At 58.7% G+C, this 57671-nt stretch carries 42 protein-coding genes, 1 rRNA gene and 4 pseudogenes (2 of these 47 cut by a window edge); 24 read left to right on the forward strand and 23 right to left on the reverse strand.

The features are described from left to right. The 4 genes from BLW24_RS18920 to BLW24_RS18935 form a co-directional block, all read left to right on the forward strand. A protein-coding gene (locus BLW24_RS18920) for a hypothetical protein (protein WP_139272708.1) crosses the window boundary here: on the forward strand, window positions 1-164 show its 3' portion. The gene continues 1663 nt to the left of window position 1, outside the view; only the last 164 of its 1827 coding nucleotides appear in the window; its start codon lies beyond the left edge, outside the window; its stop codon occupies window positions 162-164. Between the two features lie 36 nt (window positions 165-200). Next, window positions 201-860, forward strand: a complete 660-nt coding sequence (locus BLW24_RS18925) for a hypothetical protein (protein ID WP_090385823.1) — start codon at window positions 201-203, stop codon at window positions 858-860. Between the two features lie 66 nt (window positions 861-926). Beyond that, window positions 927-2369 (forward strand): hypothetical protein, encoded by a 1443-nt coding sequence (locus BLW24_RS18930; RefSeq protein WP_090385826.1) that lies wholly within the window; start codon window positions 927-929, stop codon window positions 2367-2369. Next, window positions 2362-11271, forward strand: a complete 8910-nt coding sequence (locus BLW24_RS18935) for an ADP-ribosyltransferase-containing protein (RefSeq protein ID WP_090385829.1) — start codon at window positions 2362-2364, stop codon at window positions 11269-11271. The genes BLW24_RS18930 and BLW24_RS18935 overlap by 8 nt, the downstream gene beginning before the upstream one ends. A 33-nt stretch (window positions 11272-11304) precedes the next feature. Here BLW24_RS18935 and BLW24_RS18940 read toward each other — a convergent pair whose 3' ends face one another. The 8 genes from BLW24_RS18940 to BLW24_RS18970 form a co-directional block, all read right to left on the reverse strand. Beyond that, on the reverse strand, window positions 11305-11544 hold the full coding sequence (locus BLW24_RS18940) for a hypothetical protein (RefSeq protein ID WP_090385832.1): 240 nt from the start codon (window positions 11542-11544) through the stop codon (window positions 11305-11307). Continuing rightward, a complete protein-coding gene (locus tag BLW24_RS26050) occupies window positions 11541-11705 on the reverse strand; it encodes a hypothetical protein (RefSeq protein ID WP_167360408.1) in 165 nt (54 codons plus the stop codon). The genes BLW24_RS18940 and BLW24_RS26050 overlap by 4 nt, the downstream gene beginning before the upstream one ends. Before the next feature lie 700 nt (window positions 11706-12405). Beyond that, on the reverse strand, window positions 12406-13119 hold the full coding sequence (locus tag BLW24_RS18945; protein WP_090385835.1) for a phage protease: 714 nt from the start codon (window positions 13117-13119) through the stop codon (window positions 12406-12408). Between the two features lie 17 nt (window positions 13120-13136). Next, window positions 13137-14045, reverse strand: coding sequence for a Mu-like prophage major head subunit gpT family protein (locus tag BLW24_RS18950; RefSeq protein ID WP_090385838.1), 909 nt, complete (start codon window positions 14043-14045; stop codon window positions 13137-13139). 72 nt (window positions 14046-14117) lie between these two features. Beyond that, window positions 14118-15977, reverse strand: coding sequence for a phage tail tape measure protein (locus tag BLW24_RS18955; protein WP_090385841.1), 1860 nt, complete (start codon window positions 15975-15977; stop codon window positions 14118-14120). A gap of 96 nt (window positions 15978-16073) precedes the next feature. Beyond that, window positions 16074-16409 carry a phage tail assembly protein gene (locus BLW24_RS18960; RefSeq protein ID WP_090385845.1) on the reverse strand — a complete coding sequence of 112 codons (336 nt, stop codon included), beginning with the start codon at window positions 16407-16409 and terminating at the stop codon, window positions 16074-16076. 9 nt (window positions 16410-16418) lie between these two features. Next, window positions 16419-16691: a hypothetical protein gene (locus BLW24_RS18965; RefSeq protein WP_090385847.1), complete on the reverse strand. Its 273-nt coding sequence runs from the start codon at window positions 16689-16691 to the stop codon at window positions 16419-16421. Then, complete coding sequence (locus BLW24_RS18970) at window positions 16678-17211, reverse strand: Mor transcription activator family protein (RefSeq protein ID WP_139272709.1); 534 nt, start codon at window positions 17209-17211, stop codon at window positions 16678-16680. The genes BLW24_RS18965 and BLW24_RS18970 overlap by 14 nt, the downstream gene beginning before the upstream one ends. A 358-nt stretch (window positions 17212-17569) precedes the next feature. On the opposite strand from BLW24_RS18970, the gene BLW24_RS18975 reads away from it, so the two are divergent. The 3 genes from BLW24_RS18975 (at window position 17570) to BLW24_RS26055 (ending at window position 20544) form a co-directional block, all read left to right on the forward strand. Beyond that, entirely contained in the window at window positions 17570-18808 is a 1239-nt protein-coding gene (locus tag BLW24_RS18975; RefSeq protein WP_090385854.1) for an SIR2 family protein, read from the forward strand. A gap of 64 nt (window positions 18809-18872) precedes the next feature. After that, on the forward strand, window positions 18873-19853 hold the full coding sequence (locus tag BLW24_RS18980) for an IS5 family transposase (RefSeq protein ID WP_090375570.1): 981 nt from the start codon (window positions 18873-18875) through the stop codon (window positions 19851-19853). Between the two features lie 112 nt (window positions 19854-19965). Continuing rightward, window positions 19966-20544 carry a hypothetical protein gene (locus tag BLW24_RS26055; RefSeq protein ID WP_167360409.1) on the forward strand — a complete coding sequence of 193 codons (579 nt, stop codon included), beginning with the start codon at window positions 19966-19968 and terminating at the stop codon, window positions 20542-20544. A gap of 137 nt (window positions 20545-20681) precedes the next feature. Here the strand turns inward: BLW24_RS26055 and BLW24_RS18990 are convergent, their stop codons facing one another. The 8 genes and pseudogenes from BLW24_RS18990 to BLW24_RS19020 all read right to left on the reverse strand — a co-directional run bounded on the left by BLW24_RS18990 (window position 20682) and on the right by BLW24_RS19020 (window position 28027). After that, window positions 20682-21293, reverse strand: a complete 612-nt coding sequence (locus BLW24_RS18990; protein ID WP_090385860.1) for a hypothetical protein — start codon at window positions 21291-21293, stop codon at window positions 20682-20684. Between the two features lie 3 nt (window positions 21294-21296). After that, window positions 21297-22028, reverse strand: a complete 732-nt coding sequence (locus BLW24_RS18995) for an AAA family ATPase (protein WP_244161205.1) — start codon at window positions 22026-22028, stop codon at window positions 21297-21299. 10 nt (window positions 22029-22038) lie between these two features. After that, window positions 22039-24045: a Mu transposase C-terminal domain-containing protein gene (locus tag BLW24_RS19000; protein WP_090385863.1), complete on the reverse strand. Its 2007-nt coding sequence runs from the start codon at window positions 24043-24045 to the stop codon at window positions 22039-22041. 57 nt (window positions 24046-24102) lie between these two features. Next, the gene (locus BLW24_RS19005; RefSeq protein ID WP_090385866.1) at window positions 24103-24363 is read right to left on the reverse strand and encodes a hypothetical protein; all 261 of its coding nucleotides are present in this window, start codon (window positions 24361-24363) and stop codon (window positions 24103-24105) included. Next, window positions 24356-24526, reverse strand: coding sequence for a hypothetical protein (locus BLW24_RS26060; protein WP_167360410.1), 171 nt, complete (start codon window positions 24524-24526; stop codon window positions 24356-24358). Before BLW24_RS26060 ends, BLW24_RS19005 begins: the two co-directional genes overlap by 8 nt. 1313 nt (window positions 24527-25839) lie before the next feature. Further along, a pseudogene (locus BLW24_RS19010) lies at window positions 25840-26286 on the reverse strand (tyrosine-type recombinase/integrase); the annotation flags it as partial. A gap of 1 nt (window position 26287) precedes the next feature. After that, window positions 26288-26872, reverse strand: a pseudogene (locus tag BLW24_RS19015) (type IV secretory system conjugative DNA transfer family protein); the annotation flags it as partial. Between the two features lie 189 nt (window positions 26873-27061). Next, window positions 27062-28027: a helix-turn-helix domain-containing protein gene (locus BLW24_RS19020; RefSeq protein WP_090385869.1), complete on the reverse strand. Its 966-nt coding sequence runs from the start codon at window positions 28025-28027 to the stop codon at window positions 27062-27064. Between the two features lie 161 nt (window positions 28028-28188). Here BLW24_RS19020 and BLW24_RS19025 point away from each other — a divergent pair, with 161 nt between their 5' ends. From BLW24_RS19025 to BLW24_RS19035, 3 genes are read left to right on the forward strand one after another with little or no spacing between them, the layout of a single operon-like run. Next, on the forward strand, window positions 28189-30180 hold the full coding sequence (locus BLW24_RS19025) for a TonB-dependent receptor (RefSeq protein WP_090385872.1): 1992 nt from the start codon (window positions 28189-28191) through the stop codon (window positions 30178-30180). Window positions 30181-30195: 15 nt separating this feature from the next. After that, a complete protein-coding gene (locus BLW24_RS19030; RefSeq protein ID WP_090385875.1) occupies window positions 30196-31236 on the forward strand; it encodes a methyltransferase in 1041 nt (346 codons plus the stop codon). Beyond that, entirely contained in the window at window positions 31233-32528 is a 1296-nt protein-coding gene (locus tag BLW24_RS19035; RefSeq protein WP_090385879.1) for an MFS transporter, read from the forward strand. Before BLW24_RS19030 ends, BLW24_RS19035 begins: the two co-directional genes overlap by 4 nt. 192 nt (window positions 32529-32720) lie before the next feature. Here BLW24_RS19035 and BLW24_RS19040 read toward each other — a convergent pair whose 3' ends face one another. Continuing rightward, window positions 32721-33701 (reverse strand): IS5 family transposase, encoded by a 981-nt coding sequence (locus tag BLW24_RS19040; RefSeq protein ID WP_090375425.1) that lies wholly within the window; start codon window positions 33699-33701, stop codon window positions 32721-32723. A 110-nt stretch (window positions 33702-33811) separates the two neighbouring features. Here BLW24_RS19040 and BLW24_RS26645 point away from each other — a divergent pair, with 110 nt between their 5' ends. From BLW24_RS26645 to BLW24_RS19050, 3 genes and pseudogenes are all read left to right on the forward strand, one after another. Next, on the forward strand, window positions 33812-34627 hold the full coding sequence (locus BLW24_RS26645) for a hypothetical protein (RefSeq protein ID WP_244161208.1): 816 nt from the start codon (window positions 33812-33814) through the stop codon (window positions 34625-34627). Continuing rightward, entirely contained in the window at window positions 34596-36164 is a 1569-nt protein-coding gene (locus BLW24_RS19045; RefSeq protein ID WP_244161209.1) for a hypothetical protein, read from the forward strand. Before BLW24_RS26645 ends, BLW24_RS19045 begins: the two co-directional genes overlap by 32 nt. A gap of 23 nt (window positions 36165-36187) precedes the next feature. After that, window positions 36188-36949, forward strand: a pseudogene (locus tag BLW24_RS19050) (aminotransferase class III-fold pyridoxal phosphate-dependent enzyme); the annotation flags it as partial. A 136-nt stretch (window positions 36950-37085) separates the two neighbouring features. Here BLW24_RS19050 and BLW24_RS19055 read toward each other — a convergent pair. Further along, complete coding sequence (locus tag BLW24_RS19055) at window positions 37086-38066, reverse strand: IS5 family transposase (RefSeq protein ID WP_090375326.1); 981 nt, start codon at window positions 38064-38066, stop codon at window positions 37086-37088. A gap of 61 nt (window positions 38067-38127) precedes the next feature. Here BLW24_RS19055 and pigE point away from each other — a divergent pair. The 10 genes and pseudogenes from pigE to BLW24_RS19105 form a co-directional block, all read left to right on the forward strand. Beyond that, window positions 38128-39894, forward strand: a pseudogene (gene pigE / locus BLW24_RS19060) (prodigiosin MAP biosynthesis aminotransferase PigE); the annotation flags it as partial. Window positions 39895-40075: 181 nt separating this feature from the next. Further along, window positions 40076-41248 carry a molybdopterin-synthase adenylyltransferase MoeB gene (gene moeB / locus BLW24_RS19065; RefSeq protein ID WP_090385883.1) on the forward strand — a complete coding sequence of 391 codons (1173 nt, stop codon included), beginning with the start codon at window positions 40076-40078 and terminating at the stop codon, window positions 41246-41248. A 16-nt stretch (window positions 41249-41264) separates the two neighbouring features. Then, window positions 41265-41672, forward strand: coding sequence for a M67 family metallopeptidase (locus BLW24_RS19070; protein ID WP_090385887.1), 408 nt, complete (start codon window positions 41265-41267; stop codon window positions 41670-41672). 88 nt (window positions 41673-41760) lie between these two features. Next, the gene (locus BLW24_RS19075; RefSeq protein ID WP_090385891.1) at window positions 41761-42741 is read left to right on the forward strand and encodes an IS5 family transposase; all 981 of its coding nucleotides are present in this window, start codon (window positions 41761-41763) and stop codon (window positions 42739-42741) included. Window positions 42742-42948: 207 nt separating this feature from the next. Further along, window positions 42949-43221: a MoaD family protein gene (locus BLW24_RS19080; RefSeq protein WP_090385895.1), complete on the forward strand. Its 273-nt coding sequence runs from the start codon at window positions 42949-42951 to the stop codon at window positions 43219-43221. Window positions 43222-43306: 85 nt separating this feature from the next. Further along, entirely contained in the window at window positions 43307-45160 is a 1854-nt protein-coding gene (locus tag BLW24_RS19085) for a CoA transferase (protein WP_090385898.1), read from the forward strand. Beyond that, window positions 45157-46806: a class I adenylate-forming enzyme family protein gene (locus tag BLW24_RS19090; protein ID WP_090385901.1), complete on the forward strand. Its 1650-nt coding sequence runs from the start codon at window positions 45157-45159 to the stop codon at window positions 46804-46806. The genes BLW24_RS19085 and BLW24_RS19090 overlap by 4 nt, the downstream gene beginning before the upstream one ends. Continuing rightward, window positions 46800-48020: an acyl-CoA dehydrogenase family protein gene (locus BLW24_RS19095; RefSeq protein ID WP_090385904.1), complete on the forward strand. Its 1221-nt coding sequence runs from the start codon at window positions 46800-46802 to the stop codon at window positions 48018-48020. Before BLW24_RS19090 ends, BLW24_RS19095 begins: the two co-directional genes overlap by 7 nt. Then, entirely contained in the window at window positions 48017-49222 is a 1206-nt protein-coding gene (locus BLW24_RS19100) for an MFS transporter (RefSeq protein ID WP_090385907.1), read from the forward strand. Before BLW24_RS19095 ends, BLW24_RS19100 begins: the two co-directional genes overlap by 4 nt. Beyond that, a complete protein-coding gene (locus BLW24_RS19105; protein ID WP_090385909.1) occupies window positions 49219-50298 on the forward strand; it encodes a glucuronyl hydrolase in 1080 nt (359 codons plus the stop codon). Before BLW24_RS19100 ends, BLW24_RS19105 begins: the two co-directional genes overlap by 4 nt. A gap of 583 nt (window positions 50299-50881) precedes the next feature. Here BLW24_RS19105 and BLW24_RS19110 read toward each other — a convergent pair. From BLW24_RS19110 to BLW24_RS19130, 5 genes are all read right to left on the reverse strand, one after another. Next, on the reverse strand, window positions 50882-51190 hold the full coding sequence (locus tag BLW24_RS19110; RefSeq protein WP_090385912.1) for a helix-turn-helix domain-containing protein: 309 nt from the start codon (window positions 51188-51190) through the stop codon (window positions 50882-50884). A gap of 192 nt (window positions 51191-51382) precedes the next feature. Beyond that, window positions 51383-52201, reverse strand: a complete 819-nt coding sequence (locus tag BLW24_RS19115) for a hypothetical protein (protein ID WP_090385915.1) — start codon at window positions 52199-52201, stop codon at window positions 51383-51385. A 31-nt stretch (window positions 52202-52232) separates the two neighbouring features. After that, window positions 52233-53819, reverse strand: coding sequence for an asparaginase domain-containing protein (locus BLW24_RS19120; protein ID WP_090385918.1), 1587 nt, complete (start codon window positions 53817-53819; stop codon window positions 52233-52235). A gap of 31 nt (window positions 53820-53850) precedes the next feature. Then, window positions 53851-54738 (reverse strand): hypothetical protein, encoded by an 888-nt coding sequence (locus tag BLW24_RS19125; protein WP_090385921.1) that lies wholly within the window; start codon window positions 54736-54738, stop codon window positions 53851-53853. Continuing rightward, window positions 54735-55556 (reverse strand): C45 family peptidase, encoded by an 822-nt coding sequence (locus BLW24_RS19130; RefSeq protein ID WP_090385924.1) that lies wholly within the window; start codon window positions 55554-55556, stop codon window positions 54735-54737. The genes BLW24_RS19125 and BLW24_RS19130 overlap by 4 nt, the downstream gene beginning before the upstream one ends. Before the next feature lie 859 nt (window positions 55557-56415). Between BLW24_RS19130 and BLW24_RS19135 the strand changes: the two genes are divergently transcribed. Beyond that, window positions 56416-57671 (forward strand): 16S ribosomal RNA (locus BLW24_RS19135) (it continues 281 nt past the right edge of the window).

The raw sequence follows: 57671 nt of genomic DNA on the forward strand, positions 1-57671 counted from the left end.
CAGGTGCAGGCGGGAAAAACTTCGTCGGGGCCACCTATATCAGTTACGACTCGGGCGCGTCGTGGCACTCAATCAGTGACACCGTGGGCGATTTCCGAGGTGTTGTATTCGTAGGTAGCCAGTTGCGCCCGGTTACCCCTGGACACGCTTGGTTCGCACCTTAGCTATGCGATGACGCAATTTGTAATGGAGTGTTGGCGATGGCAATTCTGTTTGACGACACGTTCGGTGATCACCCGGACGGTACATTTCTAGGGGATTACCCCATACCAAAGTGGGAGAACACCCCCGGACTGGGTTACGGGCTGGGGCTAGAGCATCTACGGGTAGATGGGGGGTGGGTTAGGCCCGTATATGTCTCATCGCCCCAAGGCAGCGTAGGCTCTTACTATGATTACATAACCCCGATTGGGCCTCCTGGGTGGGGAGAGGTTACCGGGGTAGCGCTTGAAGTGAAGTTCGACTGGTCGAACGAGACTCGCGGCGTCCAGGTGGTAGCCCGTAGCGGCGATACCACAACATATCTGTGTAGTCTGAACCACCAAGGGGTTACCGGGTTCCGCCTGTACATAGGCAGCAACGCTTACGTCATCCCCCCAGTTACCCAAGGGATTGCTGCCGAGCTGCGTGTAGAGGTCGCAGGATCGCTTGTAAGCGTATTCGTGGACGACGTACTCCAAGGGACTTCACTACTGGCTCCTTTTGCCGGCGCGGTGGCCATTAAGATAGCTAGTGATACCCCATCTCCATTCACTGGCGATGGTCTACTTAGTGTCGGGCGTATTTCGGTGTACGGCGCCACACCACCGGAACCATCTGCGTTCTGGACGGCGCTGCGCGATACAAGCGAATCCGTCTGATTCGATTGCGTCTGTCCGCTAGTGACATAGCGTTGTTGGCAAATCGCCAAAACGAGATCACCTGCGATGGAAAATATCAGCCTGTCGGGCGCCATTCAGGGCGACCTAAAGGACGCCAGCAAGAAGAAGCTGCAGACCCCTGGCAACCAAGCCAGGGCGTCTGCCATGCAGGCCCAGTATCAGCAGCCAGTGATCGGCCCGCGCACCGGCGTCACTCCTGCTAACACGCCGCCCAAGAACACCTCCATTGGCCTTGATGACATCCTGCAGGGTGCTGGAAATCTGCCGGTTTCAGCTGCGCGCGACTTTGCAAACAACATCGGAACCGATATTCGCAACGTGGCGGCATCTGCGGTAGACGGCAAGCAAGTCCCCCGACCTGGCTATCCACACACGCAGGCTGCTTACGAGCAGATGAAGCGGGGAGGCGATCGATTTGCTCAGGCAAATATGTCCCTTGGCACAAACGCAAAACCTGCCATGCGTGAAACACTAGGGCTTGAGGTAGACCCGCGCGCCGTACAGCAGCCAGTCACTGCTGCTAATACGCCTGCGAACGGTTATACCTCGGCTGAGTTCGATCAGTGGGCGCAAGGCCAGACTGCACAGCCGACAGTTACTCAAGAGTCCCCAGTTATATCTGGTGCTCAGCAATCGACCCCGCAGGATGGATTTGTTGATACCGGGCTTGGCCAGGGGCTGCAGGGTGGTTCTATTGCAGCTCGCCGCGGCGCTGGTGGCGTAATGGAGTTCAGCAATGACGCCAAGGTTCAGGCCGGCGCAGGCGCAATGCCTGCTGGTGGCGTTGGAGGTATCGGCGATGGCATAGGCACCTTCAGCCAGGGTCAGGCTGGTGACAGCAAGCTGGCACTGGATCGCTTTGATCGTGCCAATGCCATCCGAGCGCAAACCATACAAGACGGGCGGCGTGGCGTTGTGGGCGAGGGCGGCGGGCGCCTTACCGTTGTCGCCGACAGCAGCCGAAGCCCAACCACTCAGGATCTTCAGCATGCCCGCCTAAATGAGCGAGTGGCGCAGACCGCCGCACTGGGTAAACGCGATGCCCGCGAGGATCAGCAGCTTGCGCTGAATGTGAACCGTGACAATCGAGAGTCTGCCGCTGCAGGGATTGAAATGCAGACCGCGCAGATGGGCCTTGATAGCGGTCTGCGAATCGAAGAGATCCGCCAGCAGCTTTCTGACCCAGCCATCAAGGGCGATCAGCGAGCGGCGCTCGAGCGCAACTACGCAAGCCTGACTACCTCAGCAAAAGACCGCTACGTCCTGCAGGACGCCGTGATTGGCGCGGACGCATACGGACCCAAATACGGAAAGATTGCTCTCGATGTCGTAACCGGGCAGCCAGTTGGGCAAGGCCAGGCCGCACCAGAGACGGCTCGCAAAACAGCAACCAGCGCCGAAGTCGATGCCGCAGCCAAGCAGGCGGGCAAGTCGCGCGCCGAAATCCTCCAGGTAATGAAGGACAAGGGGATCACCATCAATGGCTAGCCTTTACGACGATCTGTTTACCGCTCCAGCGATAGTTGAAAGCGCAAAGACGAGCCTTCTAGATGACCTCGGTCTTGAGCCTGCCGAGGGGCTGGGCATTACCGGCACCTTAAAGGAGGGCGCTAAGTCCGCCGGCCGCGCTATTGGTGCCGCGGCAAATGCCTACACTGGCGACAATCAGGGCATTGTCGACAAGGCCGAGGCACATCAGCAAGCGCCGAAGGATTATCGGCTGGACAAGTTCTACGGCGATTTTGCCGATCGCACGGCTGCGCTTGGCGATGACCCGGGCGTACTGGAAACCATCGGCGCAGGCGCGGGGGCGGTTTGGGACAACCCGGCCGGCGCAGGCCTGGCGGTAGTCGAGCAGTTGCCTAATGCGGTACCAGCCTTAGCTGGCGGATTTGCCGGCATGAAGGCGGGCGCGGCAGGCGGCGCAGCACTAGGCACTGTTGTTGCCCCCGGCCCAGGTACGGCGGTGGGTGGCGCCGTTGGCGGCGTGGTTGGCGGTCTGGCTGGCATGTTCATCGGTAACGCCGCCATCGAAACCGGGCACAAGGCCATGGGCATGGCCGATGACGGCGCTGTGACTGATGCAGAGCGTAGTCAGGCGATCAGTGAGGGCGCAATCAAGGGCGGCGTCATCACCGGCGTGGACGCGCTAACTCTTGGCGCTGGCGGCAAGCTGGCAAGCGCGCTGCAGCGCACTACCAGCAGTGCAATGGAGTCGGCGACCCGCAAGGTGCTGCTCGATCGTGGCGTGGATGTGGCCGATAACGCAGCCGTGCTGGCAGCTCGCGGCAATCCAGAAATCGCCACCGCCGTGCGTGCAGCGCAGGAGTCGGCACGCCAGGTCACTGACAAGTTCGGTAAGCGCCTGGCCGTGGGCGGAACCTTGCTCGGCATGGAGACAGTCGGCGAGGGCGTAGGCGAGTACCTGGGCGAGCTGGCGGCCACCGGCGAAGGCAATGTGCCAGACGCAGTGCTGGAGTCGCTGCTATCGCTTGGCCAGAGCGGGGCGGAAACAGCCTGGAACATGGCGCGCAAGTCACCATCACAAGGCTTATGGGTTCAGCCGCAACCGTCAGCCAGTAACCCGGCACCCGCTCCGATTGCCGCACCAAACCCTGAAGACGGCGTGCTGTCGCGCTCCGTGCTTGCAGCGCTTCCCGCTCCGGCGCCGCGTCTTGGCCTGCCGGCGCCTGAATCGGTGCTGTTTGCCGATGGGCAGGGCACTGTCAGCGACCAGGGGCCGGCGCGCAACGTGGATCGCGAATACCGCCCGACCGGCCGCGAACGTGATCCGCGAACCTTCGGCGCCGGTATGGATCAGCAGACCGAGCGGGGCGCAGTGCCAGGCCGTGAGGGTGACTATATTCCTGTCTCGCGCTTTGCCAGCCAGGAGGTTCTGGCAAGCAACACCATCGACGGCCAGCTCGCTCCAGAGCCCCGCGGACTTCCTGCTCCGCAACGCCTGCTGGCGGACGGCCGCGCGGATGCCGGCTTTATCGAAACCAATGCCGCCGGGGAATCACGCCAGGCTAAAACCGGTAACGTACCGCCCAAGAACTATGTTCCGCAGGGCGGCCGCGGGATGGATCAGCAGACGCCGGTCGGGAAAAAATACACCGGAATGCCCGCGGCAAGAAAAGCGCTGCGTGAGTCTGCCAACCCAGCCGCAATGGAAGTGGTAAAGGTTGGGAAAAAGCAGTTTGAGGTGCGCGCCAAGCCAGTCGATGGCGGCGCAAGCGAATCTGTAACGGCTCCGTCTGCCGTTCAGTTCGAAGCCGGCCAGCGGTGGCAGCACCAAGGTCGGACGTACAACGTAAACAAGGTGCAGGCCGATGGCCGCGCTAGCGTCAGCACGCCATCCGGAAGTCAGGCATTTGTAATCCGCCCCGAACAAGCAGCGGCAGAAGGGTGGACGCAGGATGCCGAGTCTAACGGGTCACCCCTTTCGGCGAACGGGACACCCGTTACAGCACAACCTGCACAGAAGAAAGCGCGCAAAGTAGACCGTGAGCGTGACAGTGTTGCTCACGCTGTCATCCGCCTGGGCGGTATCACCACCAACTATCGACAAGACACGACCGGCGAAGCTAAGGGCAATACCAACATCCCGGGCGTGGGTTCCTTGTGGAGCGATAAGACCGGGACTAGCATCGACGATATGGCTTCGCTGCTGGATCAGCATGGCTATATTCCGCAAAGCGAAATGGCAAACGATGGCGGCGTGTCGTGGCTGCAGGCGGCACTGGGCGACCAGCTCGCCGGCCGCAAAGAGCACTTTGCACCTGGCAGCAAGCGTCAAGAAGAGCAGGCGCTGAAGACAGAGGCAAACCGCCTAGAGGTGCAGGCCGCACAGGAAGAAGCTGGCGGCGACTTTGACTCAGCTGAAACCGTAGTGTCCGACCTGCTGGATGATGCAGACCTTCTTGAAATACGCGCTGCCGCCGCCACTAAGCATGCCGCAGAGCTTGATGTAATTTTTGGAGATAGCCCGAATGAAACTGTCGCCAGCACGCAAAGCGCAGATCGACCTACTGAAGGAGCACAACGAACAGAAGCTGGCGAGAGTGGAAGCGCTGGAGCAGGACAACGCCCGCAGGGAAGCCAGCCTGACGTCCGAGCAGAAAGCCCAGCTGAAGAAACTCCAAGCCTAGAGTTAACAACCCAAACCGAGGCCAGCGCTGCCGCTGATGCTGCAGCGCAAACTGCCAGCGACAAGGCCACCGCTGCCGCACAGAAGAAAGCTGACGACGCCAAGAAAAAGGCCGACAACTTAGCCGCAATCAAAGCGGCTAACACCAAAGCCAGCGAAACCTTTGAGCTTGGCCAAAATGCCGACGACAACCTGTCGGGCCAAAGCGGCATGTTCGATAGCTCGCTAAGCCTGAGCGAGTCGGGCGGCAAGCCTGCCACCGAGCCCGCCAAAGCTAAGGCTAAGATCGAAGATGCCGGCGATCAGCTCAAGTTCAACAAGAAGGGTATGTTCCGCAACGGCGGCTTGAAGTGGTCGGACATTAAGGACGATAACGAGGCCATGAAGGTCAAGCTGTCGGCCAAAGAGAAGATATGGGCGCGACCAGACTGGGAGGAAATCATTGCCGCTCAGCCGGAAGGCATGCGCGATGGATTTGCCCTGGTCGCACACCTCGTTAAGCAGGTGTATGACGGCATACCAAAGCAGTCTCCCGGCAAGTCGGACGAAGCGCTGCAAACCTACATCGCCGCTGTTGGCGAGCTGCGCGATGCTGCAGAAGCGCTACTTAGCGATAACGCTAAAGTTAAGCCGCTAGTGGCTGCGCTTGCGGCCAAGGCGGCGCGGCGACTTGGTACCGGCGGCAGCCTTTCAATCATCGACATGATTAAAGGCGATGCAGATAGCGCTCAGCCGCTGTTTAGCGTGCTATTTCCAGAGCAGGCCAGTGGCACCCGGTTTACGCGCGGCACCCCAGCGAACGACAAGGCCAATGCGCTCGACAAGGCCGTGAAAAAGATGCAGTGGGGCGCAGACTCCGCGGTCGAAGCCATGAAGGCCATCAAGAAAGGCTGGCCCGCCAAGCAGGAGGCATGGCAGAAACAGGGCTATGCGGTGTTCGATAACTCCGCAAATGAAGTCAAGGCGAGCCACTACGAAGGCGGTTCAGGTGTTAGCACAACACTGAAGCTCGGCAGTTCAACAATTGAATGGCTTGATAAGCAGACGGAATTGGGTGTGGCCAGGCAAGCAGCGGCCGCACGACTCGAACAGCTTAACGGCAAGCACTTGGTGATGAATAAGCGCAAAAACATCCTTGGCGCATTCGACACCAACGAAGAGGCCGAAGATTTTGCCCGCAAGCAGACGGCTCGCAAAAAGGTTGAGGTCGATAGCGAAGCGAATGAGGCCGATGAAAATTGGTGGAGTCGCGCAGGTGATGAGCGCCGGCCGGGTAATGCCAATGTAACCGAGGGCGAATTTAAGGAGGCGTTCGGGTTTCGCGGCGTGAACTTCGGCAAGTGGGTGAACCAGCAAGAGCGTCAGCAGCACCTTAATGCCGCGTTCGATGCCTTCCATGATCTTGCGGCAGTGCTGGACATACCACCCAAGGCCATAAGCTTAAATGGCATGCTCGGCATGGCCTTCGGCGCACAAGGCGGCGGCAGCGCGGCGGCGCACTTTGTCGCTGGCGTAAATGAAATCAACCTGACCAAGACTGCTGGCGCCGGAGCGCTTGCCCATGAGTGGGCTCACGGTCTAGATCATTACTTCGGCGTAAAGGCGGGGCTTGGTCGTGATGGTGCGCCATGGGCGTCAACGCTTGGCAGTCGCCGCAAGCTGCCAGACGGCGTAGAAATTCGCCCGGAAGTCGCTCAGGCATTCAAGTCTGTCATTGCACAGATGAGAGCCATCGAAGAAACGCCAGAGCAAGCCGCGCAGGCAGCGCTTACCCGGCTTGACCGGGCAAAGATGGATATTGCCATGACCACCCAGCCAATGCGCGAGCAACTGGCAGGAAACGCTGAGGCGCTGGCGGCGCTGGACAAAGTAGTTGCCGGTGATATTGGCGAGTACGTCACGCTGCCGCCCGCCAAAGGCAAGCGCAAGCCGGTTGGTGCCGTCGCTGCAAACATCAAGATCGTGTTCGACGCGCTGGGCTACAGCAACGAAAAGATGGCGAAAGACGGATCGTCTCTAATGGGCGTCTACTTTGCCAAGTCAGAAGTCGGTGGCGTTGCTCGCTCACGGATTAAACACACTGACTTCTACAAGAAAAGCCAGGCGCGCGACGGTAAGAGTGGAAACTACTGGGCGACCCAGTGGGAAATGTTTGCTCGCGGCTTTGAGTCGTGGGTAATGGATAAGCTGGCAGGCCAAGACAAGCACAACAACTACCTGGTGCGCCCCGGCAAGAACGATCGTGGCGTTACCGACGAGAACTTCCCATACCCGGCAGGCGAAGAGCGCAAGGCGTTCAATCAGGCGATTGACGTGCTTACTGCTGAGCTGAAAGCGAGTGCTCCGGATGAAAGCGGCAACGTCGCACTGTTCTCACGCGGCGCCACCGGGGCCACCCTCACCACGCTCGGGCGGGGGGATGTAGAGCAGATCACCGCTCGGCTTGTAACAGAAGCCGCCGTGGCCAGACGTTTTGTGTTTTCTTCCTGGGAAGAGCTGCCGCAGGCGATTAAGGACCGTGCTGCGGCGCAGGGCGCTAAGCCAGGCGAGATAAAGGCGGTTCATTGGCAGGGCAAGACCTATCTGATTGATCGGCGCTTCACGGATGCGGGCGACGTTGAGCGCACCATCTTCCATGAGTATTACGCACATTACGGTCTGCGCCAGCAGTACGGCAAGGATTTGCATCGCAAGCTGCTGCGCACCTGGGAAAAGGTCGGCGGCACCAAAGGCGTGCGGGCAATGGCGGCTGAGCAAGGCTTTAACATCGACCACTACATTGAAGGCGCCAAGCAGGACAAGGAACTGACCGAGGCGCAGCGCCGCGTGCTGGTCATGGACGAGCTGCTGGCACACATGGCCGAGTCGACCGGCAGCCTCAAACGCCTTATTGAGGAATGGTACGGCGCGGTGCGCGAATGGCTGCGCGGCAATGGCTGGGCAGAGCTGGCCAAGCTGAATGCCGCAGATCTGGCCTTTATGCTGCGTGGAGCACGTCAGGCTTCGCTGCGTGCAGACGGTGAGTCGGTAAGCGGTCAGCCATTGTTCCAGTGGGTGGAGTCGGCTAATCAAATATCCACCGTGGCGTTCAAGCGCTGGTTTGGTGAGTCAAAAGTCGTCGACAAGCAGGGCGCCCCGAAGGTTCTTTATCACGGCACCGGCGAAGACTTTACCTCCTTTGACCAGGGCCGCAGCGGTAGCAGCACCAGACACAGCACTGCGCCGCTGGGTATCTTTATGACCGGCGACCGCGACACAGCGCAGGCATACGCCGACAAGGCTAGCGACGGCATGCCGGGTTATGCCCGAGTGATGCAGCTGTATGCCGCTATCCGTAACCCGTACCTGATGAGTGTTGCCGAATCTCAGGCCATTGATTCGCCTGGCGAAGCAGTTGCCTTTCGGGCCAAGCTGGAGCGCGAAGGCTATGACGGTATCAACCTGAAAGGTACCGACACCTGGATCGCCTTCAGCAATACGCAGATGAAATCGGCCACTGATAACAACGGCGAGTTTGACGAGTGGAGCGGCGATATTCGTTTCCGCCGCAGTGCGCGCGACCTGTTCGACCGCGCAACCGGCCCGGCCCCGCTGGATCGTAACGACCCGTTTGCCGCCGAGAACCGGCGCCTACGTGAGGATGATAAAACCCTGTGGGCTAAGGCCAAGAAGGTATTTGCTCGCCAGTTCGCACCAGGTGGCCTGCTGCCAGATGCCGTATTTGCAGAGAAAATCACCCGAGATAGTGAGTTCCAGGCTGTCGAGTTTGATGTGCGCCACCTGTCCGGAGGGCTGAACCAGGCCGTGAAAGCAGATTTCGGCGTCGACCTCGACAACCTCACCCCTGAGCAGATGAAACCGTTGGCCGAGGCATTGACCGGCAAGGTTGATCCTTCCATTCCGGAAGCAACCCGCGTGGCCATCGTCGCCATGCGCCAGTACATCGACAGCTTGTCTGGCGAGTACCTGAGCATTCTGCAAAAGCAGGTTGAGCTCAACATGGAAGGCGCTGACCAGGCGCTGATCGACAAGATCACCGGCAACCTTGGCGCCTACGTCAACCGGTCCTACCAGGCCTTCGATGATCCGAAGTGGTTCAAGACCGTGCCGACGGAGACAGTGAACGCCGCTCGCACCTACCTGGCGAAAGGCTACATGGAGCAGGGCGAGACACCAGCCGAAGCTGCTCGCCTGGCTGACGTGACCGTGAATGAAATGCTGAAGAACGGCACGGCCTACGACTCGATGGGAGGGTTCATTGCTGAGAGCAAGTTGGGCGCGAAAGATCTGACCGTTCTGATCAAACGTAAGGACATCGCCCCGGAGATCCGCGCGCTGCTGGGCGAGTACATGGACCCGCGGCTTAACTTCGCCAAGTCGGCAACCAAGATGGGACGCATGGTGTGGAATCAGCGCTTCCTCGATCGCGTGCTTGAGTTCGGCATGGGTACGCTGTTCTTCAAGGGCAAGGACCGCCCGGCCGACGCGACCACGCAAATTGCCGGCGAGCAGTCAGAGAGCTACGCACCACTCAACGGCTTGTGGACCTTCCCCGAAGTGGCGCAGTCCTTCCAAGATGCGCTCGGCAAGGAGCAGATGAGCGACCTGTACCGCACCGTCGTGCGCCTCAATGGCATGGTGAAGTACGGCAAGACCATCCTGTCGCCAACTACCGCCATGCGGAACTGGCAGTCGGCCATGTTCTTCAGCCTGGCCAATGGTCACTTCGACATGAGCCAGATGAAAAAGAGCTGGTCCGCTTTCCGCGAGCAGGTAACGCAGAACGCCACCGGTGACGACTTAGCCTACCTGCGCAAGCTCAAGCAGCTCGGCGTGGTGTATGACACGCCTTACGCCGGTGAAATGATGGCGCTGATGGATGATGCGCGCATGGATGAACTGCTGAGCAGCAAGAGCGGTACCGGCCTGAAGTGGCTGCGCAAGGCCAACCAGTTTGCCCAGGGCTTCTACTCATTCGGTGATGACTTCTGGAAGATCATCGGTTACGAGAACGAGAAGGCTGGCCTGATTGCCGCTGGCATTCCGGAAGCGCAAGCCGAAACCATGGCGGCCGAGCGTATCCGCAACACCTACCCGACCTACTCGATGATCGGCAAGGCCGTGCAATGGCTGCGCCGCTTCCCGCTGGCCGGCACATTCGTGTCCTTCCCGTCGGAGATTATTCGCACCACCGTCAACATGATGAAGCTCACCGCGGCTGACCTGAAAAGCGACAACCCAGGCATTCGTGCCATTGGCCGCAAGCGCGCCGCCGGCATGACCATGGTATCGGCTGGCTTCTACGCGCTGTCGGCGATGACTGCTGCGGCGCTGGGCGTTGGTGATGACGAAGAGGAAGCCCTTCGGGATCTGGCAGCGCCCTGGTCGAAGAACTCGACCTTTCTGTACGCCGGCCGGGATGCCGACGGCAAGCTGCGCTACTTCGACATGAGCTTTCTTGACCCATACGGCTACTGGAAGCGCCCATTGACCGCAATGATGCGCGATCAGCCGTGGGAGCAGGCAGCCGCCAGCGGGATTGGCGACATGCTGTCACCGTTCTTTGGTGCAGACATTACTGCCGGCGCAATCTTCGAAGTGCTGGCCAACAAGAAGCCTACTGGCGGGCAGGTGTACAACGAAAACGCTGGCAGCGTGGACCAGCTGCAGGATATTTCCAACCACATGCGCAAGGCGTTGCAACCAGGCTTTGTCAGCAATGGTGAGCGGCTATGGCTGGCGGGCAGCGATGCACGCCGCGAAGGTAGCGGGCAGCCTTACGATATGCGCGACGAGGTGGTCAGCTTGCTCGGCTGGCGCTCTGCCACGCTGGATACGCAGACCGGGCTTTACTACCGATCGTTTGATTTTACGGACGCCCTGGCAGATGCCAAGAAGACCCTGACGCGCACCCTGCGCAGCAGTAACGATGTTTCAGAGGGGGATATTCGGGAGTCGAAGCAGGCGGCGAATGCGCAGTATCAAAAGGCATTCACCGAAATGGGCAGGCTGATCAGCTCTGCAGGGACGGCTGGCATGAGTCGCGGCGAAATCGTGCAGACGCTCAAGCTCAGCGGCGTGTCGCAGCGCAACATCCTGGCGCTGATAAGTGGCCGGGTGCCGCCGATTGATATCGGCGTACACACGCAAGCCAAGGCAGTGAAGCAGGCCAGGGTTATGCGGGACGGTGAGCACGCCGCAGAAATTGCACGGCGGTTCAGGTTGGCAAGGGAGCAGTGACGAAAAGGGCGCCATTGCGGCGCCCTTTTTGTTTCAGTTGCAGCTATCGCCACCCCTTGAGGGGTTACAGTCGCCGGGCACCCCGTCATCGAAATCAGGGCCGCGCTCAACGACTGCCATGGTTAGCAGCAGGGAAAGCACGCCGGCCACGAACATGATGATCTGGTTTCGGTTGGCAGTGCGCGGCATCAGCCACGCCATCAGCCCGCCGACGACCATCAGCAGCCAGACGAAATTGGCGGCCAAGAAAATCAAGAAGGAGAACGCTTTCATGGCTCCAGCTCGATCAGCGGCAGAGGCTGCATCAGGGCATATTGTTCTTCGGCCCAATGTTTCGCCTGGCGTACTGCTCGCAGGCGCAGCGCGTCATCATCCAGGCTCAGCGCGTTGTTCACCTTGGCCATAAATTCAAGTAGCAGGTCTTCTGTGGTCATGGGGAAATCCTTTCTCATGGGCAGATGGTTGATTCTTGATTGACCAGGATGGTGACAACAAGCACCAATTTGCCATAGTGACTTTTCAAGTGACTTAGTGAGTGACCGTCCGTTACAGTCAGGCATCAGGTTGCAGCGAGTGCCCGTAGTTGTTGAGGTTTGGCGCGGCCTGTAGCCGGGCCGGCGTGCATGGGGTGCTAGGGGTCGAGTGTTCGAATCACTCCGTCCCGACCATATAATTCAAGCATTAGAGCCTGGTCAGTGATGACCAGGCTTTTTTGTGTCAGGGACTTTTGCGGGACTTTTTTCATCCTGCCTTCCTCCTCAGTATTGTCAGCGCCGGCCCACGTGATGTAAGCAGGCGCCGGATTTGGCACTACCTTGCGCGATGTTTGGCATAGTTGAGCCGGAGGTTTTCAGCGCGGTTTAGCGGGGTATTTGGCACCAGCTTAAATTAGGTGCGGATGGTGGGGCCTCCCAGTCCGGCCGAAGCCGGGAACCCCACATAGCCATCCGCAGCAAGCTGCGTCGTACGGCCGGGAGAATGTCACCGTGTCACATCCGCTTACCGACTATAACAAACCATCTGTTTGGGTAAAGGTACTGAGAGCAGCGGCCGAAATGCTCGATCTTGCCAGGCTCTCTAGGTGCTCATAAGCAAGTGCGGCCGCTGCTCTCAATACCTTCACGTTCTATAGCATCAACAATCTTGGGTGTTTAGCGCTGCAAGGTAGTCTTCGGGCAGTACGCCCATTGCCTGGCAAACGGCCAATGCGGTCTCATCAAGTTGTTCAACCGCTGGCACGCTGTGTCGCGGGAGCTGGCTTTTCAGCCAAGCAATGTCTTCCCTGATCTCCGTAACCAACTGATTCGCAGAGCGCTGGATTCCTGGCTGGGGGGTTAGGTTGAAACGCGCTGCGGCCAGGGCCGATAAGGCGCTCATGCCGTCGAGCACCGGGAAGTTAGTGAGCCCCACATGGTGCAGCTCAAGCACCTCTCCGGTTTGCTTGTCGTAGCTGAAAACAGGGCTAAGGTAGCGGTACTCCTTACCTGCAATCATAGCTGCCGCGTTTTTTGTCCACTCTACGCCAGTGGCGAATAACCCCCAGCCTTCGCGCCACTCCAAGGCACCACCCTTGAACCAAGCAGCAGCCGGCGCAGCATGGCCGTTTTCAGCGCTATTGAGGGTCTGGTGCTCGTAGTCAATAACGAGGTCTGTAGCACGGGAAGCCGCTTTCGCGATTAACCGGCCAGCCACGCGATTGTCGATAAACCAATGACCGTTCTGAACATCCTTGGGCCGCCCGTCACGCGCTTTGAAAGCCCCGGCCGGGAGCAGTTGAACGGCGGCATCACTCGCTTTGATTTCAAAGGTGCAAGCGGCGATGGCTGTGCTGCTGTCTGTATTGGTCATAACACCCACCCTCAGTACTACGCGCCCGCGCCAGTGGAGCCGTACGCTAGTTGCCAGAAGCCGTAGCCAGAAGCCACGCGGGCTTCAGCACCGAACTTGTACGCCTTCAGACTGAATACAGACTCCGACTGCGGGCTGACTTGAGCAACAAACTCCGGCGCTTTGCGCTCCTGGTAAATGAACGGACGAATCGGCTTTGAGGTATCCAGCAGGAACCATGCTGTTTGCGATTCAATGCGGGCATCTATCACCAGTTCGGCTGCCCCTTTGTAGGGGTTCTGGCTGCCGTCTGCGAGTTTCTCGCTAGTCAGCAGCATCCTTGCAACATCCTCCAGCGCTGTGCCGACAAGGAGCACTGTAGGGGTGACGTTCAGGGAGCGGCCATCTTCATCTTTGACGGCGCGCATTGAAGCTCTTGCTGCCCCAAAACCGGCCTGCGCGGCGGCAAGGCTCGTGTTGGAAAGTGGGCTAGTCCCCTTGTTGCTGACTGGCTGGCCTGCAACCTCATGTTCGGTGTCGAAGAAGTACTTGCCGTCATAGCACTCTTTGCTGAAGCTTTGATTAACAGCTTCGAAGACCATTTCGTCAGGCAGTTGGGCGGCGGAATATCCTGCCATCTGAGCCTGCGGCATATACATACCGTGCTGGTCGTCTTCAATGTGCTTGCGCTCTACCTCAATGGTGGCTTCGAAATCATTGTTCGGTATTTCGTAGTCACTGGCAGTGAGGTTCTGTACATGCTTGGCTCCGATCCATGGGCGCATTTTCGGGAACGCGCTGAGCCAGCCATAGAAGTTGCTGCCCGAATTGGACGGTATCTTCATTGCGATCTTGTCCCAGGTCGTCGGCGCGGTCTGGAAGGCATTGTTGAACGCTGTATGCAGTTCGGTGAAAACGCTTTGGAGCGACTCTTTGTTGATCAGCATGGTCATGTTTCCTGTAATTGATTGGTGATGAATGTTGAGTTTTTAAGGTCGTAGCTGTGGTTGCTTTATCTGTCAGCGCCCTGCGCCCGTGCGACCTGTGTACACGTTCATATCTGGGCCGCCGTTGCTTTGGAGTTGAGTAACTTTGGCTTTCTGATCACCTTCGATCCGAATAGTGATTTCGCCTTTCATTGCGTCTGCGCGTTGATTGGCCGCAATAGCCGCGCGGGCTTCCTCGCTAAACGGTGAGATGGCATGTGCGATGGCCGATCCAATGGCGTCACCAAAGGCCGTGCCCTGAATTACGTAGTCATTGAGTAGAGTGCCGACGCCATAGCCGGCTGCACCGGCCCCTGCCACAGCAGCACCAGCGGTCGCCATTGCGCCAGCGCCAGCGCCAAAGGATGGCAACGCAGACAGTGGGGCACCGCCCAACAGGGCCAGCGTGGTTTTGAATTTGCTGAAGGTCTTGGGGGTTAGCAGATCGCCAGCGGCATCGGCTACCTTGCCGACAGTGCCAACTGTCCCGCCAAGCTCTTTGGGCATGTTGACGACATAGACAGAGGGCACGCCCGCAGCCTCTTCAAGTGCTTTGCCCATGGCAACGCCGCCGGCTAACTCGGTTCCGCCTTTCAAGGCACCTAGCATCTTGCCGCCAGCCCCAATGCCTTTGAGCAAGTGATAGCCGCCATAGAGCAAACCGCCTGTTGCAACGCCTGCTGCTATCCCGGTGCCTACCTTCCCAATCTTGTCGTTCTCCATCGCAGCTTCGCCCAGCGCACCAGTCCATTCGTTGGTTTTGCTGATTAGCTTGGTCAACGGATCAAGTGCAGGTTCGAACAGGGTGGCAAAGGTAGATTTGGCAGTACCCCGCAAAGACTCAAGCTGTGCGTTGTAGCCGTTCAGGCGTTCGGTGAGCTTCTCTTGAAGGCCAACAGCCTTGCCCATCTGCTTGGTCATGTCCTCATAGGAACCCGCGCCCTGGCGAAGCAAAATCTGTGCGGCGCGACCGCCCTCATCACCGAACATCTTCTGTAAGAAATCGGCACGTTTAGCCGTGCCCATGCCATCCAGGCGTTTGCGCAGCGTGTCGAGAATATCGATGGTGGATTTCAGGTTGCCATTTGCGTCCTTGAACGTATCAACCTGAACAGCCTGACGGAAAAATGCACTGAGGCTAGTGCCGCCCATAGAGCCCTTCAAACCGCCTTGGTCGAGGGTAGCAAGTAGGGCGAACATCTCTTTGCTGTCGCGTCCGAGGCCCGCCATGGAACCCGCTGCATATTTGGCTCCCTCGGCTATGGAGGCGAAACTGACCGTACTGGCAGAGCCCGCTGCACCAGCTTGGTTTGCCAGCATCATGAATTGGTCGCCGGCCAGGTTGAACGGTGTGGCAATGGAAATCAGACTTTCGCCTGCCATCACTGCGTCAATACCTTCATAGGCAGCTAGCGCAGCGGCTGCCGCAGCAGCCCCTTGCTTACCCACAATCTGCTCAAGCTTGGCACCGCCTTTGAGCAGTTCTTTCTGCAGGTTGACGATTTGAGCCTGATCGAAAGGGGTTGATTTCTGGATGTCGAAAGCCGTGGACTTCATCGCGTGCAGCGCTTTGTCCATTTGAAGAGCGCTATCGACAGAGCCCATCAACTCTGTTTTTACCCCAAGCATGGCTTCTTGTAGGTCGCCCGCGACTGCCACGCCAGGTTTGATCTTATTAGCGATATATAGCCCGCCAGCAGCCTTGGCGAAGGAACCGGCCATGTCAGCGAAATGGCCACGTACTTCATCACTCACCTTGCCGAGCTTGCGCAGTTCCTGTTGACCTTTTCGGCTGAAGTCAGTTACGCCTTGCTCACCCTGTTTTAGGCCAACGCCCAGGGAGCGCATATCCGCAGTAACGCGCAGAGCCAGCTCAAGATTATTGTTTGCCATCGCTCATCAACCGTTTGGCGTAGTGTTCAAGTTCTGTCGGTGGAAGGCCGAGGATTTCCGCACGTGACCAACCCGTGCGAAGGGCCAGCAGCAGGATCAGATCCCAGTTGCTTCGCTGGCCTGCGGCTCGCCGTTTCCCAACATATCCAGGCGTGTCTGCGCATCACGCAGGGCAAGGAAGTCGGCCTTGGCTTTGATCATCGATCGTACGAACGGCCCATTGAACACCTGGCCATCAACAGACTTGACCTGTGTTAGCTGTAACACGGCTTGTTCGGCCCAAAAGGCAATGCCGTTTTCAGTTCCACCTGCTTGAGCGGCGGCGTCGATCAGGTCTTCTAGGTACGGTTCACGCATGGTGAAGTTGGTGTAGGTGATACCGCCGATTTCAATGCCGCGTGGCAGGGTTCCGGTGACAGTGTGGATTTGCATGATGGTTCCTTATTGGACTTCGGCCGGCTGGTCGCTGATGAGCTTGGAAAGCTCGCGTTCGGTTGGTGATTGCTGAATGAGCTGCTGCTCAAACGGCGACAGCCGCTCACAAGCGTGTGGTTGCAGGGTTGCTTCAACTGAGCGGTGATTGTGTTGCAGACCTGGTGACAGACTGGGCTGGTGATGCCCTGTAAGAACGGCGCGCTCGGCCTCTCCCAGCTGTTGGTGAAGTGGCGTTGATGGCCAGCGGTTGGCGGCCGCACGTTGGTCAATGGTTGGCATGGCGCACCTTTTCGACTTGTCCAGGAATGCTTGGTTGAAGGGTTGCGGTCGGAGATGGCTCCTTGAGGATTATCCAGATGCGCCGGTCGCTCAGGCTGAACTTGGTGGCGAGTTCTTTCACCATGCTCACCATGCTGCGTCCGTTGCGTAGACCGTCCTCTACAGCCCTGTGAATAACGATGTTTCGTGCGGCACGCAGAGCCGACTCACAACGCGGTACATACAGGATTTCGCCTTCGTAATGGTCACGCAGGAGTGCGGCTAGATCAGGATCTCCCAGAGCATTGGCCAGTTTGGTTAGCGCCCCAACACTCACAGTGCCTTTTCTGGCCTTACGCATGGGGATGGCCCAACTTGTTCCACCGAGCTTTGCCGCTACCTGGAAGGGATTTGCATAGCCGATTCTTTCGGCCATTCCATGAATGGATTTCGGTAATAACTGGTCGACTACAGCAAGGTCAGCACCGCCGCAGAAAAGGAACTCCTGCACAAGGTTGCTGCTACTAATTTGAATAGACACTCGGCCGGCCTCTTTAAGAATGCGCTGAACACCCACTGAATTAGATTCAGTAGGCAAGGCCGGTGGTAGCTTGAAGGGGTTCAGTAGAGTGAAGAGTTTCAGTGGTGAACTGATTCAGGAGAGTTTCAGGAGTGGGCGCTGAGATGCGGTAATTGAGCGCTATTCCGCGCTGCGTGAAGCGCGTTAGACCTGCGTTAGAAATGACGATCTATGCCATAGGCAGGATCGGGTAGCGCTTAATCGGAAAATGCCTACAGCCGGCTTATAGGCAGTCAGGCTGTGCTGCGACAGGCTCGCTGTTTGGATGTGTCTGGCAGGCATCTGTAAGCTATGGAAAATTAGAACAGGGAGATCACAGATGTCGTTACTCAAAAATCACGTAACCCAACTTTCTTTTTCGGTCTACGAGAGCAAGGGCGTTTTCGCCGTTCTGCTTGGCTCCGGCCTCTCGCGCGCCGCTGAAATTCCTACCGGCTGGGAAATTACACTGGACTTGATCAGGCGCATGGCACTTGCGCAGGGCATAGTGGAACAGTCCGATTGGGCTGCTTGGTATCGTGAGACGACGGGCGAGGAGCCCAATTACTCTGCACTGCTTGAGGAGCTGGCGTCCTCACCTGAAGAACGTCGCGCAATCTTGCACAGTTACATTGAACCGACCCCAGAAGATCGGGAAGCGGGGAGGAAGACTCCGACTGAGGCCCACCGAGCAATCGCAGGCCTCGTGCAAGGCGGGTATATCCGCGTAATTGTCACCACCAACTTTGATCGGCTGATGGAAAATGCGTTACGTGAGCGCGGCATTGAGCCGACGATTGTTTCTTCGGTTGATGCGCTCGCGGGCGCGGAGCCGATTACACACAGTGCCTGTTATATTTTGAAGCTCCACGGGGACTATAAGGATGCTCGCATTCATAATACTGAGTCTGAATTAAGTGGCTATCCGGTGCCGTATGATGCACTGCTTGATCGAATTCTTGATGAACACGGATTGATCGTATGTGGATGGTCAGGTGAATGGGATCATGCGCTCCGGTCAGCCTTTCTTCGCGCTCCCAACCGCCGTTACTCTGTCTTTTGGGCTTCGCGCGGTGGGATCGGTAACGGCGCACAGGAACTGGTCGATCATCGTCGTGCTCGTGTTATTCCGATAACGGACGCGGATAGTTTTTTCTCGACCTTGCATCAGCACGTCGAAACGCTAGGGCAGAGCCAGCGTCAAAATCCGTTCAGCATCGAGCTTCTAATTAACAGCGCTAAACGCTTTCTTGCCAAACCGGAATATCGAATTCAACTCGATGATCTGCTTATTCAGGAGACAGATCGGCTGTTAGCGCAGCTCAATGGTGTCGATCTTGCCCAGCCTGGCAATTGGGATACGGCCACCTTTCGCCTCTATGTAAAACGATATGAAGCGGCCGCCGAATCGCTTACAGCTGTGTGCGGCGTTCTCGGCAGGTGGGGTGATGACAGCGAGTTGCCACTTGTCCTGGACGTCATACGTACTCTTTACGCCCACGCCGACAAAGTTGGAAGCGGGCTTGTTCCGTATCTCGGACTTCGTTCATACCCAGCGGTGCTGATCTTTACCGCTTAGGAAACTCTGAAGAAGACTTCCTGATTTTGGCAAAATACCCGGATTCCACCCGTCGAGTTTTCCGATGAAGCAGATGACCTTCGCCGACGCCGAGTACGCAGGCAAGCGCAAGCAGACCCGCAAAGAGTTGTTCCTGATCGAGATGGATCGAGTAGTGCCGTGGGAAGGATTGGTCACCCTGATCGATCCGCACTACCCGAAGGGCGAAGGTGGCAGGCCCGCCTATGCGCTGATGGCGATGCTGCGTGTGCATCTGATGCAAAACTGGTTCGGTTACAGCGATCCGGCGATGGAGGAAACGCTGTACGAGACCACCATCCTGCGCCAGTTCGCCGGCTTAAGCCTGGAGCGCATTCCCGATGAAACCACCATCCTCAACTTCCGTCGCTTGCTGGAGAAACACGAGCTGGCTGCAGGCATCTTGGCCGTGATTAACGGCTACCTGGGCGACCGTGGTCTGTCACTGCGCCAGGGCACCATCGTCGATGCCACGTTGATCAATGCGCCGAGTTCGACCAAGAACAAGGACCGTAAGCGCGATCCGGAAATGCACCAAACAAAGAAGGGCAACCAGTACTACTTCGGCATGAAGGCGCACATCGGCGTGGATGACGAGTCGGGTCTGGTGCACAGCGTAGTAGGCACGGCAGCCAACGTGGCGGATGTCACCCAGGTAGACAAACTGCTGCACGGCGACGAAAACGTGGTGTGTACTGACGCAGGTTACACCGGTGTCGAAAAGCGTCCGGAGCATGAAGGTCGGAAGGTAATCTGGCAGGTGGCGGCACGCCGCAGCACCTACAGGAAGCTCGATAAGCGCAGCGGGTTATACAAAGCCAAGCGCAAGATCGAGAAGGCCAAAGCCCAAGTGCGCGCCAAGGTCGAGCATCCGTTTCGCGTGATCAAGCGCCAGTTCGGTTATGTGAAGACGCGCTTCCGTGGCCTGGCCAAAAACACCGCACAACTGGTAACGCTGTTCGCCCTGTCGAACCTGTGGATGGCCCGTCGACATTTGCTGACGAATGCAGGAGAGGTGCGCCTGTAATGTGGGAAATGACCGCTGCGAGGTGCTCGCGGCGGCCAGAAACACCGAAATGAGCGGATGACTTGATCGTTTTTGATCAGTTTTCCGCTTTCAAAATCAGCGGAGGCTGAAGTTGACCGGAAATACAGGGCTACTTCAGACCATCCCTTATGGTTTGGGCCTGACCCGTTCCGGCCGCTGGGGCGCACTTCATCGACTATTCAGTGCCATTATCGAACGGCAGCACAGTGAGCCGGTTAGGCTAGCCGAAGCTCTTTTTCTGCGGGCTTGGAAGGGCGGCGAGGGCGATACATGGAAACAAATTGAGGGCTTAGAGCAGCGCAAGACGCCTCTGAGTGATTACCTCTTTATGCTGTTCTCGGAGTGGGGCAAGCCCTTCATGGGGCTCGCACCTGACTTCGAGCTGATATTTGAACGCTATGAGATGCTAGCCGCACTCGCATTTCTTGAGTGTGACAACAAAGAAGTCATTCAACAGACATTGGCGGGCGATCCACATAATGGTTGGGCGTTGATGCCGGTAGGGCGCTCCAGTTGGCATTCAAGTTATGCGAGCAGACTCATCTCGGAGCTTCAAGCGGAGCCAATGAAGGCGGCTCTCATGCGGGCTGGCTTTGCAAAAAACGATGCTGAGTTCGTTGACCTATTTATTGAGAACTTCAAGCGTATAGCCAGACGGGTTGGATGGTGAATATTGTCTTTCGCTTTCAGCGAGAGAGTACTGCTACATAGCTTGATCAGTTGTGGAACGTTACGTGTTGCATCGGTCGGACAAGTGGCAGGGCAGCATCTACACAAGCAACTGGTCAGGTGTTGTGAAATTCAGCACTACGAGTCGTCCTTTTGACGCCTTGGCCTCCTGATGAACATTATTTCGCTCAAGTTCGGGTCGTACAGCTGACCACTACGTTGGATTACAGGGGCGTGAGGGCCGGTATGCATGCCCCTGGCCAGGCGGTAGCGTGCTTGCCGGCCTGGCCGGGATGGACTGACGACTTCCAGATAACCGGCCCAATTTAGCCACTTGAGATAGTTCTTGGCCGTGGCCAGGCTGGTGGCTGAGGCAGCGCTGGCATTGGTGGCTAACTCTGATGCATTGACGCTGTCCATTATGCGTAGGGTTCGCCACATAGCTTCTGTGCCGCGGCCTTGTAAGCTGGGTGTTCCATCCAGGCGAAGCCGAGGGGCTTCGGCACCGGTATCTTTTATAAGCCGGAATTCTGCCAGTTCACCAATGCCAGCAACGCGCCCCAGAAAGCCTCCTTTGCGCAGGCAGCTGATATAGGTTTTCACTGTTTCATCAGTGATGTTCGTGCGCCGACTTACGGAGTAGCAACTGATCCCTTCCGGGTATTGTCGCAGTACATCCCAGATTCGTTGGCGGTTGTCTTTGCCGTCCTGTATGCATAGGTGGGCTGGCTTTCGACCTTGTTTAGCCATGGTTCAGCTCCGCCGTAACGGGGCATCGCCCGTGAACCAGCCGCGCTTTTCCCACTGAGCCAGGCTGATGCTATCCAGGCACAGGGCTGCGGCTTCGGATTGAACCTGGTGAAGGTTGACAACGATCCGCCTTAAACAGCCGCGCACGGCTTTGCACAAATCTTCCAGTAAGTCGTCATGGATATGCAGGTGCGGATAGTTGGCGTCGGCCAGGGCGCGCATGTCTTCTGTTGTTGCTGCTAAGGCGGGCACCCACTCCAATACCCGGTTGTGCAGGCGCTCGCGTTTGGCCATGGATTGCTGCACGCGCTCTTCACCGATCAGGACAATGGTGCCGTGGCTGGCGTTGTAAATGTCGGTCAGTACGTTCGCGATGGCCTTATCCAGGAGGTATTGAGCATCATCTATTAACAGTGGTCGGCGGCTTCGTGAAAGCTGGTCGGCGATCTGATCGACCATCTCGGACATGGTGCGCAGGGGAAGTATTGCCATCTCTTTGAGGATGGCGGTGAGAAAGGCTTTCTTTGTCCAGGTGTCACGGCATTCGACGTAGTAGCCGCGATAGATATTGGCGGCGAAGTTGGCCCCCACTGTTTTACCCAGGCCACTAGCACCGTACATCACGACTAGGCCGGGCAGGTTGTCGGGTCGGTTTTGTGCGCGCTCTATGGCACTGGCCAGCAGCCCCACATTGGTCAAAGGTACGATCTTTGATCCGTTCATGATCTTCTCCATCTCGGCCTGCTCAGCGTGCGGGCATGGCGTGCTCGAAAACGCGCCGAATAGCTTGATAGTCAGGGTGTTCGGAGTAGCGCTGGTGCCATAGAGCCTCTTCGTCCGAGAGGCCGTCACCTGCATGCAGGCGAGTATCGAGGCGCTGCCAGAGTCGGTAGCGAGACATGGCGTCACCCGGCACCGTGAATGGATTTGGTACAGGCGCTGCCAGACGTTCAGCATGTTTGCGGGCAGCTGCTAGCTGCTCTTGGCTGTAGTCGATAACAGGCTCTGAAACCAACTCAACACGCCGGCCGGTCAGGTTTTCCAGCTTGGCGACGGTCTTCTTGAACTGGCCCTTGGCCTGTTTGGCATAGCCTTGCTCGACTATCGACGGTGCTATGTAGTCGCTGGCGTTGCCGTTTAACTTGGCTTCGCCGATCAACTCGCCACTCAATGAGCGTATCCATACCCGAGAGGCATCACGGACGTCATGAGCAACCCTTACCTGCTTGCCGTGTAGGTCAGCCAGCGCATCCAGCGCATAGCGTTCGCCAGCCCAGGCGATTTCGCCGCGCATGGTCTTACGGACGATCTGCGGGCGGAACAGGTCGTTCACGACTTCGGGCGGTGCTTTGAGTGGTTCCCAGCCCTTGGCTATGGCTGCATCCCAGGCCTCCAGCTGCGTCATGTGGCGGCGCTGGAATGTCTGCGGATCACGTGTCTTGGGCAAGCCCCGGTGTGGCTTATGGTTGTAGGCTTCTATCTCCGCTTCGGCACCGGCCCGGAACTCTGCGAAGGTGGGCATCAGGCTTGTGCTGCCTGTGTCGCGCAGTTGCTTCCGGGTGATTTTGTGGACTTTATGGCCTGCATGCCGATCCATATCGGCACCCAGGTAGCTGGGTATCTTTTTGGCTGCATTAACCCATATGGTCTGGTGGGCACGCTCAATCAATCCGCGAGCTTGGCTGTTGTATGGCAGGGCGTGGATCATGCTGCCGCCCAGGCGTTCTACGACCTCCCGAACGGTGTTGCTCTTATAGCCAGGGCCATTATCGACGTAGAACATCACGAACATGCCGCCGCGCTGCACTGCGTCACGCAGGGCATCGAGCACGACGATATGCGACTCGGCTTCACCGACCGAAAACCCCAGGGCGCGGCGCGTGGCTACATCTATTACCGTGGTGATTTCTGGGCGGTAGGGTTTGCCGGTAAGAGGGTTCAGCACCTCGGCATCAAAGGTATGGCCGTCGGCTGTGTATACCTCACCGGGCAGCATATTCAGCGTGTTGCGCCGGTTGAACGGCTTGTGTGCTTTGGCTTCCTGGGCGCTACAACGGCCAAACTCACGGGCATCGATGCTTAGCTTATTAAGGAAGCGCCGCACCTGGTGAATGCTCGGGCGCTCGCCAGAGTGTTTGCCTGCGAACTCTGCATAGCTGGCCTCGACACTGGGTTTTGTCGGGCGCTGATAGCAGCGTAGAAAGTCTGCTGCCCATTCCGGCACGTTCACGTCAGCCTTGCGGCGGGCCGGCGCTAAGCCGGACTCGCCACCCTGTCTGTATTCAGCAAGCCAGCGCTTTAGCGTTCGCTCAGATAGGTTGCGGCTGCTGGTTTTGCGGTCGTTGGCACGCTCCAGGCGTTCAGCCAGATAAGGGGAAAGCTCGCCAGTTTTGAGCTGGCGAAGTAGCAGCTCTATGGCCTGGCGTTGAGAGGTGACTTTGCTTAGGTGCTCTATCTCACGAATGAATGCCAAGCGAGCAGTCTTGACAGAGCGTTGCGTATCGCTGAGGCGTGACGACGAATTAGCGTCACGCTCGGTGGTATTGGACGAGTTAGCCGCGCCCACGGCCTTTGAAAGCAAAGACTGCTGGGCTTCGGTGGGCAGTGAGGCAAAGGCGTATTCGCTGGCCTTGCTGCCGATCCGCCGTTGACTAGTCCAGCCGGCTCTCTGTGCGAGGCTGCGGATTGCACGGGGCGTAGTAGGCAAACCTGACAGGCCGGCAAGTTCTTGGGCTGTATACCAACTGTTCATAGGCACCTCTTATATGTGCCTGCCGACCCAGCCGCACGACTGGGCCAGCACGGGGGATCAAGCCGCTTGGCGGGCAGCGTCGAACAGCGCTTCGGCGTCTTCCACAAGTAGCAGCAGGGCTCGTGACGCGCTGGCAAGATCGCGAGGGCCGCTGTCATCTGACCTACATGTACTAAGTACAGAGAGCAGCTCTCGCACTGCACCCAGACGCCAGTCGGCGGCATCCATCAGGTCACGGCGTGTAACGCTGTTGTCAACGTAGAGCACTGGTTTAGTGCTGCCTTGTGAGCCTGAGGCAAGCGCTTTGAAATTAGCCATGTGCCACCTCTTGAACTTCCAGAGCGCGGGCTTTGGCCATGGCAGCGTTATAGCGGGCCAGGCGAACGGAGAGGGACGAATCGGCGCGTAAGGCTGCGAGGGCTATTGCACGAAATGCAGCCGCATGGGCGGGGCTGGTGGACGGATTGCGGGCGTGTTTCATGGGTACGGCTCCTAACGTTGAGGAACCGCCACTAATCGTCGCCAAACGATATTGGGTGGCGGCTGTACGCAGGTTGGCGAACCGGGACGTTAGGCACCCGGCATACCCGAGGGTATCCCGCGCACAGCCACCATAAAGCGAAGTTGCAGGCATGAAAAAAGCGCCTACTTTCGGAACGGTGGCGCTTGTGCGCCTAACGGTAATCGGGTCGCCAAACCCGGTCGCTGAATTTGCAGCGACGGCTAAACATTAGCGGGTTGTTTGGCACAGAGCAAGAGCTAACGTGACCAAGGGCACAGCAACACAGGGGGAGAAAAGGACGTTGAGGCGTTTCGTTTTGTTCTATGGGGTGGTTTCTTGGCTGTGTTCTTATCTGTCTGATTTTGCTAGATATTTTAGAAAAAGAAATTTCGTTTTCTCAGTGGGTGGCATTTCGTTTGGTGGGGGGGAGAAAAAGAAATGGCCGGTAACGCTGCTGACGATGGTGAGGTGCTTTTTCACCGTGTGTTGCAGTCCCCAAGCAGGTGCAGAAAAGGAAGCACGGACGCGTCATCCCGCGTTCCGTTTGACCAGGCCGATCAACGCTCAACTGCCGAGGCGAAACCCTTTAAACACATGGGATTGCAGCCAATCGGAACCTGCGGAACGCAAGCGCACGGCAGTTCCGTTTGTAGCCGGGTGGAACGGAACTGAGCTGGGAGGTCTGAGTTTCTTTTCAATAAGCTAGATTTTTGACTTTTAACGAATTATTAATCCTTTAAATTCAGTTAGTTAGAGATAATTGAAAGAAAAGAAACTGGGCTCTGAAGCAGTTTCTTTTCCGGTAGGCAGAAAAGAAACGTGTTTTGCGTGCATAACGGTAGGAAACGGATGCTCGTAGGAGCCGACTCACATCCGATTCCCCAAAGCCTCTAGCGTGTAGTTTTCTGAAAAAATCCTATTAAAGTCAGTCGTGTAGCTGGATTCGGATGAATCGGACGCGAACGCACATAGGCATCCGATTCATAGGCATAGAATCGGATGCCTCCAGATCGTGGAATCAGTCAGGTTGAAAGGAGTGGGACGCAGGCAGGGCAATCCGAATGGTACTTTCAGTACTTTTCAGCAGCTCAGTACGCAGTGCCAAAGGATTTGCGAAATCCAGACGAACGGTTCAAAAACAGCCGTTTTATGGGTTCGGGATGTTTGGCACTACTCTAGCGACCACCTCCCCCCTGAAACCCGCGTCTTTCCCGGCCCATCCCGTTTCTTCCCCCTTCTTCCCCCTTCTTCCCCCTTCTTCCGGCACCGTTCTGGGTATGCCAAAGCTGCCACTAACTCACACGTGAGTCGGTAGCCGATATCTTGTTGGCTTCATCAATCAGTTTGCCCAGTTCTGCGCCCGAGTAGTGGCTGGTGATGCTGCCGTTCTTGTGGCCTAACAGGGCCTTCCTGTCTTCCTCAGTGACCCCTGCAGCCCTTAGTCTTCGCCCGAACGTATGCTTCAAGTCGTGGACGCGTATCGAGGCGAAGCCTGCGGGAACGGGGCGCAGGAACTGCTCCTGAAACCGCTTAGCCGCTCGACCCCTGGCTTTCTTCCATGCCGAGTCGTTCATCCGATGAACTGGGTTCGCTGTGCCATCTTCGTCGGGTTTTCCGTAAGGGAATACCCAGATGGGGTCCAGCCCTCGTTGCCCTTCGATGACAGATATCGCCACGTTGTTGAGCACCACCAATCGTTCGTCGCCATTTTTGACCCCAGAGTTCTCATGTCTTCCACCAGTGGGAGAAGCGCGAACGCCAACCAGCCGTGAGGCTCCAGTTCTCGCCCTTGATATCGTGGATGACGGCCGAGGCCGGCCAGGAGAGCAGGGTGGGCACCACTAGACCGACGCCTTTACCTGATCGTGTGGGGGCGAAGGTCAGTACGTGTTCGGGGCCTTCATGGCGTAGGTAGTGCTCCTCGATCAATCCCAGAACTACGCCTGAGGATTTTGTCATCCCTGTTTTGCGTACTTCTTCTACACCCGCCCACCGTGCTGAGCCGTAGGTGGTGACTTGCCGAGCCTGGCGAGCACGCCAGATTGCCATGCCAATGGCCACAGCCAGCGCAAGCAAACTACTGCAGGCCGCGATGCTACCGCCAGTGTTGAAAACCTCAGGCGCGTAGGCGTCAAAGACGAACCACCACTCGAACAGGCGCCAAGGGTGGTAGATCGGAGCACCCAGCAACTCGAACCAAGGCATTCCCAGGCGTGCCTGATAGCCGAGCGCGGAAGCTGTCCATTGGGTCGCACTCCACACCCCGGAAAGGGTAATTGTTAGAACCACCAGCACCTGACCGTAAAGCACCGTTGTTGCTTGCATCCCTGAGCCCAGCCTCCATGACGAAGCTCTCGGCACGAAGATGTGCCGCGGACGAGAGGTTCGTTGCTGCTTGGGGGGAGGGTCAAAGACCGATATGGAGGCGACTAAGAGTGCGTGGGTATTTGTACCTACTCGGGATATGAGGGGGCGGTATCAACGTTCTGGGGCGTAGCGTCCGTGTTCGATTATTCAGCGGCGTTTGCCAAACACCGATTTTGGCGTCTTTCCAAAAAAGCGGGTGAAGGCCGCGCTGAAATTATTGGGGAACTTATAGCCCACACGGTAGGCGGCCTGTGCGACCTGACAACCACTTTCGAGCAGCGTATAGGCCTTACGCATACGGATCTCGTGGAGCATGCGGTGTGGGGTGGAGTTGAAGCGGTAATGCATGCCTTCCTTGAGTTTGAATTCGTTGAGCCCCACTGCTGCGCAAAGGTAGGGAATGGTTAGGGGCTGGTCCATTTGCTCAATCATGATGTCGCGGGCACGGTCGAGTTTCTCGATGTCTGTCGCGCTGAATGGCAGTTTAACAGCGCAGTCCGAAGGTGCCAGCAGTTTGAGCTGCTCGGAGAGCAGGCTCAGGGTATGGATGTGCATGTCCAGAGTGCTGGTTACACCCTGGTTGAGGTAGTGGATTAGGGCGCTGGCGTGGCTGTTGGACGCGGCCGAGGTTTTCTGAAATGCCAACTGGCGGACGTTGCCATTGCCCAGCAATTGGCGCGTGCGCTGTTCGCCGATGTACCTGTTGAGCATGCTTTCGCCGATAAGTAAGCGCAGTTGCGACACTGTCGCCCCAGCTTCGTAGCGGCGCTCCCCAAGGCTCATCTGAAAAGACGTAATAGTGGTATAGCCCGCGCGAAATGGGACAGCGGAACCATCCGCATCTTTGTAACCGGAGTCGCCCTGCATTCCGTAGGTTATCACCAGCATATGCCGGTTATGCGGGTTGGCGGTCTCTTCGATTAGGTTGTGTGTGGGACGATAGCGCAAGCGCACCACGGCTAGATCATCCTCGAAAGACATTCGCTCCGAGTAGCATTCGCCCAGATCTTGCGGCAACTGCTGACGCATCCAAATACCTTCATCGCTACTGACTAGTCGTGAGTGCGTTGACGCGACTCGATATGACTGGGAAATCCTTTGCAGTGCGGCCACTTTTAGCTGTCCTCCCTTGATTTAGCTCCGGCTTGCATATGGATTGATCCAGAATCCATATGAATATTAATGCGAAGTATTCGCATTAATGAATAGCATGTTTTTACTTCAGCTGCCATCGCCAAAACTTGGCGGCGCGTCTATTCATTGGGGGGAAAAGGATGGTCAAGTTTGTGCTGGGCGTTAGGGGGGCTGTGCTCATGAGCGGCTGCTGGCTGGGCGGCATACCGTCGTTAAGCGCGCAGACAGAGTTGCCGCCAGTGGTAGTCACGGCGAACAAGATCGAACAGGTACAGGAGGCGGTGCCGGCCAGTCTTTCGGTGCTTGGGGGCGATGACCTGGCTAAAGGTGCCATCGACGATCTGGAGCAGTTGGCTCGTTTGACCCCTGGCTTCACCTTTCAACCCTTTGGTCAGTCGGGTACCAACGTGCCGGTGGTGCGCGGGCTCACCTCCAGCCCCACAGCGTTTTCATCCTCAATGCTGATGCTCGTGGACGGTGTTCCGACTCTAATGGGGCAGGGCTTTGACCATAACCTGCTGGGTGTGGAGCGCGTCGAGATTCTGCGTGGCCCGCAGTCCACTCTCTATGGTCGAAACGCCGAAGCTGGAGTCTTGAATATCTACACCCGCCAGCCTGGCAGCGCGCCTTATGCCCGTATTGAAGCCGGCGCTGGCAGCCGTGATCAGCGCACCCTAGGTGTCGATGCGAGTAGTGTTTTGCTGGCCGATACCCTGTATGTCGGCGTGGCCGGGCAGTGGCGCGACCAGAACGGCTATATCGACAATGCCTATCGCGGTGGCCAGGCCGATGACCGTGAACGGCAGAATGCGCGGATGGTACTGCGCTGGACTCCGGGTCTGGCCACCGACGTCAACCTGCGTTATAGCCGTCAGGACTATCGCGATGGCGGATCGTTGTGGGGTGCGGCAAGCGCAAAGCGGCGGGAGGTACGTTCCGGGACGTCGAGCTGGAACCACTCAAGCGGTCGCAGCCTGTCGCTGGATGTGTTGCATGAGTTTGATTCCGGGCTGAAATTGCGCTCGATCACCGCGCGTAATGATTTCTACGACCGGGTGCAGCAGGACACGGATTTTATTCCCGCAGACCTGTTCCATCTGGAGCGTGACTACCACATCAATACCCTGTCCCGGGAGCTCCGCCTGGAGGGGCAGTGGCGCGCCAACCAGTGGCTGCTTGGTGCCTACGCTGATCGCGATGACCACGATCTGTCGTTCAGGCAGAAATTACCCCTGCGTCTGATGCAGACCGATGTTCAACTGGGTGGCAATACTACGGCCCTGTTTGGTCAATGGCTGATGCCCTTGGACGAGCGCTGGAGCCTGACCCTAGGTGCCCGTGGCGAGCAAAACAAGGTGCATATCGATCCGGCCATTGGCAGCCGCCAGAGCGATACGTGGCGGCGCCTCAGTCCCAAGGCGACGTTGCAATACGAGTGGCAACCCGATGCCTATCTCTACGCCAGCTACGCCGAAGGTTTTCGCGCGGGGGGATTCAATGCGTTCTCGAACTCGGCCAACTACCCCGGCTACGATCCGGAAAAAGTCAAAACCTACGAAGTAGGAGCCAAGGGCTGGCTCGACGACAAACGTCTGCGCTACTCGGCGGCGCTGTACTGGATGGACGTGCGCGACATGCAGGTGCAACAGATCATCCAGCCGGGCGTGGTGTACATCACCAACGCCGCCTCGGCGCGCTCCGCCGGGCTTGATCTGGAAGCCGAATACCTGCTCGCCGACAACTGGCGGCTGGTTAGCGCCCTGGGCCTCAATCGAACCCGCTTCGAGCGCTTCAGTGAAGGCCGTAACGACTATCAGGGCAATCGCAACCCCTATGCGCCGGACCTTACCGGTCACCTCGGCCTGCGCTATGACGCCTCTGCCGGATGGTATGTCCAGGGTAGCGTCAGTGCCGTGGGCAAGACTTATCTGGATGCAGCCAATCAGTATAGCCGTGGCGGCTACGGGTTGATCGATCTGAATGCCGGCTATGACTTCAGCCACTACGGTGTTTCCGCCTATGTAAAAAACGCTGCCGACAAGCGCTACGACGCAGTCGGCTACCTGAATGGCAGCGCCAGGGTTTACAGCCCTCCGCGGGAAATCGGCCTGCGGGTCAGTTACGAACTTTGAGCGAAAACAAGCACGATGAAACCTATCAACCTGGCAACACCTCACCCTCTGCAACCCTACTGGGAGCTGGCCCTGGCGGCAGTTCGCGGCGATGCCCTGCGTATTGCTCTGGAGTGGAAATTGTTCAGTCTGCTGCAGGTGCCGAGCAGCGCTCTGGCGATCGCCCGCCAGTTGCAGCTTGACCCGAGTAACACCGGCTACTGGCTGGACGCACTGTGGAGCATGGCGCTGCTGGAGCGCGACGAGCGTCAGCCGCCTCGCTACCGCAATACGGCGTTGGCCAGCGATTATCTGCGCGCCGATGCGCCGGATTACTGCGGCGATGCCTGGATCTTTCGCCTGCGCGGCTTGCGCCATTTCGGCAGCCAGCTGGGCGACCAGGTGCGCGCCGGCCAGCCCGGCGGCCAGGCAGCGAGCGTGGCGAGCAATATCGACAACTGGACCACTGCCGCGCGTTTGCAGATCGCCCAGGAACAGCGTGCGGTGACCGTGGGGCTGGCGTTACGCCTGATGGCTCAGGTGGCGGAGTTCCCAGGCGCACGACGCATGCTCGATCTGGGCGGTGGTCCGGGGCTCGTGGCCATTGCCTTGGCCCTGGACAACCCGATGCTCTGCGGTGAGGTTTTTGACTTCCCTCAAACCGTGGATGTGGCGGCGGATAATATTCGTCGCGCCGGCCTAGAGCAGCGCCTGGAGGTGCGCGGCGGCGACCTAGCCTGCGACCCGATCGGCGAGGGTTATGACCTGATTTGGTGCTCCTCTGTTTTGCATTTTGTCCCGGACATGCCCGCGACCCTGGCCAAGATCCATGCCGCGCTGCGTCCGGGCGGTGTGCTGGTCAGTGCCCACGCCGAGATCCCCGATGACCCCGAGCACGCCGGTCGGGTGATGCCTTACTACCTGTCGATGCAAATGCTTGGACGTCAGATCACCCACGCCGGCGGCTTGCAAGAGGCACTGGATCAGGCCGGTTTCGTCAATATCGACAGTTACCCTGAAGTGGCCTTCGCCGTGTCCCCGGTGTCGGTACTGGTGGCTCGGCGGGGTGGTCTATGACTGGCAAGTCTGAGACCTGGCGTCTGCAACTGCTGTTTGGCTGGTTGAACTTCGTACTGGTGGTCCCGAGCATTTACCTACTGCTCGGATTACCCCTGGTGATGCGCGAGCACGGCTGGTCCGGCACTGATATCGGGCTGTTCCAGTTGGCCGGGCTGCCGGCACTATTCAAGTTTCTGCTGGCCTTGCCTGTGCAACGCTATCGGTCGGTACGCGGCCACTACCGGGTGTGGATCATGGCGTTGTGCCTACTGCTGGCTCTGCTGCTGGTGCTGGTCAGTCAGCAGGCTATCACCGCCAATCGCTGGTACCTGTTTGGTCTGGCATTTACCGCCGGCGCGCTAGCGACCTGGGCCGACATTCCACTGAACGCTTTGGCGATCAAGTTGCTGCCGCAGTCCCAGCAGATTCGTGCCGGGAGCATTCGTTCGGCGGCGCTGTTCCTCGGTGCCATTGTCGGGGGTGGGGTGATGCTGCTGGTGCAGAACCGTTGGGGCTGGCAGCTGCCCTTTCTGCTGATGGCCGCCGGCTTGCTGCTGTCCCTGCTGCCATTGGCCCGGCTGCGTGAGAGCAGTGTCGAGAGGGGAGATGCCAAACTGGCTTGGCCTGCTCTGGCCGACTGGGCGGGCTACTTCCGCCAGCCCGGTGCGCGGCTGTGGACCTGGGTGCTGTTGAGCAGTTTTCCCTTTGTCGGTGCAGCCTGGCTGTACCTCAAACCCTTGTTGCTCGATCAGGGCATGGCAGCGCAGCAGGTGGCGCTGATTGCCGGTGTCGGCGGCGGCGTGGTCGGGGCTCTCGCCAGCCTGCTCGGCGGGCGCGTGGTGCAACGCCTGGGGCCGGGGCGAGCGATTCCGCTGTTTATGCTTTGGGCGTTGTTCGCCTTGTTGGCGCTGACGGCCGTGGTGGGTATGCAGGCCGGGGTGGCCTGGCTGGTGGCTGCGGCTTTTCTGTTGGCCACTGCCATGGGGGCGGTGTCGTCCTTGGTTTTCGCCCTAATGATGTTTTTCTCCCGCGCCCATCGGCAGGCCGCCGACTACGGGCTGCAAGCCAGCCTGTTCGTGCTCACACGGATGCTGGTGCCGATTGCCGCCGGGGTGCTGCTCGACCATACCGGCCATCTGGGAATGCTGGCAGGTCTATCCCTGGCGATGTTTGTGGTCTGTGCCATGGCCCTGGCGGCACGGCATTCAATTGCGCTGGCCTCGGCCAGCTTCTCCAAGACTGCCGGCAACGAAGTGAGGGCCCGTTCGAGTTTGGTTGACGGCTCTGGGCCAACACAGCGGGCCAATTAATCGTAAGTCCGACTCGAATAGGGATGAGTCAATGAAGGCAACGTTAGGGATGGTCTGAAGTAGCCATGTATTTCTGGCTGACTTCAGCCCCGCCGATTTTGAAAGCGGCAAATCGATCAAAAACGATCAGATTACCCATTCATTTCTGTGTTTTTAGCCGCCGCGAGTAGCTCGCGGCAGCCATTTCCCGCATTACAGGCGCACCTCTCCTGCATTGGTCAGTAAATGTCGGCGTGCCATCCACAGGTTCGACAGCGCGAACAGCGTCACCAGTTGCGCCGTGTTCTTGGCCAAGCCACGGAAGCGTGTCTTTACATAACTGAACTGACGCTTGATCACCCGGAACGGGTGCTCAACCTTGGCGCGCACCTGGGCCTTGGCCTTCTCGATCTTGCGTTTGGCTTTGTACAGCGGGCTGCTCTTACCCAGCTTCTTATAGGTGCTGCGGCGGGCAGCAACCTGCCAGATCACCTCGCGCCCATCATGTTCGGGGCGCTTTTCGACGCCGGTATAACCCGCATCGGCGCACACCACGTTTTCCTCGCCGTGCAGCAACTTGTCGACCTGAGTGACATCCGCCACGTTGGCCGCCGTGCCTACCACGCTGTGTACCAGCCCCGACTCGTCATCCACGCCAATGTGCGCCTTCATGCCGAAGTAGTATTGGTTGCCCTTCTTGGCCTGGTGCATCTCTGGGTCGCGTTTGCCGTCCTTGTTCTTGGTCGAACTCGGCGCATTGATCAGCGTGGCATCGACGATGGTGCCTTGGCGCAACGACAGGCCACGGTCGCCAAGATAGCCATTGATGACGGCCAGGATGCCGGCAGCCAACTCATGTTTCTCCAGCAGACGACGGAAGTTGAGGATGGTGGTTTCGTCGGGGATACGTTCCAGACTCAGCCCGGCGAACTGCCGCAGGATGGTGGTCTCGTACAGCGCTTCTTCCATCGCCGGGTCGCTGTAGCCGAACCAGTTCTGCATCAGGTGCACACGTAGCATCGCCATCAGCGGATAGGCCGGCCGACCGCCTTCACCCTTGGGGTAATACGGTTCGATCAGTGCGATCAAACCCTTCCACGGCACCACCCGATCCATCTCGATCAGGAACAACTCTTTGCGGGTCTGCTTGCGTTTGCCGGCGTACTCGGCATCGGCGAAGGTCATTTGCTTCATCGGAAAACTCGGCGGGTGGCGTCCGGGCATTTTGCCAAAATCAGGAAGTCTTATTCAGAGTTTCCTTAGGTATCTGTCTAGTTACCCGGGATCAGGGGCTGATCGAGGATGTGAGCTTTGCCATTGAGCAATTGCAGGCCGGTTTGCAGCCACATCCCAGTGCCGCTGATTGGCCATCGGAGATCTTAGGGGGCGAGGAAATGCACAGGGCCTTGGGGCCGAGACCGCGTAGCGAGGAGGTATTGGAAACGTTGATGGTTCAGGTTCAGCGCTATCTTCAAGGCTGCGTTGCTAGTAGGGCTGCGCTGCCCGATTTGTGGGTAATGGCGTTCGGTTCGTTCAAGGAGGCACAAGCGCAGTTGCGCATGCAGGGCTCGCAGCTATCCAGCGAGATGTTCATTCTCGACTTTGGCGAACAACTGGAGGCAGGGGGCAGTGATCCGTTTGACGAGCTTATTGCTGCAGCAGCTAATCCGCGTCTGTCACCCCATTCGGCGTTGCTATATTGCAGTCTGTCAGCCTTGCCGGGATGGATGAACACCACCGGCGGCAATCGTCATTTGCGGGTCGTGAGCCAAGATCGGGTTGCACGCCGCGCGGACCTGTTGCGGATTGTTCTCGATCATCTTGAGCACGCCTATTTCAACCGGCTGCTAGCGCGCTCCATTAGTGGTCCGCTATTGCCGGTGAGCTTGGCCTGCGAAGTGACGCGTTTTATGCGCAGTCGTTGGCAGGAGTGCTGGGATTTTCATTTCTATACCGGCTCGATGGTGGCTGGGCTGATCCAGTCGATGCAGCAAAGTCTTGTCGGAACCGGTGTGCGGTGCCTCAGTGGGTGCAATGAACATAGCCTGGCGGTTAGCGCTATGGCTGGAGCTGTTTGGTCGAGCCTATGTGATTGCCGTGACCTCGGGAATGATCGATGAGTTTCGCGGCACCTTGGCCAACCTCAAACGTACCGGTGCACCTGGTCTGATCATCTGCGCAGATAGCCCGGAAAGTGTCTGGTATGCCTTTCAGGGTACCCATGACGGTGACAGCGACGGGCGTCGGGTGATCGAGGCCAAAGGACTGCGTCAGGTGTTTATCCGAAAGGTCGAGGAGATCGGTAGCTGCCTGGAGCAGGCTTTTGCCATGCTGGCAGAGCGTGCCGAGCCAGTATTTATTCTCGCCTCTCAAGGGGTATTGGAGTCTCGTCCCAAGGTGCCTCTGGATGTGTGCCTGCCCGAGCTCCCCCGGACCCCCTCCACGACCCTGAGTAGCATTCAGGTAGCGGCCTTGGACCAGGCTCTGGAGTTGATCAACCAGCAACCGCTGCACCTGCTCTGGCAGTGTGGCAAGCTCAACGTCGAGCAGCGGCGGCGGGTGCACGCCCTAGCCGAGCGAGGTGCCATTGCCCTGGCTGACAGCATTACCCAGCCCGGCAGTGTCGGTCCTTACCACGAGGAGCGGTCAGTACCGAATTATCTGGGGCCCTTGTCGCTGTATGGTTTCAGTCGCCGGGTCTATCAGTTCCTACACACAAACCATGAGTTGAATGGGCCTCAAAGCCATTGCGTGTTCTTCCTCAAGGGCAAGATTGACCAGGCCGCTACGCCATTCTCCGAAGGCAAGCTCAAGCGTCAGTTGCGGGTGGTGCAGGTCAACCATGAGCCGCGACATCTTTCGCCTTTTACCGATCTGGCCCTGGATGTGCCGTTGGATGTGTTCCTCGAGCATATCGAGCGCGGCTTGCAGGTCGAACCGCAGGTTCTCGCTTTGCGCCGGGCCAAGCTCGCGTCACTGTCTGCCACCAGCGAGAGCGTGGCGGCGGATCACATCGAAACCTTGCCAATGACCTCCAACTACTTCTTCCGGCGCCTGGGTAATCTGGTTCGCGAGCTGATCGAACAGCAGGATTATCGCTATATCGGCGTTTATGACGTGGGGCGTTGTGGCATCTCGGCGTTGCGCAACGTACCGCGTACCGACCCTGGGTTTTCCGGCTGGTATGGACGTGCCCTGATGGGTGACGGCCTGATGGCTCTGCCCTATATCGCTATGACCGGTACCGGCAATGTACTGGCTTTTGTCGGCGATGGTGCCCGGGCTCTGGTACCGGATATCGAAACGCGTCTTGTTCAGGAGTTGGCCAATGATCCTGGCGCGGGCAAGCGCAACGTGACCCTGTTCTACCTTACCAACGGTCTGTTATCGATGATCCAGACCTACCTTGATAAGCGCTATGCCCACAACGGTGCGCAACAGGTTGCAGTGACCAGTTCCGCGCAGTTGGCAGCCACCCTGGAGCAGGTCGGGGCTATCACTTTGCATCGCGAACGCCTGGTGACCTTTGATGAGGCGCACCTACGTAGCACCCTGACCCGCCCCGGACAACTGAATATTTTCGACGTGTTGCTGGCTCACAACTCGGAAGGCGACGGCCTGAGCCTTGTCTCCGAAACTGCCTGGAACCGTCAATGAGCCAGAACCTAGGACAGCCCTCTATGAAATTCGGTTTTATCGCCCACCCGACCTCCATCGCTTTGCAGCGTCAGGTGAAGATCATTGATCTGCTGGATCGCACCCTCGCCGAGCAAGATCGCGGCTATCAGGCACAGCTCTGGCAGCCCCGCAACATGGTGCCGTTCGCTGATTTCGGGCGCATCGTCAGTGCCCGTGGAGCTGTCTGTGAGGGAATTCTGCATTACTTGCCGCTGACCGCAGAACAGATGCTCAGCCAACCGCGAACTATCGCCGGGCGGGTGCTCGAAGGCGTGCAAAGCCTAAAAGAGCAGGGCGCTCAATTGGTTGGCCTGGGTGGCTTTACCGCAATAGTCGGCAATCGTGGTTTGCAGACGCTGGAGCGCAGCGGCGTTGCTGTGACGACCGGCAACTCCCTTACCGCCTACGCCGCATACAGAAACGTGCTGGAGGCCATGGCGCATCTGGAAGTTGCACCGGCCGACACTGAGGTGGCGGTGGTTGGCTACCCGGGGTCGATTGCGCTGGTGATAGCCAAGCTCCTGGCTCGGGAAGGTTGCCGTCTGCGCTTGGTGCATCGTGGCAGTGTCGAGCAGGGGCGCGAAAGCCTGGCCTATCTGCCGGCGGAGATGCACGGCCAGGTGCGCTTAACCGCTGATATCGACAGTTGCTACGAGACGGCGCGCTTCTACGTTGCCGCCACCTCCAGCGGCGGAGTGATCGATCCGTACCGCCTGGCTCCTGGCTCGGTGGTGGTGGACGCGGCGTTACCTAGGGATCCTCTGAAGTAGCCATGCATTTCTGGCTGACGTCAGCCTCTGCTGATTTCGAAAGTGATAAATCGATCAAAAACGATCAGATTACCGGCTCATTTCTGTGTTTTTAGCCGCCGCGAGCACCTCGCGGCAGCCATTTCCAGCATTACGGGCGCACCTCTCCTGCATTCGTCAGTAAATGTCGGCGCGCCATCCACAGATTTGACAGCGCGAATAAAGTCACCAGTTGCGCCGTGTTTTTGACCAGGCCACGGAAGCGCGTCTTCACATAACCGAACTGACGCTTGATCACCCGAAACGGATGCTCGACCTTGGCTCGCACTTGGGCCTTGGCCTTCTCGATTTTGCGCTTGGCTTTGTACAGCGCGCTGCGCTTACCGAGTTTCTTGTAAGTGCTACGCCGTGCTGCAACCTGCCAGATCACTTGACGGCCCTCATGCTCGGGGCGCTTCTCGACACCGGTATATCCGGCATCGGCCCCCACCATGTTTTCCTCGCCGTGCAGCAGCTTATCGACCTGGGTGACATCCGCCACGTTGGCGGCAGTACCCACCACGCTGTGCACCAAGCCAGACTCGTCATCCACCCCGATGTGCGCCTTCATGCCGAAGTAATACTGATTGCCTTTCTTGGTTGAGTGCATCTCAGGGTCACGCTTACCGTTCTTGTTCTTGGTTGAACTCGGCGCGTTGATCAGCGTGGCATCGACGATGGTGCCTTGGCGCAGCGACAAACCACGGTCACCCAGGTAGCCATTGATCACGGCCAGGATGCCGGCAGCCAGTTCGTGTTTTTCCAGCAAGCGGCGGAAGTTGAGGATGGTGGTTTCGTCAGGAATGCGCTCCAGAGTCAGCCCGGCAAACTGGCGTAGGATGGTGGTCTCGTACAGCGCCTCTTCCATCGCCGGATCGCTGTAACCGAACCAGTTTTGCATCAGATGCACTCGCAGCATCGCCATCAGCGGATAGGACGGTCGGCCGCCTTCACCCTTTGGATAATGCGGCTCGATCAAAGCGATCAACCCTTTCCATGGCACTACCCGATCCATCTCGATCAGGAACAATTCTTTGCGGGTCTGCTTGCGCTTGCCGGCATACTCGGCGTCGGCGAAGGTCATCTGCTTCATCGGAAAACTCGGCGGGTGGAGTGCGGATATTTTGCCAAAATCAGGAAGTCTTTTTCAGACCATCCCCAGGGATGTGCTGCCGTTTCGGCATGATCGCAAGGACATCCTAATCATCGACGGCGGCCTGGTTTCCGCCAGCGAAGCCCTGCGTTTTGGCACTGAGACCCTCGGCCTTGCGCCGAAGAAATTCCTCAACGGCTGCCTGGCGGAAACCCTGGTGCTGGCTCTGGAAGGGCGTGCCGAAGCGTTTTCTATTGGCCGTGAACTGCCCGAGGAGCGGGTGCTGGAAATCGGTCGGATCGCTGAGATGCACGGTTTCTCACCGTCGCCGATGGCCTCCTATGGCGAGCGTCTAGGTGAGGATGATTTCCAGGCCCTGCGGCGCTTTCATAGACATATTCTGGCTCCCGTTGTCATCGAGCAGCCGCTGGCGTTGCGGGCCGAAGCCCTGCGTTGCTTTGGTCAGCACATCAACCCAGTTTTGCGCGAGTTCTACCAGTTCAACCATATCGAGCGGGTATTCACTCACGGCAGCGGCTGCTGGCTGACCGACCTGGACGGTAGCCGCTACCTGGATTTCGTTGCCGGTTATGGCTGCCTGAACACCGGGCACAACCACCCGCGGGTCAACCAAGCCTTGCAGGCGTACCTGCAACAACAGCACCCGACTTTCGTCCAATACGTGTCTGTGCCGCTGCAAACGAGCTTGCTGGCCCAGCGTCTAATCGAGTTGGCACCGGGCAACCTGGAGCGCGTGTTTTTCAGTAACTCCGGCACCGAAGCCGTCGAGGCCGCGTTGAAACTGGCCATGGCCGCAATGCAGCGTCCGCGTGTGCTGTACTGCGACAACGGTTATCACGGCAAAACCCTGGGGGCGCTGTCGGTGACTGGCCGCGATAAACATCGCGTCCCGTTCAGACCGCTACTGCCGCGCTGCGATTCGATTCCCTTCGGCGATCTACCCGCCCTGGAGGCGGCCTTGAGTCAGGGCAACGTCGGAGCCTTTATCCTTGAGCCGATTCAGGGCGAGGGCGGCGTAATACTGCCTCCTGCGGGCTACCTGAAGCAGGTTCGCGAACTGTGCAGTGCTCACGACTGCCTGATGATCATCGATGAGATCCAGACCGGTCTTGGCCGCACCGGCAAGCTCTTCGCCTGTGAATGGGAAGCGGTTGTTCCGGACATCTTGGTGCTGTCCAAATCCCTTTCCGGCGGGGCTGTGCCGATCGGTGCGACCTTGTCCAGTGCAGCGCTATGGGACCGCGCCTATGGAAGCATCGACACCTTCGCCCTGCATACCTCGACCTTCGGTGGCGGCAATTTCGCCTCGGCCTCGGCCTTAGCGACCCTGGACGTGATCGTCGACGAAGACCTCGCGGGCAACGCCGCCCGAGTCGGTGGGCAACTCAGGGAGGCCTTGCATGAGGCGGTCAGCGCTTACCCGTTTATCCGCGAGGTGCGGGGGGGCGGGCTGATGCTTGCCATCGAGTTCGCTTACAGCTTCGACGGTGGAGTCGAGGCTTTCGTGCGCGAGTTCGCCAGTCGCATTCCCGGCAACGCCGCAGGCACCTATCGCATGCTTTCGGGCAAGGCCAAGCGGCACATTGAAGAGGCCATCAGTGAGGTTGAGAAAAACTTCGAGGAGATGTTCGTCCTGCGTTTCGTCAGCAAGCTGTCGCGAGAGCATGGGGTGCTGACGTTCGTCACTGCCAACAACAACCGGGTGATGCGCATCCAGCCACCGTTGCTGCTCACTGACGCCGAGGCGCAACATTTTGTCGAGGCATTCAGTTCGGTGTGCAAGGACATGTCGACCTTTCTTGCATGAGCCTATTGGCAGTCTATGTAAGTCCTCGAAAGCGGGCTTGCATCTATTGGCAGATAGCTACCGATGATTATTTAAATGCATACATAAACGCGCCTTCTGAATATGAAAATCCAGGCTGCCCGAATTGATTAACTCAAGGTATCGCCTGAGAATCAATTGCATCCAGTAACAGGTATTCGTCATGAAACTTCCTGCTCTTGTAGAACCTATCGCCACACTAAGTAACGAAGAGATAACCCGCTACAGTCGACACTTGTTGATTCCCGATGTCGGCCTTGAAGGCCAACGTCGCCTGAAGACCAGCAAGGTGCTGGTCATCGGTGCTGGCGGCCTCGGTTCGCCAGCCTTGTTGTACCTGGCGGCAGCCGGCATCGGCACCCTGGGCATCATTGATTTCGATCGGGTGGACGAGTCCAACCTGCAGCGTCAGGTGATTCACCGGGTGGCCACTGTCGGTCAGTTGAAGGTGCAAAGCGCCGCCGGTGCGATCAACGACCTCAATCCCCATGTTCAGGTCAATCTCTACGATCAGCGCCTGGAGCCGGACACTGCGGTGCAACTGTTCAGTCAGTACGATCTGATCCTCGATGGCACCGATAACTTCGCTACCCGTTACTTGGTCAACGACGCTTGCGTACTGGCCAACAAGCCTTATGTCTGGGGGTCGATCTTCCGTTTCGAGGGGCAGGCGTCGGTATTCTGGGAAAACGCCCCAGGTGGCGTCGGTCTCAATTACCGCGATCTGTATCCAGAGCCGCCTCCGCCGGAGCTGGCGCCTTCCTGTTCGGAGGGTGGCGTGCTTGGGATTCTCTGTGCGTCCGTAGGTGCAATTATGGCTACCGAGGCGATCAAGCTGATCACCGGTATAGGCGAGAGCTTGCTGGGTCGCTTGATGGTCTACGACGCCTTGGAAATGTCCTACCGGCAGATGCCTCTGCGCCGTTCCCCGGCACGTCAGCCGATCACCGCTCTCAGCGACTATCAGGCGTTCTGCGGCCTGATCGCCCCGAAGGGCGTGCAGCCATCGGACATTCCCTCCATCAGTGCCTTGGAGCTGCAAGCCCTGCGCGAGCGAGGTCAGGATGTGCTGCTCATCGATGTGCGCGAGCGTACCGAGTGGGACATCGTGCGGATCCAGGGTGCTCAACATATCCCCAAGGGAGCGAAGACCGCTGAGATGATCGAGGCCCGTTTCGGCAAGAACGCCAACCTTGTAGTGCATTGCAAGTCAGGGGTGCGTTCCAAGGCCGTTCTGCTGGAGTTGCAGCAACGCGGCTTCAGGAATGTGCGTAACCTCGACGGTGGCGTGCTGGCCTGGGTACGCGATGTCGAGCCGACGTTGCCGAGCTACTGAGAGGCGCCGGACGAGGATGTTGAGAATTCGTGCCGGCCTGCTGGAGGCCATGCTGGAGCAAGCGCGGCGGGATCATCCGCTGGAAACCTGCGGCATCATCGCCGGGCCCACCGGGGGTAGGGTCGCCGAACGGCTGATCGCGATGGACAACGCAGCGCGCTCGAAGAGTTTCTTCAGTTTTGCGCCGAAGCAGCAATTGGCGGTCTGGCGTGAGCTGGACGAGCGGGGCGAAGAATGCCGGGTGATTTATCACTCCCATACCGCCAGTGCGGCTTATCCCAGCGCGGACGATGTGCAGTATGCCGGTGATGCTTCGGTGCACTACGTGATTGTTTCGACCCTGCCGAATATTGATGTCACGGTGCGCAGTTTTCGCATTGTTAAGCAGAAAGTCGCCGAAGAAAGTATCTATGTAGTTCGTTAGTTCTTGATATCAGTAAGCGTTAAGGAAACCCTGAAGAAGACTTCCTGAATTTGGCAAAATACCTGAACTCCACCCGCCGAGTTTTCCGATGAAGCAGATGACCTTCGCCGACGCCGAGTACGCCGGCAAGCGCAAGCAAACCCGCAAAGAGCTGTTCCTGATCGAGATGGATCAGGTTGTGCCGTGGAAGGGTTTGATTGCCTTGATCGAACCGCATTACCCCAAGGGTGAAGGCGGACGTCCAGCCTATCCGCTGATGGCGATGTTACGGGTTCATTTGATGCAGAGCTGGTTCGGCTACAGCGACCCGGCGATGGAGGAGGCTCTGTACGAGACCACCATCCTGCGCCAGTTTGCGGGTCTGAGCCTGGAGCGCATTCCCGACGAAACCACCATCCTCAACTTCCGCCGATTGCTGGAGAAACACGAACTGGCTGCGGGCATCTTGGCCGTCATCAATGGCTATTTGGGTGACCGCGGTTTGTCATTGCGCCAAGGCACCATCGTCGATGCCACGCTGATCAATGCGCCGAGTTCGACCAAGAACAAGGACGGTAAGCGTGACCCGGAAATGCACCAGACCAAGAAGGGAAACCAGTATTACTTCGGCATGAAGGCGCACATCGGCGTCGATGACGAGTCGGGTTTAGTGCATAGCGTGGTCGGCACGGCAGCCAATGTTGCAGACGTTACTCAGGTCGACAAGCTGCTACACGGCAAAGAAAACATGGTGGGTGCCGACGCGGGTTACACCGGCGTAGAGAAGCGGCCAGAACATGAAGGCCGTGAAGTGATCTGGCAGATCGCAGCCCGCCGCAGTACGTACAACACGTTGAGTAAGCGCAGCGCGCTGTACAAAGCCAAGCGCAAGATCGAGAAGGCCAAGGCGCAAGTTCGCGCCAAGGTCGAGCACCCGTTCCGGGTGATCAAGCGTCAGTTCGGTTATGTGAAGACGCGTTTCCGTGGCCTGGCCAAAAACACCGCACAACTGGTAACGCTGTTCGCCCTGTCGAACCTGTGGATGGCCCGTCGACATTTGCTGACGAATGCAGGAGAGGTGCGCCTGTAATGTGGGAAATGACCGCTGCGAGGTGCTCGCGGCGGCCAGAAACACCGAAATGAGCGGATGACTTGATCGTTTTTGATCAGTTTTCCGCTTTCAAAATCAGCGGAGGCTGAAGTTGACCGGAAATACAGGGCTACTTCAGACCATCCTTAAGCGCGTATCAATCAGTTAATTAATACAGGAGCCTTATATAGGCTCAGGGAGTTTTTCATGTCGATTTCCGTCATTGTACCAACTTTGCTGCGCTCTTTTACGCAGGATAAGAAGTGCGTCGAAGTTCAGGGAAGTACAGTTATTGAAGTTATCGAACAGCTGGAGCGGGAGTATCCCGGCATCAAGGAACGCTTGGTCGGCGATGGTCAGGTGCATCGGTTCGTCAATATCTACGTCAACGATGACGACATCCGTTTTGCCGACAATCTGACCACCTCGCTCAAGGCCGGTGATGCCATCACCATCCTTCCAGCGGTCGCTGGCGGCTGATTGCCACCGATGGCTCGGGCCTGCGCGGCGGACCTCAGCCGAGGCCGTCCACGCAGCGGTATGCAACCACTCTGGCGTATGTCTTATGTCCCGTCTTTTACATGGCTGTAGCTTCAGCGGCTCATTTGCTTCTACTTCTCCTGGGTTCTCCGCGCTGGCTGCGTCACTGCGCTACCAGGCGACGACGCTGGGCCTGAATCCACAGGTCAGCAGCGATGATCCGACTGACGGCGGGCTGAGTTTCAGCCTGCGGCATCCCGACTTCAAACCCTTGCATGCGGTTATTCATGGCTGGCACGACGGCAGCTCCGCGGGGCTCACCGAGCACACCGTGCAGGCTGCTTGCGGGCTGATGTCGGTGCATGGCCGGGCCAGCGGCAAGGCCCAGGCCCTGGGGCTGGACTATGTCTCGACCCTGAGCGCCAGCCTGGCTCTGCAAGGGAGCTTTGCCGCAGCACTGGGACAGTTGCGCGGCGGCGACTTCAGCAGAGTTGAGACCTCCATGGCCGCGGCCGGGGTGCTGGGTATCGCTCAGTACCTGGCTGGCGCGACTGCGGGGGGCGAGGCCGAGCGCCTGTTGCCGGGAGCTACCTGTACGAAGAATCGACCACCCTTTGTCTCGGCAGACGGCGTGCATTTCGAACTGGAAACCCTGGATGCCGAACCCTGGCGGCGTTTCTGGGCGTCGGTGGGCATCGATGGTGAGCAGGCCGGGCAGGGTTGGAAGGCCTTCCTGCTGCGTTATGCCAAGGCCGTTGCGCCTATGCCAGGGGTGTTTCGCCAGACCCTGGCACGCTTGTCCATGGCGCGGATCACGGCGCTGTGCGCCTTGAGCGGAATGGCGTTGTGCCCCTTGCGCAGCCTCGCTGAGCGTCGTGCCGACAGCGATTTGCCTGGTCAGTTGGAGCAAGGGCCCTGGTGCTTTGACACAAGTATTGGGGGCACTAAGACGCTGCCCATGTTGAGTTGTTCGGCACTGCCCTTGAGCGGTTTGAGGGTGATCGAATCTTGCCGCCGGATCCAGGGCCCACTGGCCGGCCATCTGTTGGCGCTGCTGGGAGCCGAGGTGATTCGCATCGAATTGCCCGGTGGCGACCCGCTGCGCGGCATGCCGCCATGCGTCGATGGGGTGTCGGTGCGCTTTGATGCCCTCAACCGGCACAAGCAGGTGCGCGAACTGGATATCAAGTCCGCCGCCGGCCGTGAAGAGCTCTATGAGCGCGCGCGTGATGCCGATGTGTTCCTGCACAACTGGGCTCCGGGCAAGGCCGCCGAACTGGGTCTGGATCGCGTCGACCTGGCCCGGGTCAACCCCTCGCTGGTGTACGCCTATGCCGGTGGTTGGGGTCATGACCGCTCGGGGGAGACCTTGCCGGGTACCGATTTCGTGGTGCAAGCCTGGTCCGGGGTTGGTGAGCAGATCGGGCAGGCATCGGCTACCCCGGGCGGTTCGCTGTTCACCGTGCTCGATGTGCTGGGCGGTGTGGTCGCCGCCCAGGGGGTCAGTGCCGCCTTGTTGCACCGTGCCCTCAGCGGCCAGGGCGTGCGTGTCGACAGCTCGTTGCTGGGTGCCGCCAACCTGCTGTGCGTGCGGCAACTGCAAGGGGCGGACAGCGCCGACAGCAGTCTGTTCAAGGGTGTTTATCCAACCCGCTCCGGGTTACTGGCCATCGACTGCCAGACCCCGGCCCAGCTTCAGCAGCTGGAAGTAATCCTTGCCTGTGATCTGCACGGCGACCCTGAAGGGCGTGATGAGTTGATCTGCAGTGCACTGGCGTCAAAGCCCGCGGCTACCTGGCAGCAGCTTCTGGGCGATGCCGTGATACCGGCCACGGTGGCCGTAGAAGACCTGTCGCAGCTGGCACAAGACGGGCGATTGAAGACGTGTTTAAGCGTGAATGCCTATACCTCGGTCAACGCTCACTGGAGTTTTCGATGAATAACGCAGGCATTATCGATCTGGTCCCCGCCGATGTTCGCAGTGTTTGGGAGCGCGACGGCACCTACCCCAACCGCTCGGTCTATCAACTGTTCCGCGAGCATGCCCAGCGTGCTCCGGAGAAACCGGCGGTGCTCTCACCCGAAGGCACCCTCAGCTATGGCGCACTGCATGACGCCGCGCTGCGCATGGCCGCCAGCCTGCGCGCTGCCGGCATTGTCGCCGGCGACGTGGTGGCGTACCAACTGACCAACAGTTGGCGCAGCTGCGCCATCGATCTGGCCGCTGCTGCCCTGGGCGCGGTGGTAGCACCCTTTCCACCGGGGCGTGGCAGCCTGGACATCCAGGCCCTGGTGCGCCGTTGCGATGCCCGGGCGGTGATAGTGCCGGCGGAATACGCCGGCATCGATCTGTGCCAGGTCATAGAAGCCCTGCGCCCGACCCTGTTGTCGATGCGGGTGTTGATTGTAGAAGGCAGTGCCCGGGACGGTTGGCTGAGCCTTGAGGACATGCTTCAGGCTGCGCCCTTGAGCGAGGCGCAATTACCCAAGGTTTGCTCCAACTCCCCGGTGCGTTTGCTGGTGTCTTCCGGCACCGAGTCCGAGCCCAAGCTGGTGGCTTATTCCCACAACGCCCTGGTGGGCGGACGCGGGCGTTTCCTGCAGCGCATTCACCCCGAGGGTGACACCTTCCGTGGCCTCTACCTGGTACCTCTGGGTTCGTCCTTTGGCTCCACCGCGACCTTTGGCAGCCTATCCTGGCTCGGCGGTTCAATAGCAGTACTGCCGCAGTTTGACGTCGGCGCGGCGATCGAGGCCATCGGGCAATTACGCCCGAGCCACATTCTCGGGGTACCGACCATGCTCCAGCGCATCGCCGCCGATGCCCGCCTGGCCAAAGTCGACAGATCCAGCCTGCGGGGACTGATCTGCGGCGGTTCGCTGATCGATGAAGTGACGGTGCGCCGTTGTGTCGAGGCCTTCGGTTGCGGCTTTATCAGCCTCTACGGTTCGGCAGATGGGGTGAACTGTCACAACACCCTGGACGATGCCCTGGACGTAGTGTTCTACAGCGTCGGCCGGCCAAATCCGACGGTCTGCGCAATCAAGATATTCGATGAGCAAGGTAGGGAACTGCCCCAGGGCAGCGTCGGCGAAATCAAGGCGCGCGGCCCTTTGAGCCCCATGCAATACGTCAACGCTCCGGAGCTCGATGCCCAGTACCGCGATGCTGAAGGCTGGGTTAACACCGGCGATCTGGGGTATATCGACGCCGACGGCTACCTGATTCTGGCCGGGCGCAAGAAGGACATCATCATTCGTGGCGGTGCCAATATCAGCCCGGTGCAGATCGAGACCCTGGCCACCGGTCACCCGGATGTGGTGAGCGTCGCCTGCGTGGCGGTGCCGGACCCGGATCTCGGGCAGCGGGTGTGCATTTGCGTGACTCTGCGTGACGGCGCGCCACGTTTCTCCCTCAGTGAGCTCACCGACTACCTGCGCCAACAGGGGCTGGAGGTCAACAAGCTGCCGGAGTACCTGCGCTTCTACCGGCAGTTGCCGTTGACTCCGGCGGGCAAGATCGACAAGAAAGCCCTGGCCGCCGAAGTGGCGTTTCTCGAAAGCGGGGCAGGTGTCGCATGTTGAGCCCACAGCCATGGTCTGCCACCGAGGGCAGCGCCGAACTGGCCCGGCAGGTTCGGCGTTTTGTCGACGAGCGCATCATTCCCCTGGAGGCCGAGCTGGCGGCGGAGCCCTGGCAGGCCGCCAAGCGTATCGCCGAACTCAGTGCCGAGGCGCGTGCCGTCGGGCTCTGGGGCAGCTATTACCCCCAGGCCCTCGGCGGGCGCATCGCCAGCCTGCGCGACTATCTGACGGTGGCCGAACAGGAGGGGCGCTCGGAACATGCCCCAGCGATCTTCGGTGACGATGCTACCCTGGATCTGCATATGCTCAGTCGGCATGCCAGCGAGGACATTCGTCAGCGCTTTCTCGAGCCTTTGGCAGCGGGAGCGCTGGTTTCCAGTTATGGTATGTCCGAGCCCGACAGTATTGGCTCGATTCCGGCGACGCTGAACAGTCACGCCGAGTTGGTCGATGGACAGTGGCTGCTGAGCGGGCGCAAGTGGTTTATCTGTCGCGCCGAACGCGCGGCACTGGTCACGGTGATTGCTCGCACCAGTTCCGGCCCGCTTGAAAGTGCTCTTTCGATGCTGCTGGTGCCCAGCAATGCGCCAGGGTTCCGGGTTGAGCGGGCGTTGTCGATCCTCGGGCGTTTTGGCGGTCAGGGCGAGCTGTCCTTCGAGCAGGTACGGGTTCCGCCCAGCCACGTGTTGGGCCAGCCGGGACGAGGCCTCGCGCTGATGCAGGAACGCCTGGGGCTAGGACGGATACTGCGTTCAGTGCACTGGCTAGGTCTGGCCCAGCGCTGCTTCGATCTGATGAGCGCGCGCATCCATTCGACCCGTGGCCAGCAGGCGCGGCTGGCGGATAAACAGCTGGTGCGCCAGCGGGTATTCCGGGTCTACCAGGCCATCGCCAGCGCGCGCGCGCTTTTGCAGGATGCCGCCGGCAAACACGATGCGGGAGTGGCCAATAGTATCGAGGTCAACATTGCCAAGGTCGCCGCGTCCCAGGCCTTGAGCGAGGCAGCGGATTCGGCGATCCAGATCATGGGGGCCGAAGGTCTGAGCGATTTGTCACCGTTGTCGGGGATTTACCGCACCGCGCGCACCACCCATATTCTCGACGGCACCGACGACGCCCTGATCAGTGCGGTGGGCCGACAGTTGCTGGACAGTTGCAGCGACACCGGACTGGATTTCGATCAACCATCGCGCGTCACGGGAGCGGGCCGATGAGCGCGCATGACGGGTGGTTGCGCTTGGTGCTGACCGCAGCCATGGCCTTGCCGATGCTGATCTTCTATGCCATTGGTAGCCTTGGCCCATTGATGGTGGCTGATCTCGGCGTGCCGATGCACTGGCTTGGCTGGCTGATCACGAGCACCTTTGGCTTCGCCGCGTTGCTGTCGTTGTGGTCCGGGCCTCTGGTCAATTGGTTGGGTACTCGACGAGCTCTGGCGTTGATGTTCTGGAGCACGGCGGGTGCCTATGGCCTACTCGCCAGCCTGCCGGGATTCTTCGGCGCGGTGCTTGCCCTGACGGCCTGCGGCATTGCCCAAGCCTTGGCCAACCCGGTGACTAACCTGCTGATCGCCGAGCGCGTGGAGGTTCGGCATAGGGCGGCGGCGGTCGGCTTGAAACAATCTGGTGTGCAGGTCTCGGCGCTGTTCGCTGGCTTGCTGCTGCCGACCTTGGCACTGAACTTCGGCTGGCGTGGAGCCCTGGCGAGCCTGCTGCTGCCGGCCCTGCTACTGGCGGTGTTCGGGCCGAGGGTGGCACCCCGGATGCATCAGGGCAAACCCCTGAGCTTTGCCATTGTCCGCCCCAACGGACGCCTGGTGCTATTGATGAGCGTGCAACTGTGCGTAGGCATCGTGCTTTCTTCGTTCGTGACCTTTCTCGGGGTGTTCTCTGCAGGGCAGGGCATGCAGGCGACCACGATCGGTGGCCTGATCGCCGGCTTTGGGGGCATGGGCGTTGCCGCGCGGATCTTCCTCACGCCTTTGGGCGCGCGCGTGGCCGAGGAGTCCTGGTTGCTCCTGGTGTTATTGCTGTTGTCGAGCCTGGCCTTGTGGCTGACCTCCCTGGCAACACCGGACAAACACTGGCCGTTATGGGCTGGTGCCCTGGGCATGGGCCTGAGCGCGGTGGCGACCAATGCCATTGCCATGAGCATGGTGCTGCGAGACCCGGGTTTTGGCCTTCCGGCACCGGCCGCCGGTCTGCTATCGGTGGTTTTTTTTGGCGGGTTTGCCGTTGGGCCGCCTCTGTTCGGGCTAGTGCAAAGCGGGCTCAAGAGCCTTGCCGAGGGCTGGCTGGCGCTGATCGGCGTATTGCTGGTGGGGTGCCTGCTGAGTCTTATGCTGTGCTGGCTGCGGCAACGTCACGCAAGCGCAAGTGGCGGCGCGCTTGAGTCGTCCTTGCGGGTAGTAAAATGAGCGCTATCGAGGTGCTTGAGCGTCCCTTCGATAGCGCTGAAGCGAGACAGGCGATCCTGGCCATTCTCCGGCGTCTGGATCAGATTAAATCTGCCAGTGGCCAGGGCTTTCCGCTGTATTGTCTGGGTGCTAACCAGGCATGGAAGGTTTCTGCAGGCGGCTCCTGGCTGGGCGGCTTCTGGGCCGGTCTGTGGTGGTTGCGGGCCTTGCACAGCGGGCGTCGCGAGGACCAGCAACAGGCACTGCGGATTGCCGAGCGGCTACGCGACAAGCTTGGTAGCGCCACCCACCATCGCAGTCTGATCTTCTGGTACGGCGCTGGCCTGGGCAAGCGCCTGCTGGGCAATCCCCTGGCCGCAGAGTTGGCTGCCCAAGCCGCGGATCACCTGGCGTGCGCTTTTGATCCGCTAATGGGGTGTATTCCCTTGGGCCGCGACCTGGGCGGCGGCGATCTGGGCGACCGCAGCCTGAGCGTTGACCCGCTGGCGGCGACTCTGGGACTGTTTGCCCTGGATGCCAACCCTCGCCTGCTGGGCTTAGGCCTCCAGCAGTTGCAAACGTCCTTGCACGCCTGTGGCAGTGCGGACGGTGCCTGGAGCAGCCATGCGCATTTTCAGCAGGGGCAATGGCAGGTCGGCGATAAACCTGGCAACTGGTCCCGGGGACAGGCCTGGACCCTGCTCGGGCTTGGAACGGGCGCGCGCTTGTATGGTGAGCCGTTCAATGTCAATGCGCTGGTCGCCAGCCGCTACTGGCTGAGGAGTCGCGGCTTGTCGACGCCGGCCAATCGCCTCTGTGAGCCTCAGGGGCCGAGTGATCCTTGTTCGGCGGCGATGGTCGCATTGGCTTTGCAAGGATTGGCCACGGGGACAGGCGGTGAAGTAGCGCGCCAACAGGCAGGCCAACTGCTTGCGGCTTTAGTTCGTAGCGCAGACTTTGAGGATGGTCGCTTTGTTGGTCACTGCTATCGAACCGAGTCGGATGTTGAACAGAAGGTCGAGTCGGCCTGTGGAAGCTTCTTTCTTTTGGCTGCATTGCTAGCCTGGAGGGGGGACCTTGACCCGTGCGCGATTTAAGAGGTGATCTGGGGAAGGTCGACCATGGCGTCTACAAGATCTATGGCAACTCACTGTCCAGCTATAAAACTGTCTTTTCGGAAGAAGGGTATGTAGCGTTAGCTGGCCGTTGCCGGGTGGGCAGCAGCTACTGAACCAGTGAGAGCCAACTGGGGCCTGCTTCAACGCACGGCGTCGCCCCCCCGATCGCTTATACTGGACACCTATGCCCACCGATCGGCGAGCATCAGGCAAGGATGCCGGTCGGATTGGGCAGTACCGCTTTCTACTTACTGTTGCCGCTCGCGATAGGTAAGAACCGAAGAGCATTGTTCATTCAGCGGCTATCGATTTCGTGTCGATTCAAACAACACAGCGTTGAATTACACCAACTCGCATATCGCTCTGACTGCGATGGATGTTGAGCCATTTAGCGGGGAGAGACGTATGGGGACTTTATGGCCTGTGAAGCCATCGCATGGCGCCGGCTACGTTGCTCGGATCGACCAAATTGTCAGTGGCCCCCGATTCATCATTTCACCATACCCGGCGAGTGGTTCTGCCGACTCACTGCTATTACGTGGAGCAACGGTGCTCTGGTGATCTACGCAAGTTCGCGTATGAGTTCTGGATGCTTGCTCAATATACGGATCAAAACGGTTGCCTGGTCATTGGGCTTTGAGCGGTTCTGTTCCCAGTTCTTGAGGGTTGCTGGCTTGGCGTGAATGGTCTGGGCAAATACCCCTTGGGACATCTGCAGCTTTTCGCGCAGTGCGACGATTTCCGCGCCTGTAGCGGGTTCGATTGGAGTGTATTCGACCTTGTGGGTACGCAGGGTGCGCTTGCCTTCACGTGCTGCGGCCAAGTCGTCGAAGCCTTCGATCAGCTCGGAAAAAATATCGCGTTTGGTCATGGTGGCCACATTAGCGGGCGAAGTCCGGCTGTTGAGGAGCATTAATGCGATCGTCATCAGCGAGATGACGGCTCAGTTGAGCCGAGGTCTGTAAGGCCTGCGTAGAGATCGCAGGAACTGAGAGCAGACAGGTTCGACCTGGAAATAGCCCAGCGACCTTTGGTCACTGGGCTATTTGCCATGGGTGTCGGATTAAATAATCGTCACACCGGTTTCCGGGACAAACATAAAGCAGTAAAAACCGTACTCCACCAACAGCTCACGGCTATCGGTGCTGGAGACCGGCCCCTGATTGACTTGCCAATTGGCAGTTATGGGGTTGCTGATCGGATTGCCGGCAAAGTCGAAGTTGGTCACCTGGTCTGAACCGTCTTTCTGTGACCAGCTGTCGCAAGCCCCAGAGGAGTTGTCACAGCGCGCCCAGTGATAGTCGCCCGGCCAGTTGGCATCCCCGGCCGTTGAGACCATCAGCGCGACAAAGTGCCCCCCGAGATAGCCTGCCCCCAGGCTGCCTGGCGGTTGTGGGTTAGTGCCCTGCTTGCTGGACTTGAACGCAAACAGCTCTTCGAGGCTGGTGCCGACCAACTCCAGCCCGTCCTTGACTGCGTAGCTGCTAACCATGGCCCCCAGATCGGAGAAGGGCTGTTGAAAGTTTGCGGCGGTGAGCAGGTAGCCACTCTGCCGTCCTGGCTGAGGAAAGGTATTTGGTGTGATGTTGCAGCCGTAGGCGTAACAGTTGTTGTTGGGCTGGAACCGGAAAGACATGAAGTTTCCCTGGCAGTCGCCTGCGGGGTCGTAGCGACCGGCTGCCTCCCCGTATACGGTGGCCGAGTATTGGGGTACGCCAATGGTCTTCTGCTCGGGCACGCTGATTTGTACCGGGATGACCGTCGGGGCGATGTAGTGCTCGTCCGGTACCGCGCCGAGCGCTGGGGCGCGGGTGGCTTGGTGAAAGAAGTCCTGGGGCGCAATAACACCGCTGAATTTGAAGGGGCGTGCTGAGCTGTTCATGGCGTATTCCTTTTCGCTGTGTGGATTGGGACTAAGGGTAGAGCTGGCTGGCGCTGACCATGCTGGAGTAGTTGTACACCTGCATGGTCAGGCTGTTGCTTGGCGCAGAACTCGTGTAATGGCCGCTGATAACCAGCCGCGAAGACGCACCACCGAACTGGCCGGTATCGCTGGCCCAGATGGCCTGGTTGTTGCGGTTGTAGAACACCAAGTTGCCGTCATCTTGCATGCGCAGGCGACCTGGCAAATCACCCGCCTGGATGGTGATAGGTAGGCGCCACAGCGGCGTGTCCTGGCCGCTGGCTAGCAGTACCGGACCCTGGTCTGGGGTGTTAGTAAGGCTAGCGCTACCATCCAGGGCGCTGATGCTCTGGTTGGGCAGCAGTTCGGCATTGATCCGGCTGTCGAGGTAATTGACGCTCAGCATTTCGCCGGCCAGGTTGGTTTGCAGCAGGGTCTGCACCTGCTGACGTGTCCAGCCATTGGTTGCGGCGGCGGCCATCAGAATCATCAACTTTGCCAGGGCGGCCATGGGCGTCATGTCCGCTGGCGCCAGGGCGCCCACCTGGGGCAGCCAGGCGCCGGAGGCATAGGCGCTGTTGTTCACCGTACCTGCCAAGACCTGAGTGCAATCGACCAAGTTGACGCCGCTTTGGTTGGCCTGACTCAGGGCCTGGTAAATGGCCCCTGCGCTGGGTGTGTCCGGGTTGCCGGAGGGGTAATTACCTTCGCCATAGGACTCCAGAATGATGCCGCGCGCCCCGGCCGTAACCACAGCGTTTATCAGCGTCGCGAGAAAGGCGCTGGGTGGTGAGGTGCTGTAGGGCGCGGGGAATGCGTTCAACTGAACAATCGGAAAATTATTGATGCAGGCCGCTATTTGGTTGAGCTGGTTTTGCTGGCCGGCCAGTACGCTTGGGTTCTCCAGACTCAGGCTAGCGTGCACGGGGCCGGGTAGGCAGGCTGCGTTGTTGAACGTCAGACTGATGCCATATTCGGCGAGGGCCGGGTAGTTGGGAGATGAGAAAGCATCGAACTGGCTCGCATTGGTTTTAACCACGCGGTTGCCGCGGTAGAGGTGGTTGTGAAAGTACACGCCCACCTCGGCAATACCGCTTTGTGCGGCCGCGACTGCGCCACAGACGTTCTGATAAGCGTCGGTGTTGAAGTTCAGGCTTAACGCTTGGCCGCTGCTGGCTTGGTAATACAGCGGCACCTGCGAGCCGGTGATGATCACCGGCTTGTTCAGCACTGCGGTGGCATAGCCATTGGCGTCGAAACTGTTGAGCAGAAACGCCAGCGCGGCACCCGAGAAGTCCATGCTGTCGGTACCGTGGAGAATGACGAAGCCGTCGTAGGCGGCGTAATTGTCCAAGATGCCCTGGGCCATGATGCACCAATCGGTGGGTTGCAGATTGGTGCTGTCCAGGGTTTTGCTGGCCGACTCGGGGAAACTGATCTGGGTCAGATAGCCGATGCTGAGATCAGGGAATTGCTGCTGCAGGATTGGGTTGAGCAACTGCTCACTGGCCGCTGCAAAGGCTGTGGCGCTCATCGGTGCAAGCGGGTCGCCGACGCAGCTGATAGTTCCGCCGGTATTGATAATCGCGATACGCATAGTGTGCCTCCTGGCTTGTCTCGGTCGTGGCTTAGCGTTGGGTCAGCAGGACCTGGCGTAGCCGCCCGAAACTGGGCGCAGTAGTTCGCTTCAGGTGTAGGGCGCTGAGACTGACCACGGGGGCCATGGCGATGGCGAAGGCGGCACCCAGCTTGAGTTGGTCGGAGAACCAGGGGGCCTCGTAAGCCGGGGTTGTCGACCAGTTCTGCCGGATTTCTTCGCTTTGCAAATTGACGATGTTGCTGAACGCCGTGTTGGGGTCTTGCGGGTCTTTGCGAAACTGCAGGGCGATTTCCGCCAGTTCAACCAGTTCAGCATGGGTAAAGGGCAGGCCGGCGTCGCGAATCTGCACGGGCGGCTGCTCCTGGCGACGCATGATGCAATACACCGTTTGCCCGCCGCAGGTTGGATCGCGCTGGTACAGCTGCAGGTCGTAGGGTTGGTTGGTGGCCACGGCGCGGCCATCGCCGGAGTAACTCACGCCGAAATCGCCACGGTTGTCCTGCCGAGGGTCGCCCTGCAAAAGCGCCAGTTCGCACTTCACAACACGGCTGCCGAGTTGGTCGATGCGGGCTTGTAACTGGCTGGCATTGTCCTGAGCGGTGCTGTTGTCAGGTGGGTTCGCACCTTGGGCGAATACTTGCCAGCTATTGGCGGGCTGGGTGGCGATCAGGTCGAAGAAGGCGTCGATGCAATCAGGGCTGTCGAGGTGGGCCAGGGTCAGGCTGTTGCGGTCATCGAAGTTGCTGACCACAGCGGTGATGATGCAGGAGGTGGCACTGTCGGAGTAGGCCGTCAGCGGGGTGTCGGCCAGCACGAAGGTCTGGTAATTGCCCTGGTCGACATAGAAGAACCCTTGCGTGGGTGGGGCAATAGGCGATTGGTTGGCGAGCTTGAGGCTGATGTCGATGGGGCTCATGACAAGATCTCCGGAAAAAGGCTGAGGGGGTTGGTCTTCGGGTTGCCGTTGATCTGGTACTCACACTGCGCGCTGCCGGCACTGGCACTGAACAGTGCGGTGGCCTGGGTGTGAAATTCGATGCCCAGGTAGTCAGTTTCACGGCAAATCGATAGCTCTGTTTCTCCGTAGTACTGGTCGCTGAGCAGGGTCTTGATGCCCTGATGAGTGGGGTCGATTTGCAGGATGGTTTCGGCGCGCTGCAGGCGCATGTAGGTGCTGTGATTCGCCGAGTAATCCACGGCATTGGGTTGCAGGCGAAAATTGTTGGTTGAAACGAAGAAACCACCCGTTCGCGTGATCAGGCGCACCGAGTCCTGGTTAAAAGGGTTGGGCATGTACTCGATCAGAATGCTGATCGGCTGCGTCTTCTGGGGATCTGCCCAGCCACTGATCAAGGAAATGTCCGGTGCCGGAAATGGCGTGTTGCCGCCTGTGTTGCGATAGAAATCAATCAGACTCTGCGCCGCCTCGGTGGCGCTGGTATGGCTGCTGATGCTGGCCTCGTAAGCGGCAAACAGGGCCTCGGCTTGGGCGCTGCTGGCGTAATAGTTGGCCGCGGTGGTGGTGTAGGTGTCGGCGGCGACAAACGCCACGCCATGGTCATTGACCCCGGCCCAGATCCCCGCGCTGCCCTGGCGCGTCATGGCTATATAGCTATTTACGCCATTGCTGCCGGCCCGCACATCAGGCGAGTTGAAGGCGGTGACAGGGATCAGGTCGCACTGTTTGAAGGTATGGATGCTACCGCCGTCAAAGACGGTTCCGATGGTGCACATAGGGAGTTCCTTTCCTGTTTGCGAGATAGGGACGAGCGCGCGCAATCGTTCTCACGCAGAGGGTGAGCCGATAAAGCGCCAGGGGTGATTTCTTACGTCGGAAATGGCTTTGGCGGTGCAGAACCGCCAAGAGGGAGCGAGAAACAGAGGCGCGGCCTTGCGCATGGGGGACATAGCTCGAACTCCTTTTCAAGGTGCACTAAGCGTAGTCCAGTCTGCTCGGATGCCAAGGGGGCACCACATGAAGATTGGAGGTCCCTCGGAAATTAGGGGCGATTCAGTGACTGCGGCTCTTGAATTCGCGGCTTTTGAAACAAAAGCATAACAATCGATTGACCTTCTTTTGCCAGTCCCTATAATGCGCAGCTCTTCAGGCGTATGCGGCTCCTTAAACTTCTTATAAAACAAGAAGTTAGATTTAAATAAGGGGTTGCAAAGCATCGAAAGCTGCGTAGAATGCGCATCCTCTTCAGGGGTAGTGTTTAAGGCTGGAGAGGTTCGGTCGAGGTGATCGAGGGCGGTAAAAGAGGCGGTTGACAGCGGTTTGAAACGCTGTAGAATTCGCCTCCCGCTGACGATAAGCTAGATGTCGATCGAAAGCGCAAGTGGTTGAGATTGAAAAGAAATTTTCGAAATCACTTGACGGAAGATGAGGCTGCTGTAGAATGCGCGCCTCGGTTGGGGCGAAAGGCTTAATCAGCCGCTCTTTAACAACTGAATTAAGCAATTCGTGTGGGTGCTTGTGAGGTAAGATTGCTAGTCGCAAGATTATCAGCATCACAAGTAACACTCGTTAATTTGAGAGTTTTTTGCGATTGCTGAGCTAAGTTTAGGGTTTTTTCAAAACCCAAGCAGTATTGAACTGAAGAGTTTGATCATGGCTCAGATTGAACGCTGGCGGCAGGCCTAACACATGCAAGTCGAGCGGTAGAGAGAAGCTTGCTTCTCTTGAGAGCGGCGGACGGGTGAGTAATGCCTAGGAATCTGCCTAGTGGTGGGGGGTAACGTTCGGAAACGGACGCTAATACCGCATACGTCCTACGGGAGAAAGCGGGGGATCTTCGGACCTCGCGCCATTAGATGAGCCTAGGTCGGATTAGCTAGTTGGTGAGGTAATGGCTCACCAAGGCGACGATCCGTAACTGGTCTGAGAGGATGATCAGTCACACTGGAACTGAGACACGGTCCAGACTCCTACGGGAGGCAGCAGTGGGGAATATTGGACAATGGGCGAAAGCCTGATCCAGCCATGCCGCGTGTGTGAAGAAGGTCTTCGGATTGTAAAGCACTTTAAGTTGGGAGGAAGGGCAGTAACCTAATACGTTATTGTTTTGACGTTACCGACAGAATAAGCACCGGCTAACTTCGTGCCAGCAGCCGCGGTAATACGAAGGGTGCAAGCGTTAATCGGAATTACTGGGCGTAAAGCGCGCGTAGGTGGTTCAGTAAGTTGGAAGTGAAATCCCCAGGCTCAACCTGGGAACTGCTTTCAAAACTGCTGAGCTAGAGTACGGTAGAGGGTGGTGGAATTTCCTGTGTAGCGGTGAAATGCGTAGATATAGGAAGGAACACCAGTGGCGAAGGCGACCACCTGGACTGATACTGACACTGAGGTGCGAAAGCGTGGGGAGCAAACAGGATTAGATACCCTGGTAGTCCACGCCGTAAACGATGTCAACTAGCCGTTGGAATCCTTGAGATTTTAGTGGCGCAGCTAACGCATTAAGTTGACCGCCTGGGGAGTACGGCCGCAAGGTTAAAACTCAAATGAATTGACGGGGGCCCGCACAAGCGGTGGAGCATGTGGTTTAATTCGAAGCAACGCGAAGAACCTTACCTGGCCTTGACATGCTGAGAGCTTTCCAGAGATGGATTGGTGCCTTCGGGAGCTCAGACACAGGTGCTGCATGGCTGTCGTCAGCTCGTGTCGTGAGATGTTGGGTTAAGTCCCGTAACGAGCGCAACCCTTGTCCTTAGTTACCAGCACGTTATGGTGGGGACTCTAAGGAGACTGCCGGTGACAAGCCGGAGGAAGGTGGGGATGACGTCAAGTCATCATGGCCCTTACGGCCGGGGCTACACACGTGCTACAATGGTCGGCACAAAGGGTTGCCA

Origin of the sequence: Pseudomonas anguilliseptica, assembly GCF_900105355.1 — a bacterium.
Taxonomy (GTDB): Bacteria; Pseudomonadota; Gammaproteobacteria; order Pseudomonadales; family Pseudomonadaceae; genus Aquipseudomonas; species Aquipseudomonas anguilliseptica.

Bases quoted from the DNA above. Each gene is read 5' to 3' on its own strand.
- BLW24_RS18925 (WP_090385823.1), top strand. From the start codon at position 201: ATGGCAATTCTGTTTGACGACACGTTCGGTGATCACCCGGACGGTACA.
- BLW24_RS18930 (WP_090385826.1), top strand. From the start codon at position 927: ATGGAAAATATCAGCCTGTCGGGCGCCATTCAGGGCGACCTAAAGGAC.
- BLW24_RS18935 (WP_090385829.1), top strand. From the start codon at position 2,362: ATGGCTAGCCTTTACGACGATCTGTTTACCGCTCCAGCGATAGTTGAA.
- BLW24_RS18940 (WP_090385832.1), bottom strand. From the start codon at position 11,544: ATGAAAGCGTTCTCCTTCTTGATTTTCTTGGCCGCCAATTTCGTCTGG.
- BLW24_RS26050 (WP_167360408.1), bottom strand. From the start codon at position 11,705: ATGACCACAGAAGACCTGCTACTTGAATTTATGGCCAAGGTGAACAAC.
- BLW24_RS18945 (WP_090385835.1), bottom strand. From the start codon at position 13,119: ATGACCAATACAGACAGCAGCACAGCCATCGCCGCTTGCACCTTTGAA.
- BLW24_RS18950 (WP_090385838.1), bottom strand. From the start codon at position 14,045: ATGCTGATCAACAAAGAGTCGCTCCAAAGCGTTTTCACCGAACTGCAT.
- BLW24_RS18955 (WP_090385841.1), bottom strand. From the start codon at position 15,977: ATGGCAAACAATAATCTTGAGCTGGCTCTGCGCGTTACTGCGGATATG.
- BLW24_RS18960 (WP_090385845.1), bottom strand. From the start codon at position 16,409: ATGCAAATCCACACTGTCACCGGAACCCTGCCACGCGGCATTGAAATC.
- BLW24_RS18965 (WP_090385847.1), bottom strand. From the start codon at position 16,691: ATGCCAACCATTGACCAACGTGCGGCCGCCAACCGCTGGCCATCAACG.
- BLW24_RS18975 (WP_090385854.1), top strand. From the start codon at position 17,570: ATGTCGTTACTCAAAAATCACGTAACCCAACTTTCTTTTTCGGTCTAC.
- BLW24_RS18980 (WP_090375570.1), top strand. From the start codon at position 18,873: ATGAAGCAGATGACCTTCGCCGACGCCGAGTACGCAGGCAAGCGCAAG.
- BLW24_RS18990 (WP_090385860.1), bottom strand. From the start codon at position 21,293: ATGGCTAAACAAGGTCGAAAGCCAGCCCACCTATGCATACAGGACGGC.
- BLW24_RS18995 (WP_244161205.1), bottom strand. From the start codon at position 22,028: ATGGAGAAGATCATGAACGGATCAAAGATCGTACCTTTGACCAATGTG.
- BLW24_RS19000 (WP_090385863.1), bottom strand. From the start codon at position 24,045: ATGAACAGTTGGTATACAGCCCAAGAACTTGCCGGCCTGTCAGGTTTG.
- BLW24_RS19005 (WP_090385866.1), bottom strand. From the start codon at position 24,363: ATGGCTAATTTCAAAGCGCTTGCCTCAGGCTCACAAGGCAGCACTAAA.
- BLW24_RS26060 (WP_167360410.1), bottom strand. From the start codon at position 24,526: ATGAAACACGCCCGCAATCCGTCCACCAGCCCCGCCCATGCGGCTGCA.
- BLW24_RS19025 (WP_090385872.1), top strand. From the start codon at position 28,189: ATGGTCAAGTTTGTGCTGGGCGTTAGGGGGGCTGTGCTCATGAGCGGC.
- BLW24_RS19030 (WP_090385875.1), top strand. From the start codon at position 30,196: ATGAAACCTATCAACCTGGCAACACCTCACCCTCTGCAACCCTACTGG.
- BLW24_RS19035 (WP_090385879.1), top strand. From the start codon at position 31,233: ATGACTGGCAAGTCTGAGACCTGGCGTCTGCAACTGCTGTTTGGCTGG.
- BLW24_RS19040 (WP_090375425.1), bottom strand. From the start codon at position 33,701: ATGAAGCAAATGACCTTCGCCGATGCCGAGTACGCCGGCAAACGCAAG.
- BLW24_RS19055 (WP_090375326.1), bottom strand. From the start codon at position 38,066: ATGAAGCAGATGACCTTCGCCGACGCCGAGTATGCCGGCAAGCGCAAG.
- moeB (WP_090385883.1), top strand. From the start codon at position 40,076: ATGAAACTTCCTGCTCTTGTAGAACCTATCGCCACACTAAGTAACGAA.
- BLW24_RS19070 (WP_090385887.1), top strand. From the start codon at position 41,265: ATGTTGAGAATTCGTGCCGGCCTGCTGGAGGCCATGCTGGAGCAAGCG.
- BLW24_RS19075 (WP_090385891.1), top strand. From the start codon at position 41,761: ATGAAGCAGATGACCTTCGCCGACGCCGAGTACGCCGGCAAGCGCAAG.
- BLW24_RS19080 (WP_090385895.1), top strand. From the start codon at position 42,949: ATGTCGATTTCCGTCATTGTACCAACTTTGCTGCGCTCTTTTACGCAG.
- BLW24_RS19085 (WP_090385898.1), top strand. From the start codon at position 43,307: ATGTCCCGTCTTTTACATGGCTGTAGCTTCAGCGGCTCATTTGCTTCT.
- BLW24_RS19090 (WP_090385901.1), top strand. From the start codon at position 45,157: ATGAATAACGCAGGCATTATCGATCTGGTCCCCGCCGATGTTCGCAGT.
- BLW24_RS19095 (WP_090385904.1), top strand. From the start codon at position 46,800: ATGTTGAGCCCACAGCCATGGTCTGCCACCGAGGGCAGCGCCGAACTG.
- BLW24_RS19100 (WP_090385907.1), top strand. From the start codon at position 48,017: ATGAGCGCGCATGACGGGTGGTTGCGCTTGGTGCTGACCGCAGCCATG.
- BLW24_RS19105 (WP_090385909.1), top strand. From the start codon at position 49,219: ATGAGCGCTATCGAGGTGCTTGAGCGTCCCTTCGATAGCGCTGAAGCG.
- BLW24_RS19110 (WP_090385912.1), bottom strand. From the start codon at position 51,190: ATGACCAAACGCGATATTTTTTCCGAGCTGATCGAAGGCTTCGACGAC.
- BLW24_RS19115 (WP_090385915.1), bottom strand. From the start codon at position 52,201: ATGAACAGCTCAGCACGCCCCTTCAAATTCAGCGGTGTTATTGCGCCC.
- BLW24_RS19120 (WP_090385918.1), bottom strand. From the start codon at position 53,819: ATGCGTATCGCGATTATCAATACCGGCGGAACTATCAGCTGCGTCGGC.
- BLW24_RS19125 (WP_090385921.1), bottom strand. From the start codon at position 54,738: ATGAGCCCCATCGACATCAGCCTCAAGCTCGCCAACCAATCGCCTATT.
- BLW24_RS19130 (WP_090385924.1), bottom strand. From the start codon at position 55,556: ATGTGCACCATCGGAACCGTCTTTGACGGCGGTAGCATCCATACCTTC.